Here is a 57,671-nt window from a genome sequence, read left to right as displayed (position 1 = left end):
CCAATATAAACGGAAAATCCAGATCCACATATTTTTGCTCCTAAATATAAGTCGAATAAATGAAACTTTTTTGCCAATTCCCAATGAGTAAGAGAACCTTCCATTAATGATGGAATATGACAATCTTGAAAAATAAAATCGTTATCCTCGATATTTTTTTTTACTTTTTCATCAGGAATATTAGGAATTTGATCCAGTTTTTCTTCTAAACTTTGAATAATTTTTTTTAATTGAATATTAAGATCTTTTTTTTTATTTTTTAGAGAAAGAGATTCTTCTTTTAACGAATTTAATTTTATATTGTTATTTTCTAGATTGATAATACAACTTATTCTTTTAGATATTGTATTCTCTATTTCCGAAATTTTATTCAGAATAGTTTGTATTTTCTTTTTTTTTTTATCTAAAGTTAATATTTCATCGATTAAGTTAACTTTATGAAAGTTCCTTTTTTTTAAACCTGATAAAACTTTTTCTCTGTTATTCCGTATAAAAGATACTTGAAGCATAATATTAAGATACAAATAATATATTTCCTATCTTTGCGAGATGAAGCAATTTTTTTTGAAAAAAAAATTTGATCAATATTTTTTAAAGGATAAAAATATAGCTAAAAAAATTGTAAAAAATCTTTCTTTTAAGAATTATAATACAGTAGTAGAGTTAGGGCCAGGTTTAGGTATATTAACTCGTTATTTATTAACTGCTCCATGTAATAAAAATAAAGTTTTTTTAATAGAAATTGATGATAAACTAATTTTTAGTTTAAAAAAAAAATTATCTATTTCTAATAAAAATATTATCCATAAAGATTTTTTAAAATGGAATCCAGAAGAAATAAAACTTCAAAATTTTGCTTTAATTGGAAATTTTCCTTATAGCATTTCTTCTAAAATATTATTTCATATATTAAAGTATAATCAATATATACCAGAATGTATTGGAATGTTTCAAAAAGAAGTGGTAGAACGTATAATATCTCATAAAGGGGAAAAAAACTATGGAATTCTATCTGTACTGATACAAACATTTTATGATGTAAAATACCTTTTTACTGTTAAAAAACATGTTTTTTATCCTATTTCAAACGTAAAATCGGCCGTGATATCCTTAAAAAGAAAAGAAGTAAAAACTTTGTGTAGTAAAGATATTTTATTTCAATGTGTAAAAATGGCTTTCGGTCAAAGAAGAAAAATATTGAAAAATTCACTAAAACCTTTCAAAAAAGGTGAAAATTTTTATAATATTCCATTTTTAAATAAAAGAGCAGAACAATTATCGGTGAAAGAATTCCTTCAATTGGCAAAAGAAATAGAAATTATAAAATGACTAAATTATTAAATGGGAAAAAATTAGCTATAGAAATAAGAAAAGAAATTTCTAAGGAAATAGAAAAAAAAATACGCAATAAAAAAAAACCTATTCCTCATCTTGGAATTATTTTATTAGGGAACAATAGTTCCAGTATCCTCTATGTCAATAGAAAAATACAAGAATGCAAAAACATTGGAATACAATCTTCTTTAATTCATTTACCTGTAGAAAGTTCAGAAAATGAATTGATAAAAGAAATTCAAAAAATGAATCAAAATCCATTAATAGACGGTTTTATTGTTCAATTACCTCTTCAAAAGCATATCAATACGGATAAAATTATTTTGTCTATTAATCCAAAAAAAGATGTAGATGGATTTCATCCAGAAAATTTCGGAAAGATGTCTTTAAATATGAATGCTTTTTTTCCTGCGACTGCATTAGGAATATTAACTCTTTTAGAAAAATATAAGATCCAAATATCTGGAAAATATACGGTAGTTATTGGAAGAAGTCGTATTGTAGGAAGACCAATTAGCATTTTGATGAGTAGAAAAAAAAATATTGGAAACAGCACTGTAACACTTACTCATAGCCATACTCCAAATATAAAATATTATACAAAAAGAGCCGATATAATTATAATTTCTGTTGGAATTCCAGGTTTTTTAACCGGAAAAATGATTAAAAAAGGAGCTGTAATTATAGATGTAGGCATTAACAGAATAAAAAATGGAAAAAATTTATTTTTGAAAGGGGACGTCGATTTTCATAGTGTTTATGGAAAAGCATCTTATCTTACACCTGTTCCAGGTGGAGTAGGTCCTATGACTATAATTATGCTTATAAAAAACACTTTAAGGGCTGCACTAAATAGAAATAGAAGTTCTAAATGAAAAGTATATCCTTTCCTATAAAAGAGACTTTTTATTCTCTACAAGGAGAAGGTCATTATTTTGGAATCGCTGCATATTTTATTCGTTTTGGAGGATGTAATATCCAATGCGATTGGTGTGATACAAAATATAGTTGGAAAATAAAAAAAAAGGATTTTTTAACAATTTCACAAATCATTAATAATATCAATAATGAGAAAGTCAAAACAATCGTTATTACTGGTGGAGAACCTACGATGTGGGATTTATCTCCCTTAACAAGAATACTTAAAAAAAAGGGATATCGTATTCATGTTGAAACATCAGGATCCTATCCAATTGATGAAAAAAATATTGATTGGATTACTCTTTCCCCTAAGAAAAAAAAACGTCCTTTAGAAGAAAATTACAAAAAAATGAATGAGTTAAAAATAATTATTGATGATGAAAGTGATTTTTTTTTCGCAGAAGAACAAGCTCTTTATGCTAAAAAAAACAATTGCATATTCATTTTACAGCCTGAATGGAAAAAGACTATAAAAATAATCCCAAAAATAATTTCTTATATAAAAAATCATCCTAAATGGAAAATATCTCTTCAAATACACAAGATATTAAATATCCCTTAGTTAATATGTCTTTTTTCTAAAAAATTTATTACATCTTGAATAGTAAATCCTTTACTATGTAGAAGAATAAGATAATGAAATAATAGATCTGCAGATTCATTCAGGAATGAGACACTGTTATTATCTTTGGATTCAATGATCATTTCTACGGCTTCTTCCCCTAATTTTTGAGATATCCTATTAATTCCTTTTTTGAATAATTGAAAAACATAAGAATTTTTATATTTTTTATTAATTCTATTAGAAATTAGATTTTCTAAATAAAATAAAAAATTCATTCTATTGGATTCTTTCCAACATGTATCTGTTCCTTTATGGCAGATAGGACCTTTAGGTTCGGCTTTAATTAGTAAAGAATCTTTATCGCAATCAATCAATACATCTTTAATTAAAAGATAATTTTTGCTAACTTCTCCTTTGGTCCATAATCTTTTTTTGGATCTACTATAAAAAGTAACTTTTTTTTCTTCAATAGTTTTTTTATACGCTTCTTGATTCATATAACCCAGCATTAAAACTTTATTGGTTTTTGAATCTTGAACAATAACGGGAATTAATCCTTTTTGAAAATTTATTTCTGTTTCTTGATTAAGAAATTTCATTGTCTTTTATTGTTGTGATTCTAACAGGAATATTAAAATGATTTAAATAACATTTTAAATTAGGAATTTTTATTTCTCCATAATGAAAAATACTTGCAGCTAAAGCGGCGTCTGCTTTCCCATTTTTAAAAACTTGATAAAAATCCTCTAATTTACCAGCCCCACCTGAAGCAATAACAGGTATCGAAAGGCGTTCAGAAATTTTTTTAATTATATCTATAGCAAAACCATTTTTCGTACCGTCATGATTCATTGAAGTTAATAATATTTCTCCTGCACCTCTATTGGCTCCTTCTTCAGCCCAATCTAAAGTTTTTTTTCTAGTTGGAATCCTTCCTCCATTTAAGTATACCCTCCATTCATTTTCTTCGTATTTTGTATCAATAGATAAAACAATACATTGACTTCCAAATCTTCTAGAAAGAATTTCTAAAATTTTTGGATTTTTAAATCCAAATGTATTAATGGATATCCTATCTGCTCCTGCATTTAACAAAGATTCAACGTCTTGTTCTTCCCTTATCCCTCCACCAACAGTAAAAGGAATATCAATATAACGAGATATTTTTTTAACTAAACTAGATAACGTTTTTCGTTTTTCATTTGTGGCTGTTATATCCAAAAATATTAATTCATCTGCTCCTTGTTTGGTATACCAACGAACCAGTTCTATTGGATCTCCTGCCTCTCTTAGATATTTAAAATTAACTCCTTTTACAGTTTTTCCATCTTTTATATCCAAACAGGGAATAATACGCTTAACTAACATAAAAAAATCATTTTAAACTTACCAATATATCTTTCAGTTCTGAAAGCAATATTTTATTTTCATATATAGCTTTTCCGATAATAACGCCATGACAACCTAAATCATATAAATTTTTTATATCTTCTATATTCCTTATTCCTCCACTAGCAATAAATTCAATATTCGGAAATTTAAGAATAATCTTTTTATACAAGGAAAAAGAAGGACCGTAGAGTTTACCATCTTTAGATATATCCGTGCAAAAAATTTTTTTTATTCCATGACTATTTTTTTCTTCTAGAAAACTAAAAAAAGGAATTTCATGAAATTTTGTCCATCCATTACTAGCTATTTTATTATCTTTTACATCCACTCCAAGAAGTATTTTCTCTCCTCCATAAATATGAATCCATTTTTCTAAAAGAAAAGGTTTTGTAACAGCAATACTTCCAATAGTAGCCATATTTCCACCGTTTTCAAATACAATACGTACATCTTCATCCGTATGAATTCCTCCTCCAAAATCAATAATGAGATGTGTATGTTTGGCTATTTTTTCCAAAACATTCCAATGAATCACTTTTCCTTTTTTTGCTCCATCTAAATCTACTAGATGTAATCTAGATATTCCATTATCTTCTAATAATAAGGCCATATCTAATGGGTCCTTGTTATAAATTTTTTTTCTTCTATAGTCGCCCTGTGTTAGACGAACACATTTTCCATCAATAAGATCTATAGCTACAATAATATTCATTAATTGTTTTTTTGTATTTTACAATCTAATAAAGTTTTCTAATATCTTATGTCCTACATAAGAAGATTTTTCTGGATGAAATTGTACCGCATAAAAATTTTTTTTCTGAAGTGCAGAACTATAAGAAACTATATATTCTGTTTTAGCTATGGTATATTTTCCTAAAGAAGCATAATAACTATGTACAAAATATTGATAACTTCCATCTGGAATATTTTCAAATAAAGGTCCTTTTAATTGATGAATAGTATTCCAACCTATTTGAGGGATTTTTTTTTTTTTATTTTTTGATTGAAATTTTCTGACCAATGAATCAAAAATACCTATACAGGTTGTGCTGCTTTCTTCTGAATATTGGCAAAGTAATTGCATTCCTAAACATATACCCAATACAGGTTGTTTCAATTTAGATAAAATAAGGTCCAATTTCTTTTCTCTTAAGCATTTCATAGCGGAATTCGCTTCTCCTACACCAGGTAAAATAACTTTTTCCGCATTTTGAATGGACTCTATGGAATTTGTTACAACAGCTTCTACTCCTATTCTTTCTAAAGCAAAAAGAACAGATTGTACATTTCCAGCAGGATATTTTATAACAATTGTTTTCATAATTTTATCTCAAAATTTTTACAATAGACCTTTAGAACTAGGTAATTTATTATTATTTATTCGTCGTTGTATAGCCATTTTAAGAGCTCTAGAAAAAGCTTTAAAAATAGATTCTATCTTATGATGATCATTTTCTCCTATAGCTTTAATATATAGATTACATTTAGCATGGAAAGAAAAAGATTTAAAAAAATGGATGAACATATCCGTAGGAACTTTTCCTATTTTTTCTCTTAAAAACTTTGCTTTCCAAGATAATTCACTTCTTCCTCCAAGATCTAATGCTACAGTAGCTAAACAATCATCCATAGGAACAGAAAAAAAACCATAACGTTCTATTCCTCTTTTATCTATAGATCGATGAAAAACTTCTCCTAAAGTAATGGCAGTATCTTCTATAGTGTGATGTTCATCTACCTTAAGATCTCCCTTTGTATGAATATTCATATCTATTCCACTGTGAAAAGCCATTTGTTCTAGAAGATGATCAAAAAAGCCTAACCCTGTTTGTATCTCCGATTTTCCTTCTCCACCATAAAGTTGAATAGTGATTTTTACATCTGTTTCTAATGTTTTTCTTCTATGTATAAATCTTTTATTAGATACATATTTTAAATATTCGTAAATTTTTTTCCAATTATCAGTTTTTAAGACTATTACTTCTTTTAAAGAATTTTTTTTTATGGAAAACTCTTTTTCTTTATCATCTTCATTTATCCATATGGACTTACATCCTAAGTTTTTAGCCAATAAAATATCCGTTATCCTATCCCCAATAACAAAAGAATGTTCAATATTGTAATCCGGATTTTTTAAATAAATATTTAGCATATCTGTACCAGGTTTTCTAGTAGAAGAATTTTCTTCTGGAATAGTTCTATCTATATGAACGGAAGAAAAATTGATTCCTTCTGTTTTTAATATTTTTAATATATGATTATGTATAGGCCAAAAATTTTTTTCAGGAAATTTTTCAGTTCCCAAACCATCTTGATTGGTTACCATAACTAAATCATAATCCAAATCATGAACTATTTTCGTTAAAAAAAATATAACTCTTGGATAAAAATTTACTTTTTCCAGGGAATCAATTTGATAAGTAGGAGGATGTTCTTTGATGATGGTCCCATCTCTATCAATAAACAATATTTTTTTCATTTTATAATGAATTTTTCGGAGTATTTTTTCATTTGGTTTATCAAATATTCATTTTCTTCATGAGTACCTATTGTTATTCTTAAACATTCATCACACAAAATTATTTTTGAACGATCTCTAACAATAACGTTTTTTTCAACCAAATATTTATAAATTTTTCTTGAAGGAAAAGAAACTTTAACTAATAAAAAATTTGAGGAACTAGGATATACTTTCTGTATGATAGGAATTTTATTTAAAGCCTCCTCCATATATTTTCTTTCTGAAAGAATATTTTTTAGATGATAAAAAAATAAATCCTTATTTTCCAGTGCTTGAATAGCTATTTTTTGTGAAATTTTACTGATATTATAAGGAAACTTTACTTTATTCATCCACTGAATGATGTCTTCAGAAGTAATAGCTATTCCTATTCTTAATCCAGCTAATCCCCAAGATTTAGAAAGTGTTTGTAAAATAATTAAATTAGGGTATTTTTCTATTTCTACAGAAAAAGATTCTTGTTCTGAAAAATCAATATAAGCTTCGTCCAAAACAACAACCCCGGTAAATTTTTTGATTATTTTTTGAATATCTTTTCTTTTTAAATTATTTCCAGTAGGATTATTCGGGGAACAAATAAAAATTATTCTACTATATGGATTGATTACTTCTTTTATCTTTTTCAAATTTAATTGATAATTTTCCTCAGTTAAAAGAACTTTCACAATATCTACTCCATGAATTTTTCCACTCACTTCATACATTCCATATGTAGGAGGAAAAATAATGGAATGATCTCTGTTTGGACGAGAAAAGATACGATAAATTAAATCAATAATTTCATCGCTTCCATTTCCTAAAAAAATTTTGGATGGAGAAATTTTCTTTATTTCGGATATTTTTCTTTTTAATTCCATTTGTAATGGATCCGGATATCTATTGTAAGAATTAGAAAAAGATAAAGGAGCTCCAAAAGAATTTTCATTAGCATCTAGAAGAATGTATTCGTTTCCTTTTTTAGAATATTCTTCTCTAGCAGAAAGATAAGGATCTATTTTTAAAATGTTATCTCTGATTAAGGAATTTAAATTGAAACTACTCATGCATTTAATTTTTTAATCTAATATTAATGGATTTTTGATGAGCTATTAACCCTTCTTCAGAAGATAATACATTGATACATTTTGAAAGACTTCTCAATCCTTTCTTGGATATTTTTTGAACAGTTATTTTCTTAATAAAACTATTGACAGATACTCCACTATAAAATTTAGCATAACCAGATGTAGGAAGTACATGATTAGTTCCAGAAGCATAATCTCCGACACTGATCGGAGAATAATTTCCCAGGAATATAGATCCAGCATTTTTTATCTTTTCACTCCAATAAGAAGCATTATTACAATTAATAATAAGATGTTCTGGAGCTACTTGATTGATTAGATTAATGCATTCTTCTAAAGAAGAAAGAATAATCATTTTACTTTTTTCCAAAGACTTTTTAATTATATGTTCTCTATTATTATTGGAAAGATTGATTAATTGCTTTTTTAATTCACTTTTTACTGTTTCTATCCATTCATATTCATTTACAGTAACTAAAAGAATGTAACTTTCCATGTCATGTTCCGATTGAGAAATAAAATCAGAAGCTACATATTCTGGATTAGCTGTACTATCTGCCAATATAACACTTTCTGAAGGTCCTGCAGGAATATCTATAGCAACAGCTAAATTTTTGGATACTATTTGTTTGGCCATTGTTACATAAGAATTTCCTGGACCAAATATTTTGTATACAGAAGGAATACTTTCTGTTCCATAAGCCATAGCTGCAATAGCTTGAGCTCCTCCTACTTGATATATTCGTGTAATTCCTATATATTTTTTAGCTGTATATAGAATAGAAGGATGAATGGATCCATTTTTATTTGGAGGAGAACATAGAATTATATCTTCGCATCCTGCCAATTTAGCTGGAATTCCTAACATCAATACAGTGGATAATAAAGGAGCGGAACCTCCAGGAATATAAAATCCTACTTTTTCTATAGGAACAGATTTTCTCCAACAAGTAACTCCTGGTAAAATCTCAATCTTAGATTCTTTATGAATTTGTTTTTGATGAAAACATAGAATGTTTTCATATGCTATTTCAATAGATTCTTTCAAAGAATTTGAAATTTTCATACTGGCTTTATCAATATCTTCTTTCGTTACTTGAATATATCTTATATTCAAGCCATCATATTTATTCGTATAGCTTTTTAAAGCTATATCTCCATATATTCTCACATTATTTATAATAGTAGATACATCTGGTAAATCTTCTTTTTTAGGTCGTTCTATAATAGATTTCCAGGTATTAAATGGAGGATGTGTGTATACTTGAATATCCATTATTGTTAATATGTTAAAGTATAATTTTTTCTATTGGAAGAACTAATATATCTTTTGCTCCAAGAGATTTCAAATTTTCTATAATACCCCAAAAATCATTTTCATTGACTACAGAATGTACAGAACTACATTTTGAATTTGCTAATGGAAGAATAACTGGACTTTTAATTCCTGGAAGATAGGATATTATTTTTTCTAATCGTTCGTTAGGAACGTTTAAAAGAATGTATTTATTATTTTTAGCTTTTTTTACAGATCGAATACGAAAAAGCAATTTGTCCATTATAATACTTTTTGGAGATTCTAGATGAATATTTGAGGCTAAAACTGCTTCAGATTGAAGAATTGTTTCGACTTCTTTTAGTCCATTCATAAAAAGTGTGGACCCACTGCTAACCAAATCGCAAATACAATCTGCTAATCCTATTCCAGGAGCTATTTCTACAGCTCCAGATATTTCGTGAATTTCTGCTTTTATATATTTTTTTTCAAAAAATTCTTTAACCAAAAATGGATAGCTTGTAGCTATTCTTTTTCCATTTAAATCATCTATATTTTTGTAAATTAAAGATTTTGGCGTAGCTATAGAAAGACGACATTTACCAAATCCCAAAGTTTCTTCTATTTTTATTTTTTTTCTTTTCTCCAAAAGAACATTCTTTCCAACAATCCCTATATCAGCGACTCCATCTTCTAAATATTGAGGAATATCATCATCTCGTAGAAAAAGTATTTCTAGTGGAAAATTAAGAGCTGTTGTTTTTAATTTGTCTATTCCAATATTAACTTCTATACTGCAATCTTTAAGCAATTTGATGGAGTCTTCATAAAGACGACCTGATTTTTGAATAGCTATTTTAAGTTTATCCATCCTACACCTACATAAATACTATAGCTTTTTATTAATCTCTCTGGATTTCTTAATGAGCAAATATAAAAAACTATTTTGAATATTATTTTCCATTTTTGTTATTAGGAACGATTACTTTTAATAAAAAATTTTTTTTATGAAAATTGTTAGTTATAATATTAATGGAATTAGATCTGGAATAAAAAAAGGGTTGTTCAATTGGATTGAAAAAAGCAACCCAGATATTTTATGTTTACAAGAAATAAAAGCTTTTCCAGAACAAATAGAAACCAATAGAATTGATGATTTGGGGTATTATCATTATTGGTTCCCTTCAACAAAAAGAAAAGGATATAGTGGCGTAGGAATTTTGTGCAAGAAAAAACCGGATCATATAGAATATGGAATAGGAATAGATTCTATTGATCAAGAAGGAAGGATATTGCGCTTAGACTTCAAAAAAATATCCGTGATCAGTCTTTATATTCCTTCAGGAAAGGATATGAAAAATAGATTAAATTTTAAATTTTATTTCATGGATCATTTTTTTGATTACGTACAAAAGATGAAAAGAGAATTTCCAAATCTCATTATTTGTGGGGATTATAATATTTGCCATAAAAAAATAGATATTCATGATCCAGTACGCAATCGGGATATTTCAGGTTTTTTGCCAAGGGAAAGAAAATGGATGAATGATTTTTTAAATTTAGGATTTATCGATAGTTTTAGGAATTATGTTAAGGAAGCTAGACATTATAGTTGGTGGAGTTATCGTTATAATGCAAAGAAAAATAATAAGGGGTGGAGGATTGATTATGCAATGGTAAGCCATTCTTTGAAGAAGGAAATGATCAATGCTTATTTACTTTCTGAAATATCATATTCTGATCATTGTCCAACAGTGTTAGAAATAAAATAGAAAGAATGAATAAAAAATGACCTGACTGGGATTCGAACCCAGGACCCTTACATTAAAAGTGTAATGCTCTACCAGCTGAGCTATCAGGTCTTTACAAATATACTAGAAATTTTATGTTTTTATGAGAGTAACTTTAATTGGATATATGGGCTGTGGAAAAACTTCTATAGGGAAAATTTTATCCTACAAGTTGAAATGGAATTTTTATGATTTAGATTCTATACTGATCAAAAAAGAACAGGATACTATTGATAATATCTTTAAAAAAAAAGGAGAAAAATTTTTTAGAAAAATAGAACATTTAATGCTTCAGAAAATTTTAAAAAAGCATAAACAATATATTCTATCTGTTGGAGGTGGAACTCCTTGTTATTACAACAATATTTATTTATTAAACAAATTTTCGAAAACTTTTTATCTAAAGACAAATATTTACACATTGTTTAAAAGATTATATAAAGAAAAAAAGAATAGACCATTAATATCTCATTTTTCTAAGAATGAATTATTTAAATTTATTATGAAGCATTTCTCAAAAAGAATTTTTTTTTATGAAAAATCTTATAAAAAAATTAATGTGACCGAAAAATCCAAAGACGAAATAGTTCAAGAAATTATAAAATATTTAATCGTTTAATTATGACGTTAGATGATCATTTTTTTTTAGAGGAAATCATAAGATATTTTTCCTTTGATAATCAGAAAAAAAATATTTGTGTTGCTGTAAGCGGAGGGGTAGACAGTATGGTTCTTCTGAATTTATTACTAAATGTTCCTAATATTACATTAAGTGTGGCTCACTGTAATTTTACCCTAAGAGATCAAGAATCTAATGAAGATGAAATTTTTGTAAGAAATTTTTGTGTTAGAAAACATATTTTATGTCATATTAAGCGGTTTAATACTTTGGATTTTTCTAAAAAACGAAAATTATCCATACAAATGGCTGCTAGAAAACTTAGATATGATTGGTTTGAGGAGCTATTAAAATATTATGAATATATAGCATTAGGACATCATTTAAACGATTCTATAGAAACTTTTTTTATCAATATGATGAGAGGAACAGGAATTAAAGGATTGTTAGGAATTCCTAGAAAAAAAAGAAAATTTATTCGTCCTCTTTCTAATTTTACTAAAAAAGAAATTTTACATTATGCTCAAATAAAAAATATAAAATGGAGATTGGATAGTACTAATAAAAATGAAAAATATATAAGAAATAAAATTCGTTTGGTTTCATCTACTTTTTCAGATCTATTTTATAAGGGGTTTAAAAAAAGTATAGAATATCTTAATCAGGAAAATTCTTTTATAGAAAAAGAGATTCAAAGAATCCATCAAGAGATAACAGTGGAAAAAAAAAATAATCCATTTCTTTGGAAAATAGAATGCAAAAAAATAAAAAATTTACAACCCTTGTCTTTTTATTTATTCAAATTTTTTTTTCCATATGGATTTTGTGATATAAAAAATTTAAAACATCTTCTTCATGCACAATCTGGAAAACAACTACTATCAAAAAAATATCGTATCGTCAAAAATAGAGATTATTGGATTTTAGTAGAAAAAAAGTTTCTTGAAGCAAAAAATAAAAAAGTCCATATTATACAAAATATAAAATTTTGTTGTATAATGGACTTTTTGCCAATTAGAATAGAATTTTTTTTGGATCCAAAGAAAGAAAATTACAAGAATATGTCCTTCATAGATTTTGACAAGATTCAATTTCCTTTACAATTAAGAACATGGAGAAAAGGCGACTTTTTTTTTCCTTTGAATATGAAAGGGAAAAAAAAATTAAGCAAGTATTATAAGGATAAAAAATTTTCTTTTTTGGAAAAAGAACAAACATGGTTATTGGTTAATGGAAATGGAAATATTATTTTGGTCATAGGAAATCGTTTGGATGATAGATTCAAAATTACAGAGAAAACAAAGAGGATATTAGGAGTAAAAATATAACTTTTGTATTCCAGAATAAAATAAATTCAATCAGTATTTTTTTAATTTTGGAAAAAATTAGTTATTATGAAAATATATAATTTCAATGCAGGTCCTTCTGTTTTACCAGAAACAGTGATTAAAAAATCAGCTCAAGCTGTCATAGATTATCATCAACATGGTTTATCTTTGCTTGAAATATCTCATAGAAGTAAAGATTTTCTAGAAATATTGGAAAAAACTACAAATTTAGTCAAACGATTGATGAATTTAAATGACGGTTATGCCGTTCTTTTTCTTCAAGGAGGAGCCACTTTACAATTTACAATGGTCCCATATAATTTAATGAAAAAAGAAGCAGCTTATTTAGATACAGGAATATGGGCTAATAAGGCTATTCAAGAAGCTAGAAAATTTGGAAAAGTAAGAATTATTTTTTCAGGAATAGAAAAAAACTATTCCTATATATCTAAAAATTACCACATTCCAGATCATGTAGATTATTTTCATTGCACTTCCAATAATACTATTGTTGGAACACAAATGAAAAATTTTCCTATCTCTTCTATACCAATGATTTGTGATATGTCCTCAGATATTTTTAGTAGGAAATTGGATTTTTGTCAGTTTGGTTTAATCTATGCTTCTGCACAAAAAAATATTAGTTCTGCAGGAATGACTATCGTTATTGTGAGAAAAGAAATTTTAGGAAAAATAAAAAAAGAAATCCCTTCTTATTTGGATTATAAAATTCATATCAAAAATAAAAGCATTTTAAATACACCAAATATATTTTCTATTTATACTTCCATGTTAACCTTAGAATGGATAGAAAAAAAAGGAGGAATTTCTATTTTGGAAAAAGAAAATCAACAAAAAGCAAAATTATTGTATGAGGAAATAGATAGAAATAATCTATTCGAAAACAAAATTCACAAAGAGGATCGTTCTAACATGAATGTTACTTTTTTTTTAAAGAAAAAACATTTAGAAAGTAAATTTAATGAAACATGGGAGAAAGAGAATATAGTTGGATTGGATGGACATAGATCTTTAGGTGGATATCGTGCTAGTATATACAACGCCCTTCCATTAGAAAGTGTTCAGTTTTTAATTTCTATAATGAAAGAATTTGAAAAAAAATTTTCGTAAACATGAATGACATCGAATATCGTTTTCTTTCTATAAGAAAATCAATTCCTAAAAACATAAATATTTTAGCCGTATCTAAAAAGCAAGAAATATCTTCTATCAAAAAACTGTATAAAATAGGACATAGAGATTTTGGAGAAAGTTATGTTCAAGAAATGATTCAAAAATATCAAAAATTACCAAAGGATATTCGTTGGCATATGATTGGAAAAATACAAAGTAACAAATTGAAATATATAATTCCTTTCATTCATCTAATTCATAGTGTTCAAAAAATTGAACATATTCAAATAATAAATAAAATAGCATTAAAACATAATCGTATCATAAACTGCTTGTTACAAATAAACATTGGAAATGTAACTAATAAATATGGCATCACAAATAAAGAAGCCTATGATATTTTGGAAGATGACAATTATAGAAATATGAAAAATGTAAAAATTATTGGAATAATGGGAATGGGAACTCTTCATGGATCTATTCAACAAATACGTCACGAATTTGATGGTTTGAATAAAATATATTATGAATGTAAAAATAAATATCGACACAATGTTCTTTCCATGGGAATGAGTAAAGATTATCCAATTGCTATAGAATATGGAAGCACCATTATTCGTTTAGGAACGGTTATTTTCGGAAATAGAAAATAAAGTCATTCATTACTTTTGACTGAATCTATTCATCTATTCCCCTATACGAAAGATCTGTAATTTTACGGAAAAAAATGAAAAATTTTTTTTACTTTTTGTTTTTCATCCACTTTCTATTTTCAATGGATGAAAAAAAAGAAAGAAAAGATGTTATCATCTATATTAAAAAGTATGCTTTATTTGCTGTTGAAGAAATGGAAAAATTTGGAATACCAGCTAGTATTAAATTAGGACAAGGGATCTTAGAATCATCTATGGGAAATAGTATTCTAGCTAAAGATGCCAATAACCACTTTGGAATAAAATGTGGAAGAAATTGGAAGGGCAATATTTATTATCATGACGACGATCTTCCAAGAGAATGTTTTCGAAAATACAATTCAGTTCGGGAATCTTTTAATGATCATTCAAAGTTTTTGAAAAATCCGCGTTATTCTGAATTATTTGATCTTGAAAAAAACGATTATAAAGCTTGGGCTATAGGATTGAAAAAAGCTGGTTATGCCACGTCATTAAATTATTCGGAGAGATTAATTCATCAAATAGAGAAGTACTTTTTATGGAAATTGGATAAAGAAAATTCTAGAGAAATAGAAAAAAAAATAGATCAATATTTAATCGAAATAAAAAAAGATAAAACCGAGCATATCGGTTCTTTTTTTTGGATTCATTTTTTAGATAAAATTTTCCTTTTTTTTAAAAAAAAAAATTAAAATAAACCGACAAGAAAGATAGATAAAATGAACCCCAATAATTTAAAGTATAGCAAAAATCATGAATGGATAGGATTGGATATGGAGACTGTAAATAAAAATGAAAAAGCCTACGTGGGAATTACTCATTTTGCTCAAAATGAGTTAGGAGATATTGTCTATTTGGATATAGAGGATTCCATTGTAGGAACAAAAATAAAAGGAGGAAATGTTTTTGGAACAATAGAAGCGGTAAAAACTGTTTCAGATTTATTTATGCCAGTTTCAGGAATTATCCTTGAATTTAATAAAAATTTATTGTCTCATCCGGAGTATATCAACAAAAATTCTTATGATAAAGGATGGATACTCCAAATAAAAATTTTGAATAAAAAAGAATACCACGAATTGATGTCGTTGGAAGAATATAAAAAATATATAGGGAAAAAGAAATGAAATCTATTTTTCAGAAACCATGAAAAAAACTGAAAGTTTTTATTTTCTTGACGATGAAAAAATTGCAGGAAAGATAATTGATTTTAAAAATGAAGATATTACTTTCGTTCGTTTTTTCATACCTTCCATTCACTGTAGTTCATGTGTCCTTATTTTGGAAAATTTGTCCAATATTCATAAAAGTATTCTTGAATCTACTGTTGATTTTTCCAGTAAGGAAGTTGGAATAACATTCAATAATAGGGAATTAAGATTGAGTGAATTGGCCTTATTTCTTAAAAATATCGGTTATAAACCGTCTATTAATTTTGAATCTTTAGAAAAAAAAAAAAAAAAAAAAATATTCGATAGAAAATTAATAGGGAAATTAGCCGTTTCTTTTTTCTGCTTTGGAAATATTATGTTATTAGCCATTCCAGAATACATAGGAGGAGCCAAGGAAGATCTATGGTTTTTAGAAAAACGTCATTTTTTCCGTTATTTAATGTTAATTCTTTCTTTACCTATTGTTTTCTTTTCATTTGTAGATCATGTTCAATCCGCTTTTTTAGGGATAAAAAAACATATTTTTAATATAGATGTTCCTATTTCTATTGGAGTATTGGTACTTTTTTCATGGAGTTGTTATGAAGTTTTTTTTGATTTAGGATATGGATATTTTGATAGTCTTGCGGGTTTTTACTTTTTTTTGCTAATCAGCAAAATGTTTCAAGTTCATACTCATAGTCAAATACTTTCTTTTGAAAAAAATTATAAGTCTTTTTATCCTATTTCAGTATCCAAGATTAAAAATAATAACCAAGAAGAAAATATTTTACTTTCCTCCTTAAAAAAGGGGGATATAATAATAATTAGAAATGAAGAAATTATCCCTGTAGATTCCATCCTAATAAAAGGAAACGCTCTATTGGATAACAGCTTTATTACAGGAGAATCTTATTTAATAAGAAAAAAAATTGGAGAACGTATTTATGCTGGATCTAAACAAAAAGGAGAAGCTATTTGTTTAAAAGTCATTAAAGAAGTAGATAAAAGTTATCTAAGTTTATTATGGAATAAGAAAAGGTTTCGTAAAAAAAAACTCTTAAATTCGATATCCAATAAATTTAGTCAATATTTTACTCCTATTGTTTTAATCATTTCTATAACAACTGGAATATGTTGGTTTTTTATTGATCCAACAAAAGTATTTCAAACTGTATTTTCTGTGTTAATTATTACTTGTCCTTGTGCTGTCGTTCTTTCTGCTCCATTTATACTTTGGAATATCATACGATTTTTTTCTAAAAAAGGATTTTATGTGAAAGATATTTTTACAATGGAACGAATTGCCACAATAAGTACTTTAATTTTTGACAAAACAGGAACTCTTACAGATCCAGATAAAGAAAAAATTTTTTTTTTAGGTCCTTTCCTTAAGGATAAGGATAAAAAAATTATTGCCTCTTTATTAAGAAATTCGAATCACCCATTAAGTAAAAGAATATTTTCAGAATTATCCATACAAGAGTATTATTCTACAAAAAATTTTCAGGAGATTATAGGAAAGGGAATGGAAGGAATTGTAAATAACGTTTTAGTTAAAATTGGATCTCCAAAATATTTAGGAGTTACAATAAATAGTAATAATTGTAATAAGAAAACAATTGTTGCTATTTCTATGAACAAACAATTTATAGGTTATTTTTACTTTATAAATTATTATCGTAAAGGAATAGAAAAGATATTCAAAAATCTAAAAGAAAGATATAAAATCATTATTTTATCCGGAGATAATAATGAATTAGAAAAAAAATACTTAGAATCTATTCTCCCAAAATCAAGTAAAATACTTTTTAATCAGAGTCCAGAAGAAAAACTGGATTATGTTATAAAAATACAAAATAGTGGAGAGAAAGTAATGATGATTGGGGATGGGATAAATGATTCTTCTGCATTAAATCAAAGTGAAGTAGGAATTTCCATATCAGAAAAACCAACTAGCTTTTTTCCTAATTGTGATGCTTTTATTCAATCTAATTATTTGGATAAAATTTTTTTGTTTTTAAAAATATCCAGAATATCTATTAGATTGGTTATGGTTAATTTTATGATTAGTTTACTTTACAATTTCATAGGAATTACGTTTGCTATTACCGGTCATTTAAGACCTTTTGTCGCTGCTGTTTTAATGCCTTTGAGTTCCTTATCCGTCATCACTTTTTCTCTACTATCTACTTGGCTAGTTTATAGAAGATTTATATCTTAGATTTACGGAAAATTATTTATGATATGGATATATTAATTATTATGATATTGTCTAGTATTTCTTTAGGAGGTATTTTTCTTATAATTTTTTTAATTAGTCTTTATTCTGGTCAATTTGATGATTATGAATCTCCTAGAATTAGAATGTTAATAGATGATACTTCTGAAAAAAAATAAATGAAAATGGAAACATACTACTACAACAATCGTATTGTAAAAGCTTTTCTATATGCTACCATATTTTGGGCTATTATTGGATTTTTTGCAGGATTATTTATTGCTATTCTATTATTTTGTCCTGATATCCCTGATTTTTTATTAGGTAGTAAATTGAAAAATTCTCAAGGAATAATGGGTTTTGGTCGTTGGCGAATGTTGCATACTAGTACAGTAGTTTTTGCTTTTGTTGGCAATATTATTTTTACAGGATCCTACTATTCTTTACAACGTTTGTTAAAAACTAGAATATTTAGTGATATTCTTAGTTGGATACACTTTTGGGGATGGCAAATTTTTATTTTTTCTACTTGGATTACTTTTTTACTTGGAATAAATACTAGTAAAGAATACGCAGAACATGAATGGCCTATAGATATAGCTATTTTTTGTATTTGGATGGTTTATGGAATAAATATGATAGGAAGCATTTTAAAAAGAAAAATTAAACATTTATATGTAAGCATTTGGTTTTTTTTAGGAACATGGGTTGCTGTAGCTATGTTGCATGTCTTCAACAATCTTGAATTACCTATTGATGTTCTATCTTTTAAAAGTTATTCCATATATGCTGGAGTTCAAGATGCTTTAATGCAATGGTGGTATGGACATAATGCAGTTGCTTTCATTTTAACCACTCCTATACTTGGATTAATGTATTACTTTGTTCCAAAAGCCTCTAATCAACCCATTTTTTCTTATAAACTTTCTATTATTCATTTTTGGTCCTTAATCTTTATATACATATGGGCTGGACCACACCATCTCATGTATACCTCTCTTCCTAATTGGGCTCAAGTTTTAGGGACTATTTTTTCCATTATGCTAATTGCTCCTTCTTGGGGTGGGATGATCAATGGATTACTTACTTTAAGAGGGGATTGGGAAAAAGTAAAAAAAGATCCAATTTTAAAATTTTTTGCAGTAGGAATTACTTGTTATGGAATGGCTACTTTTGAAGGGCCTATGTTAGCAACTAAAACTTTAAATTCCATTGGCCATTTTACAGATTGGGTTATTGCTCATGTTCATTTAGGAACTTTAGGTTGGAATGGATTCATGGCTTTTGGAATCATTTATTGGTTAACACAAAAATTATGGAATACCAAACTCTATTCTATTTCGTTAGCCAATATTCACTTTTGGTTAGGGATATTTGGACTCATATTTTATATCTTTCCTCTTTATTTTGGATCTATTTTACAAGCTGGAATGTGGAAAAAATTTAACCCCGATGGAACCCTAGCATACAAAAATTTTTTGGATACCGTTTCATCCATTATTCCTTTTTATAAAATAAGATTTATCGGTGGACTAATTTATTTTTTAGGTTTTATTATAATGATTTATAACGTCTATAAAACCATAAAAAAAGGAAATTTTATTAATAATGAAGCTTTTCGAATAATTCCTTTGAATAATAAAATAGAAGAAAAGGAAAAATTTCATAATTGGTTAGAACAAAAACCTATACAATTCACTATTCTTTCTTTCCTAGCAGTAGCTGTTGGAGGTTTTATAGAAATAATTCCTACTTTAGTGATAAAATCTAATGTTCCTACTATTTACAGTATAAAACCTTATAAAGCTCTTGAATTGGAAGGAAGAGACTTATTTGTAAGAGAAGGATGTAATTCCTGTCATAGTGCACAAGTTCGTCCTTTTCGAGACGAAGTGGTTCGTTATGGAGAATATTCTAAAGCAGGAGAATTTATATACGATCATCCATTTCTTTGGGGATCTAAACGTACAGGACCTGATTTAGCTAGAGAAGGAGGAAAAAATCCTAATTCATGGCATTTCAACCATATGTATAATCCTCGTTCCACTTCTCCTGGATCTATCATGCCAAGATATCCTTGGCTAATTTTTAATGAATTAGATAGGTCAAAAACAGAAAAAAAAATAAAAGCTATGGTAAAATTAGGAGTTCCATATACTTTTGAATACATACAAAATGTATATCATGATATGGATATTCAAGCTAGTAAGATTGTCGCTGATATCTATCAGGAATATCCAAGTTTGAAGAAAGAAATGGATAGACAGAAAAAAATGGAAAAAGATAAGTTTATTCCTTTGGAAAAAAGAGAGGTTATAGCCATAATTGCTTATTTACAACGTTTAGGGACAGATATTAAATCTTAATTTAATGATAAGTTTTTTTAAACAATATTTTACAACGGAAAAATATATAGGGATATTTCAATCCATTATGTTAGTTCTTTTTCTTTTCTCTTTTTTTTTCATTTTATTTGTTGTTTGTTCAAAATCTAAAAAGTATTATAAAAAAATAAGTATTCTTCCTTTAGAAGGAAAAGAAAAAAAATAAAATATGAGATCAAAAATTTCTTCCTTTATTATGATTCCTTCTATTTTATCAGTTCTAATATTCATGTTCTATGTTTTGTTTGGTATCGATAATAGTTCGTACATAGTTCATCCAGTCACTATATCCTTTTTTATTGTTATTATTATATTGTTGTTTATTTTAGATTCCATTGATAATTTAATATACCGAAAAAAATTAAAATTTCTTACAGAGGAAGAAAGACGTAAAATTATTGAAGAGAATGAAGGAAATTATTTTTATAGAATCTATAAATTTCTATTTCATGATCCTAAAAAAATAAATCAAGGGGTAAAAAAAATAGATCATGGATTTGATGGAATTCTAGAATTAGATAATAAATTACCGATGTGGTGGATGCATCTTTTTTCTATTACAATTGTTTTTTCCTTCATTTATTTTTTTTCTTATTTACTAATAGATTTTTCTAATCCTTATAAGGAGTATGAAATATCTTATAAAAATCAGTTAAAAGAAATAGAAAGGTTTGAGAAAAGTATGCCACAAGTAACTATAGAAAATTCTTCTTTTAATGCAAAATTTGTTGATAGTGGAAAGACTCTTTTTGAAGAAAATTGTGCCACTTGTCATAAATCTGATGGAAGTGGAAATATAGGTCCTAACTTAACGGATGATTATTGGATCAACATAATGGAAAAAGATTTATTTAAAAATATATTTTCTATTATCTGGTATGGGAGTAAGAATAATCCTACTATGCGTGCTTTTGGTCAATCAGGAGAAATTAAAGGGAATGATATTCAGAAAATATCCAGTTATGTTTATTTTATCAATACAAAATTAAAAAAACCTATTAACCACAAGGATCCTCAAGGAAAAAAAATCATGAATTGGAATAATTAACTATTATGAAAATTAAATTTATATGGGAAAAAGGGATAGTTTTATCTTTGGTTCTTTTTATAATTTTCATTATTTATATCGCGTTTTTTTTTCCTCATGTGGAAAGTGAACTTGTATCCGATAGGTATTATGAAGAAGAAATGAGATATCAAGAAATTATAAATGAGAAAAAAAATGTATCAAAACTTCCTAATAAAATTCAAATAGTTCTTTTATCTTCTGGAATTAGAATTACATTTCCAAAAATTTTGGATAATATCCATGGTTTTTTTACTTTATTACGATCTTCGTCCAAGGATTTAGATGTGAGACAGTCTTTTAATATTTGGAAAGATTCCAAAAAAGTATTATTTATTCCTAAATCTTTTTTAAAAAGAGGATATTATAAACTTATAATTAGATGGGAATCTGATAGAAAAAGATATTTTTTTGAGAAGGATTTATTTTGGGAATACTAATGTTTTTTTATCTGTATATTTAATATTTTTTAGTAGAATGAGAAAAAACATCAACAGTCTTCGTGAAGAATCTCTAAATTATCATAGTCAATTTCCTTCTGGAAAAATACAAATATCTCCAACAAAAAAATACAGTAGTCAAAGGGATTTATCTCTTGCATATTCTCCAGGAGTAGCAGAACCTTGCAAAGAAATAGCTCGTTTTTCTAGAAAAGTATATAAATATACATCTAAGGGGAATCTTGTAGCTGTTATTACTAATGGAACAGCTGTGTTAGGTCTTGGAGATATTGGAGCTTTGGCATCTAAACCTGTCATGGAAGGAAAGGCTCTTCTGTTTAAAGTATTCTCTGGAATTGATGTATTCGATATAGAAATTGATGAATCTGATCCTAGCAAGTTCATAGATGTGGTAAAATCTATTGCTCCAACTTTTGGAGGAATAAATTTAGAAGATATAAAAGCTCCAGAAGCTTTTGAAATAGAACGAAGACTTAAAAAAGAATTGAATATTCCAGTAATGCATGATGACCAACATGGAACTGCTATTATTTCAGGAGCAGCATTGCTGAATGCTATAACCTATGTTGGAAAAAAAATACATAATATAAAAATGGTGATTAATGGAGCTGGAGCTGCTGCTATTTCCTGTGCAAGAACTTATAAAAAACTTGGAGTGAAACCTGAAAATATAATTATGTTTGATAGTAAGGGTTTATTACATGTTTCAAGAAAAGATTTAAATAAAGAAAAGAAAGAATTTGCAATAAACACATCTTTTATTCAAAATTTAGAAGAATCAATTAAAGATTCGGATGTTTTTATAGGATTATCCATAGGTGGAATATTAACTCCAGATATGTTAAGAAGTATGTCCAAGAATCCCATTGTGTTTGCTATGGCCAATCCGGATCCTGAAATAGATTATAACTTAGCTGTAAAAGTCCGTCCGGACGTTATTATAGCTACTGGAAGAAGTGATTATCCTAATCAAGTTAATAATGTATTAGGATTTCCTTATATTTTTAGAGGGGCATTGGATGTTCATGCAAGTATTATCAACGATGAAATGAAATTAGCAGCTGTTCATGCTATAGCAACTTTAGCAAAAGAACCTGTCCCAGAACAGATAAACATTGTTTATAATCAAAAACATATTTCTTTTGGAAAAGAATACATTATACCCAAACCTTTTGATAATCGGTTAATTACTCGTGTATCCACTGCTGTAGCTAAAGCCGCAATGGATTCTGGAGTAGCGAAGACTCCTATTTTAGATTGGGAAATATATAAAGAAAAATTACTTGATAGAATAAGTTCTGTAAAAATTAGAATAAGTTAAAAAAATATTTTTTAAATAAAATTTTTTCCCCAAAAAGAATTCTAACCTGTTCGTTAAAAAACGGAGAAATAGAATTAGATGTAGTATAAAAAACTGTAGGGTTATTCCATTTTGGATGAAGACACAATAAATTATTTTCTAATAATTTATTTTTTATTTCTTGAACCACGATTTTTGGTATATTTATTAAACGAACTTTTCCATGATAAAAATTATCGATTTTATTTTTTAGGAATAAATAGTGAGTGCAAGCTAATAATAGCGTATCTATTGATTGAAAATGATTCAAATAGTATTCGATTATGGAATTTATCTTTTTTTTTTCAAATCCATTTTCAATGATTACAGCTAATAAAGCTGTAGATATTTGAATAATCTCTAAATGAGGAAAATATTTTTTTATTTTTTTTTGATAAAAATTGGAACGTATAGTAGCAGGTGTAGCTATTATTCCTATTTTTTTGGAAGAAAGAAATATTTTATTTTTTACTATTGGATCTATAACATTAAATATTAATATTTTTTTATAAAATTCTTTTTGAATCAAATCTAAAGCATTAGAAGTTATAGAATTACAAGCTATTACTATAGCTTTACATTTTTTTTTATAAAGAAAAGAAGCAATTTTTATGGAATGATTTCTAATAAATTCTTTAGATTTATCTCCATAAGGCATGTTTTTTGTGTCTCCAAAATAAATAATACATTCATTAGGCATATGGGTTTTAATTTCTTTAGCGATAAGAAGTCCTCCGATTCCGGAATCAAATATTCCTATCGGAGAATAGGAACTTATTTTCATTTTACTTATTTTTTTTTTAGGTCCCATTTTATAATACAAAAATGAAAATTTCAATTCCCTAAAACAAAAAACCTATTTTAGGACAACTAAAATTAGGTTCTCCATAATCTTTTGATTAATCTATTTTTTAATCTTGCTGCTTTATTCATATGTATAATATTTTTTTTAGCTAATTTATCTATCATAGAAATGACCTTAGAATACTTATCCTTATTTTTTTTTCCATTTATTAATTGCTTAATAGCTGTTCTTGTACTTTTATATACATATTTATTACGCAAACGTCTAATATTACTTTGTCTAATTCTCTTTAAAGATGAGGAATGATTGGCCATAAAAAAATACATTAATAGCCCATAGGGGAATCGAACCCCTCTTTCCAGGATGAAAACCTGACGTCCTTACCAATAGACGAATGGGCCTTAAAATAGAATACAAATTTAATTTTTTTTGTATTTAATACAAGTATTTTACTTACATTTGATCCTATAATTGGTATTTCTTTTTCAAAAAAAAAAATAAAAATTATTCCGATCATAAATTCTAAAATTATCTTATTTTTTGTTTTTTATTCTCATTTTTTCTCTATTCCATTATCATATGGAGATATGATTTATAAATATGAAAGAATTTATTTTAGAAAAAATAGGAAAAATACTACTCCTATTTCATATGACGATCTATACTACAATAAAAACTATTTTCCAATCAATAAAAAACTTTTTTTTCTTAATAAAAGGCCAACAGATTTTCTTATTGAAGAAGCCAAAGATTATATATCTACTCCGTATAGATATGGTGGAAATAATAAAGATGGAATAGATTGTTCCGCTTTTATCAAGAAAGTCTTTGCTTCTTATAAGATTTTGTTACCACGTATATCTTCCCATCAAGCAAAAAAAGGTTCTTTTGTCTCAAAAAAACATATAGAAAAAGGAGATCTATTATTTTTTGCTACAGGAATATCTAGAAAAAAAATAAATCATGTCGGTATGGTCGTTAAAGTCAATCCTAATAACATATTCTTTATTCATTCCTCTACATCCAATGGAGTAATCATATCCAGATTGTATCAAAAATATTGGAATAATAGATTTATTACGGCAAGGAGAATTCTTTATTCTTCATAAAAATTTATTAAAAAACCTAAATATTGCAAGTCTATCCAAAAATTTGGATATGACTTTTCTACAACTTTTGGATTCTCTATTTGTAGAGAATAATATAAACCAAATGGAGAAAAAGCCATAGCCATTCTGTGATCTTGATAAGTTTTTATTCTTATGGAGGAATCGATTTTTTTTGGAATAAAATCGATTATTTCTAAACAAGAACTTGTAATTTTTATTTTTATCCCGAATTTGAATAATTCATTCCTTAAAGCTTGCAAACGATCTGTTTCTTTAATCTTTAATGTTTCTAACCCTTTTAAACAACACTTTATTCCAAGAACAGCACAAGTGACAACAATAGTTTGCGCAAGATCTGGAGTTTTATTTAAATCTAAACTAACGAATTTAGGTGGAATAAAATGAAACTTTTTATTCAATATGATTTTTCTTCTATCAAAAATTGTGGATATTCCAAAATATTTTTCATATATGGAAGTAACTTCTTTATCTCCTTGCAAACTTTCATTATTATAAGATTTTAAAATTATATGGCTTTTTTTTGAAATGGTAGCCATTGAATAGTAGTAAGAGGCAGAACTCCAATCCGATTCTATAGAAAAATATTTTTTTCCCTTCTCTTTTCCTGGATGAATATGAATGACTTTTTCTTTCCAAGTAGCTGTTATACCTGCTAAGGTCAATAAATTAAAAGTCATTTTTATATAGGGAATAGATGTTATATTTTCTTTTAAAAATATCTTTAGACCCATCTTAAATTTGCTAGCTATTAACATTAAAGAACTAATATACTGGCTACTAATTTTAGCATTGACATCTATTTTCCCTCCTAAAATTTTTTTTCCAATAATTTTTATTGGTGGATATCCAACTTTTTCTAAATAGGTAATTTCCGCCCCTAACTTTTTTAAAGCCTCTACAAGAACGTAAATAGGCCTTTCTTTCATTCTATTTGACCCTGTCAATACTACTTCTTTTCCTTCTTGTATAGAGAAATAGGAAGTTAAAAAACGCATAGCAGTTCCTGCATGATGAATATCCAATAGGTTAGAAGAACTATTCAAACTTTTTTTTAAAACTTTTGTATCCTCACAATTAGAAATATTATTATCGATGTGAATATCTTCTGTATAAATAGCTTTTAAAATTAAAAGACGGTTGGATATACTTTTAGATCCTGTTATAGATATAGAACCGTATAAAGTTTTCCTTTTTTTATAAATCTTTATGTAAGAAGACATATTATTTTAATTTTTCATTTTCATGATGTCTTTCATGATCTCTTGTTTCCTTCTTTTTTAATTTTTTATTGAAAGATTTTTCCAAATTAATTCCAGTTTGATTAGCCAAACAAATTAATACAAACAAAACATCGGATAATTCTTCTCCAAGATCTTCTATTTTCTTACAATTTTTCTTTTTGGATTGTTCTCCATAATTTCTAGCAATAATTCTAGAAACTTCACCTACTTCTTCAGATAAAAGAATAGTGTTGGTTAATACATCAAAATAACGTATTCCATGATGTTCAATCCAATTATGAACTAATTTTTGTATATTTTTTATCTTCAATTTTATTGATTTCTTTTTTCTTCAAGTAAAATTTTTACATGATTCACAATGGAATTGCGATCAATTCGATATTTTTTTAACAACTCCATCGGTTTTCCACTTTCTCCAAAAGTATCGTTTACAGCTACCAAACTTTGATGAACGGAGAATCTTTTTTTAGTAGTAATAATTCTGGCTATGCTCTCTCCTAAACCTCCCCAATAATTATGTTCTTCTGCGGTTACAATACATTTGGTTTTCTCAATGGAATTTAAAATGGTTCTTTCATCTAATGGTTTGATGGTATGAACATTAATAACCTCACAGGAAATTCCTTCTTGTTCATACAATATTCTAGCGGCTTCTAAAGATTCCCAGACTAAATGACCAGTACTAACAATAGTAATATCTTGGCCTTCTGTTAGAAGAATAGCCTTTCCTATTTCGAATATTTGATTTTCATCCGTAAAATTAGCTACAGGAGGTCTTCCGAATCGTAAATATACCGGACCTAAATGATTGGCTATAGCTATAGTAGCTGCATAAGTTTGATTGTAATCACAAGTATTAATTACGGTCATTCCAGGTAGCATTTTCATCATTCCGATATCTTCCAGACTTTGATGTGTAGCTCCGTCTTCTCCAATAGTTAATCCTGAGTGAGAAGCGCATATTTTTACATTTTTATAAGAATAAGCAATGGATTGACGTATCTGATCATAGACACGAGATGTTGCAAAATTGGCAAATGTACCAGCAAAAGGAATATATTTACCAATGCTAAGTCCAGCAGCTATTCCAATCATATTTGCCTCTGCGATTCCAATTTGGAAGAATCGTTCAGGAAATTCTTTAGAAAATCGATTCATAAATAGAGAATTGGTAAGATCAGCACATAGGGCAACAACTTTATTGTTTGTCCTACCTAGGAACGTCAAAGCATTTCCAAATCCAGCTCTTGTTTCTTTCAATCCTTTATTCTCATATATTTTCATCATAATTATTTTTTTATTGGATAATCTCCTAAAATTTTAGGAGGAACAGTAAGTTGAGATAACGCTTCTTTTAATTCTTCTTCATTAGGAGATTTTCCATGCCATACATTACTTCCTACCATAAAATCGACCCCGTATCCCATTTTGGTATATAAGATAATTAAAACAGGTTGTCCTTTTCCAGTCTCACTTTTTGCTTTTTTTAAAATATTAATAACCTTCTCAATATTATTTCCTTCTAATTCTTCCAATACTTTCCAATCAAAAGATTGGAATTTTTTTTTCATATTACCGAGAGGTAAAACTTCATCAGTAGTTCCATCTATTTGTTGTCCATTATAATCTACAGTAGCTATATAATTATCTATATTTTTTGATCCCGCATATAAAACAGATTCCCATATTTGTCCTTCGTTCAGTTCCCCATCTCCATGTAAACTGTAAATAAGACTATAATCTTCTCCACTAAGTTTTTTGGATAGAGCAGCACCAATTGCTACAGACATTCCTTGACCTAAGGATCCTGAAGAAATTCGTATTCCTGGAAGGGATCCATGGACAGAAGGATGTCCTTGTAAACGAGAATTCAATTTTCTAAAAGTAGATAATTCTTCTATAGGAAAAAAACCAGAACGAGCTAATATACTGTAATAAACAGGAGAAATGTGTCCATTGGATAGAAAAAAAAGATCTTCATATTGACCATCCATAGAAAATTTTTTTGGATCGTAATGCATTATTTCCTGATATAAAGCTACAAAGAATTCTGTACATCCTAAGGATCCACCAGGATGTCCAGAATTTGCGTTGTTTACCATACGTAATATATCTCTTCTTACTTGAGTACATAAGTTCTTTAAATAACGTACACGTACATTCATATTAAAATTTATAAAATTTTATTTTTGCACAAAAGTAACAATTAATTATGAGTATATGAGTATTATCAACAAAAAAGCAAGATTTCAATACCAGTTTTTAGAAGAATATATAGCTGGGATTCAGCTACTTGGAACTGAAGTAAAATCTATAAGACAAAACCGAGCTAATATAACGGAAAGTTTTTGTCAAATAAAAAATGGAGAATTGTATTCCATTAACATGTACATAGCTGAATATCAATTAGGAATTAATCATAAAAGTAAAAGAGAAAGAAAACTATTATTAACTAAAAAAGAATTAATGAGAATAGAAAAAAAATTGAAGGAGCCTGGATTTACTATTATTCCTACTAAATTATTTTTTAACGATAAAGGATATGCTAAAGTACAAATTTTTTTGTCAAAAGGTAAAAAAATATATGATAAGCGTGAATTTATTCGTAAGAGAGATCTTCTTCGGGAAGAAAAGTTTAATAATTTTTAATTTAAAATTTTTAAAATCATATATTTGTTGATATTCAAAGAAATTTTTATGAAAAATATGAAAAAAGTTAATTTCTTTATTATTGCTTTATTTTCTTTATTTTCATTTGTATTCGCTCAATATGACCAAAAAAAATGGTACATTCGAATAGGATATAATGATATGAACTATTATCCAATGGATAATCCTTTTAAATGTTTTTTACAGAAAAAAAACCATAACGTAAATTCTCTTGTTCCCAATATAGAATTGGGGCATAATATCAATCCAAACATTGGTTTATATTTGGAAGGTACGTTGGGAATGGTTGACAATGAGAGATGGAAAATCAAAGAAAGTTTTTTTTTAAAACTTGGTCCTGGAATTAATTTTCATTTTTTCCCTAAATACTGGTTGGATCCTTATATGAGATTAGGAGGTGGTTATCATCAATTTGATTATAGCAATAAAACATTAACAGTTTCCGATTCCAAATATTATAAGTTGAATAGAAAAAATTTTTTTCTATTGGATGGAGGATTTGGAATGAATTTTTGGATCGTATCTAATTTAGGGCTAAATTTACAAAGCACCTACAATCAGGTTGTTCCTTCTCCTTATTTTTTAACTGAAAAAGCAAATTTTTGGAAAAATACCATAGGTTTAGCATTTCGTTTCGGAGAAAATTATCTTTCTGATAATGATGAAAACCAAACAGTGGAAATACAAGATAAAGAAAATTCTTATTTTCCTGAAGAAGAAAAAAAACCTTTAGAAACAGAAATTTCTAAAAAAGAGGATTTAGACAACGATGGTATTTTAGATAAAGAGGATTCCTGTCCTGATAAATTTGGATTAAAAAAATTTAAAGGATGTCCTGATACGGATTCCGACAATATTCCAGATTCCGAGGATTTATGTCCAAAAAAATATGGAAGTAAAGAAAATAATGGATGTCCTGATCAAATAGTTTTTAAACCTATTTTATTTAATTTTGGAAAATTTACATTATCTCCTAGTTCATTAGTCATCATTGATGAAATTTATGAAATCATGATGAAAAAACTTCCTAATGATAAATTTTATATAAATGGATACACAGATTCTTATGGAAAAAGTTCTTATAACAAAGTATTATCTCTAAAAAGAGCGAATTATGTATTTAAAATTTTGGTTTCCAAAGGAGTAGATCCTTCTAGAATGGAAGTTAGAGGATTAGGAAAAAAGAAAGGAAGACGGGTGGAAATAACAATAAAAAAATAAAACCTCTATGATTTTCTAGAGATATAAAGACTTAATTGATAAAGAATCAGTAGAGGAATTAAAACTATTATTGTACTTAATATATCGCCAGGAGTAATTGCTGAAGCAATGATTAATATGATCAAAAAAGCATGTTTTCTATATTCTTTGAGAAAGGTATAGGATATTAATCCTATTTTAGTAAGAAAGTATATAAAAAGGGGAAATAAAAAAGTGAAACCCATGGATAACATAGAATTCATCATCAAAGATATATAATCCGATAAATCAAATATATTTTTTGGAAAAGAACTAATCCTAAAAGTATAACCAAAATTTATTAAAAAAGGACATAATACAAAATAACCAAAAAAAATCCCTAATACAAATAAAAACGTAACCATGAAAATAATTCCTCGAGAATATTTTCTTTCCTCATCAGAAAGAGCAGGTTTTATAAATTTCCAAAATTCATAGAATACATAAGGAAAAGATAAAATAACTCCTCCAATCAAACAGGTCCATACATACATATTGAATTGTCCAAATATTTGTCTATTTTGAATTTCCAAATTTTTGGAAAAAAAAGGAATTGTATCATAATGCCCATCAAAAAAAATGTTTTTTAATATACGGTAAGTGATGAAATCCGTTTTTGCTGGACCAAAAAGAATATAATCAAATAAAACATATTGATTATTCATTAAAATAATCATAGCAATTATAATTGCACATAAACTATGAATCATATGTTTTCTGAGCTCCTCAATATGTTCCCAAAAAAGCATTTCTTTTTTTTCATTTTTCATATCAAACAAAAAATTGTAAATTTAAAAAAGGTTAAATTTTAATCAAAATAATCCAATGAAATGTGGAATTATTGGTCTTCCAAATATAGGAAAATCAACACTTTTTAACCTAATTTCTAATTCTAAAGCTTTATCAGAAAACTTTCCTTTTTGTACCAAAGAACCTAATTATGGAGTAACGAAAGTTCCAGATTCAAGATTAGATGAACTAAGAATATTTATTAATCCAATGAAAATAGTTCCATCAACAATAAAAATTATAGATATCGCTGGATTAATTAAAGGATCACATAAAGGAGAAGGATTAGGAAATAAATTTCTATCTCATATTCGTGAAACAAATGCTATTATTCATATGATTCGTTTTTTTAGGGATATGAGAGTCCTTCATGTAGAAGGATCCATAAATCCTATTAGAGATAAAGAAATTATAGATATAGAATTACAATTAAAAGATCTAGAGACTATAGAAAAAAGACTAGAAAAAAATAAAAAGTATAAGAACTCTATTAGAGAAAACACTCTACTACAAAAAATTTTTTCTTTTCTAAAAGAAGGAAAAAATATTAGAATGTTTCCATTTAAAAAGGAGGAAAAAAAGTACATAGAGGATTTACATTTATTAACCATTAAACCTATTCTTTATGTATGCAATATAGATGTATGCGATAAGAAGGATAATTATTTAAAAGAAATAAAAAAAATGGTAGGAAAGGAAAAATCCAATTTAGTTGTTGTCTCCTTGAAAAAAGAATCTACGTCCCAGAAAAAAAATGGGATTTCAATAATTGATAAGGTGATCCAAGAAGCATATAAGTTGTTAAAATTACAAAGCTTTTTTACAATAGGAAAAAAAGAAATACGTGCTTGGGCTATTCCAAATCATTGGACTGCTTATCAAGCTTCTTCTATCATACATACAGATTTAAAAAAAGGATTTATTTGTGCTGAAGTCATTCATTACAAGGACTTTATTAAATATAGATCCAAAGAAAAAGCAAAAAGAGCAGGAAGAATGTTTTTGGTAGGAAGAGAATACCTTATTAGAGATGGAGACATTATCCATTTTAGATTCAATCGATGAAAAATTTTTCTTTGTAGGAATTAATTCCTTTTAAGGTTTCAAAAATTAATTGTATAGTGTTTTCTATATCTTTTTTATGAACCATTTCTACTGTAGTATGCATATATCTAAGAGGAATTGAAATTAAAGATGAGGTTACTCCCTTATTGGAATAAGCAAATGCATCCGTATCTGTTCCAGTATACATGGATGAAACCAAACGTTGAAAAGAAATTTTTTTTTGATTAGCAGTATTAATAATAAATTCTCTAAGATTCTTTTGTATCGAAGGAGCATATCCAATCACAGGTCCTAATCCACATTTAATATCTCCATGTATTTTTTTATCAATCATCGGAGTGGAAGTATCATGTGTCACATCAGTAACAATAGCCATATGAGGTTTTATAGATTTTGAGATCATTTTAGCCCCTTTCAATCCTACTTCTTCTTGAACAGAATTAACCACATACAATCCAAATTGTAAATCAATTTCATGCTCTATTATCATTTTTGCTACTTCTGCAATTATAAATCCCCCTATTTTATTATCCAAAGATCTACCAACAAAATAATTCTGATTCATGATAAAAAACTCATCAGGATAGGTGATCATACAACCTATATGAACTCCCATTTTCTCTACTTCTTTTCTGTCCAATGCTCCAATATCCACAAAAATATTATTTATATTAGGTTTTTTTTCTTCTGAATGTTTTCTTCTTGTATGAATAGCTGGCCAACCAAATAATCCATGCACCAAGCCTTTTTCTGTATGTATAACTACTCGTTTAGATGGAGCTATTTGATAATCGGATCCTCCATTACGAGAAACATATATTATTCCATCTTCCGTTATATAATTCACATACCAAGAAATTTCATCTGCATGAGCTTCAATAATTAATTTGTATGAAGAATTATTAGGATTAATGATTCCTACAACAGTTCCATACAAATCTGTTTGTATTTCTTCTACATAAGGACCTATGTAAGTTTTCCATATTTTTTGTCCTTCACTTTCGTATCCAGTTGGGGAAAAACTATTTAAATATTTTTCAATAAATTTTATGGATTTCCCACTTATTGAATAAAAATTTTTATTTTTCATCTATTTTATATATTGATCCATCCCTCAAATATAAACTTAACAGATCCAGTTAAATAAATATTTTCGTATCTATTTTGTATTTTTTGAAAGGAAACCCATAACTTTCCTCCTAAAGTGTATACTAAAAAAATTCCATTATTGAAAGAAAGTGCTCCAGTTTCATATGCCGCAATAACAGAAGCCGTAACTCCTGTTCCACAGGATAAAGTTTCATTTTCTACACCTCTCTCATAAGTACGTACTTTTAGCGTATTCTTTCCAAGGACTTCGACAAAATTAACATTTACTCCTCTATGAAATCTAATTTTTCTCCCTTTTTTATAAACATCTATTTTTTTTATGTTTTTCACAAAAATGACATGATGTGGCGATCCAGTATTTAAAAAAACATATTTTTGATGAATTTTTATTGTATCGACTTCTATATCTATTAGATTTATGGATATCATCTCCTTATCCTGTATTATTCCATAATGATTTCCATCTATAGCTCTAAAAAAAATCTTATTTTTTTTTGTGATTCCTAACTTTTTGGAAAAAGAAACAGCACAACGTCCTCCATTTCCACACATTGTACTTTCCTTTCCATTAGAATTATAATACTTCATATAAAAATCACTTTTACAATCGTTTTTAATTAAAATAATACCATCTGCTCCAATTCCAAAATTCCTATTACATAGTTTTGGAAAAAAAGAAGGATCCTCTTCCGGAATTTTTTTTTTCCGAATATCTAGCATAATGAAATCATTTCCCGTTCCTTGATACTTAAAGAAATAGATTTTCATAAAAAAATTTAACCTTTATCTTTTTACTTTACTATACTATATTATGAATTTACTATTAATCTCTATATTTGTGGTAAATGGACAATAAAGATAAAAGATAAAGGAAATAAATCAATAAACATGAAGAAAATAGTGGTTTCTATTGTTATTAGCAGTATTATGAGTTCAATAATGACTATTGCTGCATACAAAAAATATACTAAAGAAGAACCAACCATTTTTCCATATTATGGATCTTCGTTCGAAAAAAGAAACTCCTCTAATCCATCTTCATTGATTAGTTCTTCTGGATTGCCTGATTTTACAAGAGTAGTAGAAAAGACAATACATACGGTTGTTAATGTAAAAAATTATTCTAAAAAATATAGTAATAAATTGCATTTTGATCCATTTGACTTTTTTTTCGGTTTCCCTGATGATTTTGGAGAAAGAGGAAAAATACCTCAAAGAAATGATTTACCAGGACTTCATGGATCTGGAGTCATAATATCTCCTGATGGATATATTGTTACCAATAATCATGTTATTAGAGAGGCTGATAAAATAGAAGTTACTCTTAGTGATCAAAGAACTTATAGAGCCAAACTTATTGGAACAGATCCAAGTACAGATATAGCCTTGTTAAAAATAAATGAAAAAAATTTACCTTTCATTTATTTTTCGGATTCTAATAAAGTGAAAGTAGGAGAATGGGTTTTAGCGATAGGAAATCCTTTTGATTTAAATTCTACTGTTACCGCAGGAATCATAAGTGCTAAAAATAGAAGTTTAGGAATTTTAAGAGGAGAAACACAAGCAGCTATAGAATCTTTTTTTCAAACAGATGCCGCTGTTAATCCTGGAAACAGTGGAGGAGCTTTAGTCAATACAAATGGAGAATTAATTGGAATTAATACAGCTATTTCTTCCAATTCAGGAAATTTTATAGGATATAGTTTTGCTGCTCCTTCAAATCTAGTGGGAAAAGTAATACGGGATATCAAAAAGTATGGAAGCGTACAACGTGCGTATTTAGGAGTTAGAGGAATGGATCTTTCCAAATCTGAATATTTGAAAGCTTATAATAAGGAAAATCATCAAAATATAAAACCACAACAGGGTTTTTTAATTGGAGAGGTATTGGAAGGAAGTGGAGCCTATGATGCTGGTATTAAAAAAGGAGATATTATTAAAAGCATAGACGGAAAATCGATTCAAAATGTTGCGGATTTATCTTTCATTGTTGGTACAAGACATCCAGGAGATAAAGTAAAAGTGAATCTTATACGTAACGGAGAAATAAAAACCTTTAACGTAATTCTAAAAGATTCACAAGGAAGAACAAGAATCAGAAGGAAAGAGGAAATAACTCCATCGGAGTTACTAGGAGCATCCTTTGAAACTCTTGGAAAAGAGTATAAAAAAGATTTTGGAATTGATTATGGGATAAGAATAACAGAAATAAGAACAGGTCGTTTGAGTGCTATAGGAATGGAAGAAGGAGACATTATTTTATCCATTAATGGAGAAAAAATGAGAAATTCTAAGGATGTAGATCGTGTATTAAAAAATCACTCAGGAGATGTAACTATAAAATCCATTAAACAAAATGGTCAAGTATACATAGCAGGATTTGAAATGAATTGATTAAATTAATGTTTACTTCTATTCCAATAAATAAAAAATGTGATCATTCCAATAATTATATTTGGCATCCAAAAAGATAAATAAGAAGGAATATAATCTTTTGTAGAGTATACTTTAGATATTTCTATGAAAAAAATATATAAAAAAGCCAATATTAATCCGATAAGGATATTTTCCCCTATTCCACCTTTTTTTTTACTCCTTCTTGAGGACATCGATAATCCTAGAATAGAAAATATAAAAGTAGAAAAAGGAAAACTAATCCTTTGATAATATTCATTTAAATACGTATTTATGTTACGGTTTCCTATCTTTCTTTCTACATCTATAAATTTTTTCAGTTTTGAAATGGTCATGTTTTCTGCTATATATTCTTCCGGGAAAAGTTCTTCCGGTGTCATGTAAAAATTTTTCTTTATAGAAAAACCTTTAATAAATAGATCTTTTCCATTTTTTCTTATATAGGTTTCCATATAATTCTGTAAGATATATATGCGATTTTTTTTTACCCAATGAATATTTTTAGCCTTTAGAAGATATACTAATTCTTTTCCATCAAATTTTTGATAGACACATTCGTGTCCTATATTTTCTTTCATAGAAAAATTTCTTATGAATAAATATTCATTCTTTGAAATTTTAGAACTTATGGACTTATTGTTTTCGTATTTATTCTTTTTTATTGAACTCAATAAATATTGATAATGAAATTTATTTTTCATTTTATTAGCTATAGGCAAAAAATAGAAATTGATGATTAAAGAAAGAAACCCTATAATGAAAGCTGAAATTAAATAAGGAATAGTTATTCTCTTAAAACTAATTCCGCTGCATAAAATAGCGTTCATCTCTGAATTTTTAGTTAATCTAGATGTAAAAAAAATAATGGAAAAAAAAACGGAAATTGGGGAAAAAGTATTGGCCAACCATATAGACCAAAATGGATAATAAAGGATTAAAGCCTCCTTGATTGATCCTTGATTATTTTCCAACCTGTGCATACGTTGAGAAATATCTATTACAACAGATAGTATTTGTAAGGAAATGGTAATGAATAGAAAGTAAACAAGAATATTTCGAATAATATAACGATCAAGTATTTTCATTTTATAAACGTTCTTGTAATAAAGGAATTGTAGATTTTTTCCAAGAATAAAAGGTATTTTTCATCAGATGATTCCTAGCTACTTTTATTAGATTAAAATAAAAAGAAAGGTTGTGTATGGAAGCAATTTGTTTGGCCAAATATTCTTTTGAAGAAAAAAGATGTCTTACATAAGATTTGCTGTAGTTTTTATCTACATAAGAATTTCCTAATTCATCCAAACAGGAAAAATCTTTTTCCCACTTTTTATTTTTGATATTCAGAACCCCTTTCCAGGTGAATAAGGTTCCATGACGTCCATTTCTTGTAGGAATCACACAATCAAACATGTCTATCCCAAGAGATATTCCCTCTAAAATATCTACAGGATTTCCTACCCCCATTAAATATCTAGGTTTATCTTTAGGTAAAATATCGGTAACTATATCGGTAATATACTGTGTTTTTTCTTTATCCTCTCCTAAGCTTAAACCTCCTATAGCATTGCCTTCAGTTTCCAATAAGGATATCTCTTCCGCAGAATATCTTCTTAGATCGGTATAAATACTTCCTTGAACAATGGGAAAAAAACTTTGTTTGTAATTATACTTTTCTGGATGACTTTTTAAGTAAGAACAACATCTTTTTAACCAAAAATGTGTTATTTTTAGAGAATCTTTTGCTTCTTTATAACTACATGGATAAGGCGGAAAATCATCAAAAGCCATAATCATATCCCCACCTATAAAACGTTGGATTTCCATAGATTTTTCAGGAGAAAAAAAATGGGAAGAACCATTAATAAAAGATTTAAATATTACACCATCTTCGGTTTTTTTATTCGATTTTCTCATAGAATAAACTTGAAAACCTCCACTATCTGTTAATATGGATTCCTTCCAATTCATGAAGGAGTGAATTCCTCCTGCATGATGTAATACTTCAATTCCAGGACGAAAATACAAATGATAAGTATTCCCGAGAATAATCTTTGATCCTATATCGTATAGTTCATGTTTTGGTATGGATTTTACACTTCCTTTTGAAGCTACTGGCATAAAAATAGGAGTTTCTATTTTTCCATGATCTGTTTCTATTATACCTGCTCTTGCTTTAGAAAATCTATCCGTCTTGATTAAAGAGAATTTCATTAAAAAATTTTTTTTATAAAAATTAAATAAAAATTTCACAGATTCATATGTGCAACATATGAGTATAAAGCATAATTTAGTCTTCATAGGAAAAGAAAAACCTAAAAAATGAATTTAAAACCTTATCATAAACCAGTTCTAATAAAAGAAAGTATAGATAATCTTGTTACAGATAGAAATGGAATTTATATCGACGTTACATTTGGTGGTGGAGGACATTCTTATGAAATTTTAAAAAGATTAGATAAAGGAGCTACTTTAATAGCTTTGGATCAAGATAAAGAATCCATAAAAAATAATCTCATCAAGGATGGACGATTCCATTTATTTCACAAAAATTTTATACACCTAAAACAGGTATTGAAAGTTCTTCATATTAAAAAAGTGTCAGGTTTATTAGCTGATTTAGGACTATCCTCTTTACAAATGGATAACCCTATAAGAGGTTTTTCTCATCAATTAAATTGTACTTTGGATATGAGAATGAACCAAGAAAATACTTATTCGGCTTTACATGTTCTCAATGAATATTCAAAAAAGGAATTAATTCATGTATTTTACAAATATGGAGAATTCAAAAATGCAGCAAAAATTTCTGAAAAAATATTAGCAAGACGTTTAAAAAAACCCATTAAAACAACCTTCGATTTAAGGAATATTTTTATTCTAAAAAAATCATCTTTTAAGGAAAGAAAAAGATTTTTTGCTAGACTTTTTCAATCCATCCGAATGGAAGTTAATAATGAAATAAATATTTTAAAAGATCTTCTACTAAAATCTTCTGAAATAATTCTACCAGGAGGTAGGATTTCCGTAATTTCATATCATTCAATAGAAGATAGAATTACCAAATATTTTCTTAAAAGAGGTTTTTTTTTTAAAGAAACAAACAATATAGATACAATTCCATTTAAAATTATCCATAAAAAAGTAATCAAACCAAGTCCTCAAGAAATTAGAGAAAATCCAAGATCAAGAAGTGCTAGATTAAGAATTGCGGAAAAACTATAAATCATGGAAACTAATATAAAAGATATACTGAAAGGAAAGTTTTTAGTGAAGGAGTATGCATCTCGTAGTTGGAATTTCATTGTCTTTGTTACTGTACTATCTTTAATAAGCATAACAAGTTCCCATATGATGGATCGAAAAATTAGAATAATTACAAATCTTGGAGAAGAAATAAAAGAATTGAAATCTGAATACGTGGATATACATAGTCGATGTCTGCAAAAGCAACAATATTCCGTTTTGAATAAATTAGTAAATATTAACGGGTTAAAATATTTAGAAGAACCTCCATACGAATTGATTGTAGAAGAAGAAAAACAATAAATGGATGTAGTATAAAAAGAGAATAATGAAAATGAAACGGAAAAGATATATTTTATTGTATAAATCCTACTTAATTGGTTGTTTATTCATTTTTATTGCCTCTCTAATTATTTTTAATTTATTCCATATTCAAAATTGTTCAGAAAAGTACAAAAAGTCTGTTATAGGACAAACAATTAGAACCAATTTAATTAAGGCCAAACGTGGTAATATTTATGCTTCAGATAGCAGTATTTTAGCCATGTCCATTATAAGGTATGATATTCATATTGATTTTAGATCAATATCGGAAAAAGTGTTTCGAGAAAATATTTCCTTTTTGTGTGATTCTTTGTCCTCCTTATTTAATAAACCAAAGTCTTTTTTTTATAATAAATTCCAATACGAAAAAAAAAAGGGAAATAGATATTTTTTATTAGCGAAAAATTTAGATTATCCACATTTAAAAATATTACGAAGATTTCCCATTTTTAATAAAGGACAAATACGAGGAGGTTTTATTGTCGAAAAGAAAACGAGCAGAGTCCATACACTAGAAAATATAGGAAAAAGAACATTAGGATACGATGATCATAGAGGAAAAGCTGGACTAGAAGGAGCCTTTAGTAAATATCTTAAAGGAAGGGATGGCAAACGATTGGAACAACGTATTAGCTCTAAAATATGGAAACCATTGGATTCAGTAATTGATCCAGAAGATGGAAAAGACGTTTATTCTACCATAGATACATCTTTACAGGATATTGCTTATCATGCCTTACTTAAAGAATTATACATTTCTCATGCAGATCACGGATGTGTTGTTCTCATGGATGTAAGAAGTGGAGAAATAACGGCTATGATTAATCTAGAAAGAACGAAAAAAAATACTTATGAAGATTTAAGAAATTTTTCGGTATGGGAAGGAAATGAACCTGGATCTACTTTTAAAACAATGGCTATTCTTGCAGCTTTAGAAGATAAAAAAATAGATACGAACATGATGGTGAATACAAAAGGTGGAGTTATGGAATTAAAAGGAAAAATAATACGCGATAGTCATTACAGAGGATATGTAAAAATGAATCCTAAACAAATATTGGAAAATTCTTCAAATGTAGGAATAGCAAAAATTATTTATGAGAATTACAAAAATCATCCAGAAAAATTCATAGAACATTTGATTAAATGGAAATTAGATAAAAAAATAGGAATAGATATTCCAGGAGAAAGTAGACCTTTTATCCCAAAACCTGGAAAAAAAAATTGGAGCAGTATTACGTTGCCATGGATGACTTTCGGATATAACCTAAAACTAACTCCTTTACAAATTCTCACTTTTTATAATGCTATTGCTAACGAAGGAAAAATGATTAAACCTGTTTTCATTAGAGAAATTAAATTTCATGGAAAAAGTGTTAAAAAGTATACCAAACCTATTGTTATGAATCCTTCTATAGCTTCAAAAGAATCCTTAAAAAAAATTAAAAATATGCTAGAAGGAGTCGTAAAAAATGGAACAGCTAAAAAATATTATCATCCAGAATATCCTTATGCAGGAAAAACTGGAACTACACAGTTAGATTATTGGATAAAAAGTACTCCTCTATCTTACAATAGTTCTTTTGTAGGGTATTTTCCTGCAAAAAAACCAAAATATTCTTGTATTGTAATCATTTCAAGACCAGAAAGAGGATATTACGGAATAGAAGCAGCAGTCCCAGTTTTTGACAAAATAGCTAGGTATATTTATCCAATAATAGGAAAAAAAATACTTGACCAAACGAAAGTAGATAATGATTTAATCAAAAAAATTAAAGAGTCCAAAAACTATTATTCATTGAACCATTCTTTGGATCAAAAAAGAATGCCTAATGTTATTTCATTTCCTGGAAAAGAGATCATTCCTTTATTGGAAAATAGAGGATGGAATATCCGATATCAAGGAATAGGAAAAATTATTCATCAGTCCTTAAAACCTGGAAATAAATTGATAAAGAATAAAATTATATTTCTTAAACTAGAAGAATGAAAAAACTATTAGAAGATATTCTAAGAGAAGTAGATGTATTAAAAATGATAGGATTTTCTTCTAATAAATGGATAGAAGGGCTTTCGATATGCTCCAAAATGATAAAGAAAAAAAATATGATTTTTTTCGCTCATAAAGGAACAAGGACAGACGGACATAGATTTATTATAGAGGCTATCCAAAATGGAGCTAACACAATAGTTTGCGAAAAAAAACCTTTTTTAATCCAAAAATCTATCACTTATGTACTTGTGCAAGATTCAATAATCGCTTTAGGAACTATTTCTTCTAATTTTTATGATAATCCTACAAGGAAAATAAAATTGGTAGGAATTACTGGAACAAATGGAAAAACCTCTGTGGCTACCATGCTTCATTCTTTATTTTATAAGATGGGAGAAAAAACCATTCTTATTTCTACCATTGGAATTAAAATCTTATCTAAAAAATTTACTACTGAACATACTACTCCAAATATCATTGATATTAATAAATATTTAAATATTTCGATGAAACAAGGATGTAAATATGGATTTATGGAAGTGAGTTCACATGGAATTCATCAAAAAAGAATTGAAGGATTGTTATTTGCAGGAGGAGTATTTACCAATATTACACATGACCATTTAGATTATCATCAATCCTTTGAAAATTATCTATCAGTTAAAAGGTTTTTTTTTGAAAATTATTTGCAGAAAAATTCCTTTGCATTAATCAATGCAGACGATAAAAATTCACATGAAATAATAAAAAATGTTTTTGCTAAAACCTATTTTTATGGATTGAAAAAGAAAGCAGATTTTAGGATTAAAATTTTGATAAATAATATCAATGGAAATCGATTGATAATTAATGGTCATTCATTTTTTACAGGTTTTATTGGAGAATTTAATGTTTACAATCTATTGGCCAGTTACGCTACATCTATATTATTGGGCAAAAACAAACATGAAATATTGAAAACAATAAATACTATCAAACCTATAAAAGGACGTTGTGAACAATTTTTTTCAAATTCCGGAATTCGTATTATTGTGGATTACGCCCATAATCCAGATGGAATAAAGACAGTTTTAAATACTATTAAAGGAATCAAAAAAAAAGAGGAAAAATTAATTTGCGTAATAGGTTGTGGAGGAAATAGAGACAAAGAAAAACGTTCCTTAATGGGAAAAATTGTTTATGAAACATGTGATAGATCTATTTTTACATCGGATAATCCTAGGGAAGAAGATCCAGAAAAAATATTAATAGATATGAAAAAGTTTATATCCAATAAGAAAAATAAAAAGGATATTTTAACGATTGTTAATCGAAAATTAGCCATTCAAACCGCTATTCGAATTGCAAAAAGAAAAGATATAATTGTTATAGCAGGAAAAGGACACGAAAATTATCAAGAAATTCAAGGGAAACGTTATCCTTTTGACGATATGAAAATTGCTAAAAAGTTCTTAAAAAATTTAAGAAAATGATTGATTGATGGCTATGGCTATGATAATCTTTTGTCATATTTTTAAGCATTTAATTCCTGGTATTAATTCTATTCTTTTAAGATCTGGAATCTCTTTTTTTTTATCAATGATTATATCATTGATTGTTAATAAGAAAATGATTGCATGGAATGAAAGAAAAAAAAGTATAGGAGAACGAGTACGAGATCTTGGGATTACTGGACAAAAAGAAAAAGAAGGAACGACTACAATGGGAGGAATACTCATTATAATTTCTACTTTAATTCCTACAATTTTTTTTTCAAAATTGAACAATTTATATGTTATTATTTTGATAATAACTACATTATGGATTGGATCGATTGGTTTTATAGATGATTACATAAAAATAAAATATAATAAAAATGGGCTTAGTATCCTGGGAAAAATATTAGGTCAAATCCTCTTAGGACTTTTTATCGGAAGTATCATGTCTTTTAATAACAATAATATCCTCACCACTGAAATGAATACTGAAGTGGAAGAACATCGTTTTAATACGACTCTTCCTCTTATTGTTTCTAATAATGAATTCGACTATGCCTATATTTTAAGTTGGTATAATCAAAAATGGAAAAAATATGCATGGATTATTTTTATTCCTATCGTTATTTTCATGGTTACATTTCTATCCAACGGAGCAAACATAACCGATGGAATTGATGGTTTAACGGCTGGAATTTCTTCTATAATTTTGGCTACCTTATCCTTATTCTCCTTAGTTTCCAGCAATAAAACATATTCCTCTCATTTTCATTTTATCTATATTCCTCATATAGAAGAAATCTTAATATTCTCTTTTTCTTTTTTGGGATCTTTAATTGGTTTTCTTTGGTATAATATTTATCCAGCAGAAATTTTTATGGGAGATAGTGGAAGTTTAACTATAGGGAGTGTAATTGCAACAATATCCATCCTAACTAAAAAAGAATTAATTCTTCCTATTCTAGGTGGAATTTTTTTTGTAGAAAATATTTCTGTAATAGTACAAGTATTGTATTTTAGATTCTATAAAAAAAAATATGGAATAGGAAAAAGGATTTTTCTGATGGCTCCTTTACATCATCATTTTCAAAAACTAGGTTATCATGAAAGTAAGATAGCCTACCGTTTTTTTATCATACAAATGATACTTTCTATGATTGTATTTATTTTATTAACCTTATAAATAATGAAAAAAAATTTAATCGTTGTATTGGGTGGAGGAGAAAGTGGGGTAGGAGCCGCTTTATTGTCTAAAAAGATGGGATTTAAACCATTTGTATCTGATTCTGGAGTTATTCTCAATAAATACAAAAAAATTTTAGTAGAAAATGGAATTTCTTTTGAGGAAAAGGGACATACAGAAAATATAATTATTCAGAAATCTATCAAAGTTATAAAGAGTCCTGGAATTTCTAGAGAAGATCCATTGATCAAGAAAATTAATTATCTTGGGATTCCCATTGTTTCTGAATTAGAATTTGGAAAAAATTATCGGAATACTTCCTATATTATTAGCATTACAGGAAGTAATGGAAAAACAACTACCAGTCACATAGTTTACAAAATTCTTAAAAAAGAGGGAATCCATGTAGGAATTGCAGGAAATATTGGACGTAGTTTTTCACGAGAAGTCCTAAATAAAAAAAAAGATGTTTATGTATTGGAAGTTAGCAGTTTTCAACTGGATGATTGCTTCAAATTTCGTTCAAATATTGCAGTATTATTAAACATTACAAGGGATCATTTAAATAGATATAATAATTCCTTTGAAAAGTATATTTTTTCTAAATTTAGAATTGCTACTCATCAAAATAAGGAAGATATTTTTATTTATAATCATGATGATCCCATTATAAGAAAAGAATTTAAAAAATATCCAATTGTATCCAATTGTATTCCTTTTTCTATAAAAGAGAAGTTACACGTAGGTGCTTATATAAAATGGAATCATATTTTTTTTCGGAATAAAAATCAAGAAGAAATAGGTATTCTCAATGTAGAAAAAATTCCTTTAAAAGGGGATCATAATTTATCCAATGTTATGGCTGCAGTTCTTGTTTCATCGACATTAAATGTTCAAAAAAAATCAATCATTTCTACTATATTAGAGTTGACCCCTATAGAACATCGTATGGAAAAAGTACTAAATATTAATGGAGTACAATTTATTAATGATTCTAAAGCTACTAATGTGAATTCCGTTTTTTATGCATTGAAAAGTATGAATGCTCCTACGATATGGATTGCAGGAGGACAAGATAAAGGCAATGATTATGAAGAACTCCTTCCATTGGTGAAAGAAAAAGTGAAAGCCATAATTTTTTTAGGAAAGGAAAATAAAAAATTTGTAAATTTTTTTCAAGATGTTATTGATATTATGGTGGAAACAGAAAGTCTTAGACAAGCTGTTCGTATAGCTTATCTGTTATCCATTCATGGAGATAATATTCTGTTATCTCCTGCATGTTCCAGCTTTAATCTTTTTAAAGATTATAAGGAAAGAGGTCATAAATTTAAACAAGAAGTAAGAAAACTTTTCTATGAGAAAAATAGATATTTTTTTGAATAGATATATAAAAGGAGATAGATATTTATGGGCTTTCATTACCTTATTATCCATCTTTTCCTTTCTCCCAGTCTATTCAGCCAGTACCAATTTAGTTACTACGTATGGAGGGACAAATACAGTATTCCGTTATTTATTCAAGCATGCTCTTTTTTTGCTAGTTGGTTTTTGCATTCTTTTTTTGACTCAGTTTATAGACTATAAATATTTTTATCGTATGTCTATACTTACCATTCCTATAATTTTAGTTTTGCTTTTTTTTACAATCATCCAGGAAAAAGAACTAGATGGGGTCAATGCATCTCGTTGGTTGCATATTCCCATCCTTAATATATCCTTTCAAACTTCCAACATTGCTGGACTAGTTCTTTTTATTTACTGTGCTAGATATTTAGCATCCAAAAATAAAGAACGTATGAACTTTATACATTCCTTTTTTCCTTTAATTTTTCCTATTTTTTTCATTCTTGGACTGATATTTCCAGCAAATGGTTCTACGGCTGTAATTGTTTTTATTTCAGTTTTAATTATTCTTTTGATAGGAGGATATCCTTTTACAGGGGTTATAGGAATTTTATTGATGGGAATTGTAGCAGCAGGAATATATATTTACTCAGTAATAAAATGGGGAGAAAAAAAACCAATGAATCGAGTTTATACATGGAAAAATCGTATAGAAAATTTTTTGGATAAGGATTCTGAAGAAAGTTATCAAATAAAACAATCTAAAATGGCTATTGTTTTAGGCAATAAATTTGGTCGTGGACCAGGGAAAAGCGTTTTTAAGGCTTTCCTTCCACAATCTTCTTCAGATTTTATCTATTCTATTGTTATAGAAGAATATGGATCTTTTGGAGGGATACTTCTTCTGTTCATTTATATCCTTATTTTGCTTAGAATTATGGTAATTGCTACGAAAGTCCCAAATTATTTTTGTACTTTATTGGTCCTTTCTGTAGGTTTGCCTATTATTAATCAAGCACTCATTAATATGGGAATAGCTGTTGGTTTATTTCCTGTAACGGGACAAACTTTACCACTAATTAGTGCAGGAGGAACTTCTATGTGGGTTACATTTTTCAGTTTTGGAATAATACTTAGTGTTAGCAGAATCATATATGATAATCCTATAGACCAAAGAAAAAAAATTAATAATGAATAAGATTTTTACACCTAGAATAATTATTGTAAGTGGAGGAACAGGAGGACATATCTATCCTGGAATAGCTATAGCAGATGAACTGAAAAAACAGATTCCAAAAGTAAATATTTTATTTATTGGATCTAAAAATAATATGGAAATGCAAGAAATCCCTAAATTTGGATATAAAATTGAAGGGATTTGTATTTCAGGTGGAAGAGATAAATTTTTTTCTTTATCAGGATTTTTTATTTTATCTATGGAATTAATGTATAGCTTCTTTTTCTCAAGGAGAATTTTAAAAAAGTTTTCTCCTGATATAGTTATTGGAACAGGTGGATACGTTAGTTTTCCTACTTTATATGCTGCAAAAAAAAATAAAATTCCCATTTTTATTCAAGAACAAAATTCCTTTCCTGGGTTTACCAATAGAATATTCTCTTCTTATGCTAAGAAAGTATGTATTGCTTTTGAAGAATCGAAAAAATATTTTCCAAAGGAAAAGACTATAATAACTGGAAATCCAGTAAGATCTGAAATATTACAATTACCTAGTAGAGAAAAAGCTTGTTTCTATTTAGGATTAAAAATGGATAGACCTATTATTCTATCTATGGGAGGGAGTCAGGGATCCAATAGTATTAACAACGCTTGGATAAATGGGTTAAAAAAATTGATACATTTTGATATCCAACTTATTTGGCAAGTAGGAAGAATGGATATTCATAAAATAAAAAGAAACCATACACTTTCCTATCATAAAAATTTTATTGTAATGGAATTTATTGAAAATATTCCGATCTGTTATGCTGCAGCAGATATTATTGTGTCTAGAGCTGGAGCTTTAACCATATCAGAAATATGTTTGATAGGAAAACCCTACATATTGATTCCTTTACCTTGGTCTTCAGATGATCATCAAAATAGAAATGCTAAAATATTGGAGGATAAAGAGGCGGCTATGATAATTAAAAATGAAGAAATAGATAAAAAATTAGTGGATACCACTATAAAACTCCTGAATGATCCTAACAGGAAAAAAAAAATGAGCAGAAATATTTTACAGTTAGGAAAACCTAAAGCAACGAACGATATTGTCAACGAAATTTTACAGATTATTTTATGATATTGAATCTCAATAAAATTGAGGCCTTTTACTTTTTAGGAATAGGTGGAATAGGAATGAGTTCCTTAGCAAGATATTTTCATTCTATGGGTAAAAAAGTTTCTGGTTATGATAGATATAGGACCTCTTTAACCACAGAATTAGAAAAAGAAGGAATATTCATAAATTATAAGGATGATACAGAAATGTTACCCAAATGGATTAATTCTTCTTCTACACAATGTTTAATTGTCTATACCCCATCTATTCCAGATAATCATAGACAATGGATTTTTCTAAAAAAAAGATATGGAAAAAATATCAAAAAACGTTCTCAGGTATTAGCTCTAATTACAAAAAATAAAACTTGTATAGCTATAGGAGGAACACATGGAAAAACAACCACTTGTACCTTACTAGGACATATTTTATATAGTGCTGGAAAAAAGTTTACAGCTTTTTTAGGAGGAATTTCTGAAAATTATCAATCTAATCTTATTTTAAATGGAACGGAAATTTTCTTGGTAGAAGCCGATGAATTTGATCATTCTTTTTTATATTTATCTCCAAATATCGCATGTATTACCTCTTTAGACAGAGATCATATAGATACTTATCCTAAAAAAGAGGCCTTGATAAAGGCTTATGTAGACTTTTACAATAAACTAGAAAATCCATATAAGAAACTTTTTCTTTGTCAAGAAGAAGAATATTTTCCGTATGTTAAGAACAACGTTATCCATTATTCTGTAGAAGAAAAAGAAGGAGATTATTATTCGAATAATATTTCTATAAAAGAAAATAAATGGTATTTCGATTTTCATACTCCAAAAGAAACATGGAAATCTCTATTCTTACCTATTCCAGGTTTGCATAATTTAAAAAATGTGACTGCTGCATTGGCTATATCTGATTATCTGAAAATAAACAGTGAAAAAATACGTAAATCCTTATTTTTATTTAAAGGGATTAAAAGGAGATATTCTATCCATTATAAATCTAGAAAAAAAATATATATAGATGATTATGCTCATCATCCTACAGAAATTAACGCATTGATTAGTACTATAAGAAAGTGTTTTCCGGATAAAAAAATATTAGGAATTTTTCAACCTCATTTATTTAGTAGAACAAAATTCTTTGAAAAAGATTTTGCCAAAAGTTTAGAAAATCTTGACCTTTTAATTTTATTGGATATTTATCCAGCCAGAGAACTACCCATTGATGGCATTAGTTCCAATAATTTATTAGATAAAATAAAAATGAATTATAAAAATAAAGAATTGTCTACTATATCCAAAGTTTTAGAAATAATTCCAAAAAAGAATTTTGATATTCTACTTACAATAGGTGCGGGAAATATAGATACATTGATTCAACCAATCAAAAAATGGTTGCATAAAAAATATGGATAAATCAATGAAAAAATATAAAAGACCCTTTATCCCTATTTTATTTTTTTTATATATGAGTCTTATGATATTCTTTTTTTATTTTTCTCAAAAAATACATAAAAATAGAAATTTAGAGAAATTAAATATTATCATTGATCCATTATCCAAAAATCATTTTTTGAATGAAGAAATTATTAAAAATATTCTATTTCCTAGAATAGAAAAAATTGAAAAAAAAATCGGTCAATTGTGTATATTAAAAATGGAACAAAAATTAAATAATTCCCCTTTTATAAAAAAATCTGAAGTATTTCTTAGTGTAGATGGAATTCTAAATATTAAAGTTTGGCAAAAGGAACCAATTTTAAGAATAAAAAATGGAAATGAAGAATATTATCTTACTAAAGATGCGGAAAATTTAAAGCTTTCTTCTTTTTATTCTTCAAAAGTTCTTTTAGCAAAAGGATCCTTTTCAAAGGAAGAAAAAAAACATTTATCTGATTTAGTACAAACCATAAACTCTGATGAGTTATTGAAAAACCAAATTATTGGTATAAAAAAAACCGATTTATTTATTTTAATTCCAAAAATAGGAAATCATCATATTATATTAGGAAACCTAAAAGATTTTAAAATAAAATTGAATAAATTAAAAGCTTTTTATAAGCAGTATCTAAATAAAATAGATATTAATCGATACAAAAGTATTGATTTACAATATAAAGACCAAGTAGTTGCAAAAAAAAGATAAGTCTATGGAATATCAAGATATAGCTATAGGTCTTGATGTGGGGACCACAAAGATTGTAGCTATGGTAGGAAGGAAAAATGAATATAATAAAATTGAAATTTTAGGGATAGGTAGATCTAAAAGTATAGGTGTACATAGAGGAGTGGTCAACAATATCACTCAGACAATTGAAGCTATTCGTGAAGCCGTCAATGAGGCAGAACATAGTTCTGGTTTAAAAATAAGAGAAGTTATTGTTGGAATTGCTGGACAGCATATTAGAAGCCTACAACACAATGATTATATTACAAGATTAGATTTTGAAAACGTGATTAATCAGAAGGATATCCAACAATTAATCGATCAGGTACATAAACTAGTTATGCTTCCAGGAGAAGAAATAATTCACGTACTTCCACAAGAATATAAAGTCGATAGTCAATCAGAAATAGGAGAACCTATAGGAATGTATGGAAGTCGTTTAGAGGCTAATTTTCATGTAGTAGTAGGACAAGTTTCTTCAATTAGAAATATAGGAAGATGTGTAAAAGCTGCAGGATTGAATTTATCCGGTCTTACTTTAGAACCTTTAGCCTCTGCAGAAGCTGTTTTGAATACAGAAGAAAGAGAAGCCGGTGTTGCTTTAGTGGATATAGGAGGAGGAACTACGGATATTGCAATATTTAAAGATAACATCATTCGTCATACTGCCGTCATTCCTTTTGGTGGAAATGTAATTACGGAGAATATTAAAACGGATTGTTTAATCATCGAACGACAAGCAGAACTACTAAAAATAAAGTTTGGATCTGCGTGGCCAGGAGAAAATAAAGAAACAGAAATTGTTTGCATTCCTGGATTAAGAGGTCGTGAACCTAAGGAGATTACCTTGAAACGTCTTTCCAAAATTATTCATTCAAAAGTTGGTGAAATTTTGGAACAAGTTAATATAGAAATAAAGAATTATGGGAATGAAGAACAAAAAAAACGGCTTATAGCAGGAATAGTGATGACAGGAGGAGGATCTCAACTTAAACATATTAGACCTTTAACAGAATATATTACTGGAATGGATGTTCGTATAGGTTATTCCAATGAACATATTGCAGGAGGAGAAAATGGAATGATCAGCAATCCAGAATATGCGACGTCTATAGGTTTAGTGATCAAGGGACTTGAAGATAAAAAAAAATATATTTGCACTGAAATTGGATCCAAATATGATGTAGAGAATACTTCAGAATTATTCTATACAAAATTATACGATAAAAAACGTCGATATTCTCATAATGAGGACAAAGAGGATAAAAAAAAGAAAAAAAATAAGAATAAATCTAAATCTTTTCTTGAAATTTGGGCGGATAAGTTCCGTAAAATACTGAATGATACAGAATAGAATAAACAATGAAAAAAGAAAATATTTTTATACAAAAAAAAGAGAACGTCCCATTTGGATTTCAGAAAAATCGTTCAGCTGCTATAAAAGTCATTGGTGTAGGAGGTGGAGGAAGTAATGCTTTAAGTTATATGTTTGAACAAGGAATTACTGGTGTAGATTTTATAGCTTGTAATACGGATTCTCAAGCGTTGAATAATAATCCTGTGCCAGTAAAAATTCAATTAGGAGCTTCTATTACAGAAGGGTTAGGTGCTGGAGCGGATCCAGAAATAGGAGAAAAAGCAGCCTTAGAAAGTCTAGAAGAAATAAAAAGTATTTTAGATTCTAATACAAAAATGACCTTCATTACAGCAGGAATGGGAGGAGGGACAGGAACTGGTGCAGCTCCAATTATTGCAGGTATTTCTAAGGAAAAAGGAATTCTTACTGTAGGAATTGTCACTATTCCTTTTCATTTTGAGGGAAAAATGAGATTACAACAAGCTCAAAAAGGAATAGAAGCATTAAGAAAAAATGTGGATTCTCTTATTGTCATTAATAATGATAAATTGAGAGAATTGTATGGAAATCTTGGATTTAAAGCAGGATTTTCAAAAGCAGATGAAGTTCTTACCACTGCAGCTAAGGGAATTGCAGAAGTCATTACTCATCATTATAAACAAAATATAGATTTAAGAGATACTAGAACGGTTCTTAAAGAAAGTGGGACGGCTGTTATGGGGTCTGCTATTTCTATTGGCGAAAATAGAGCAAAGGAAGCAGTTGTACAAGCTTTAGATTCTCCATTATTGAATGATAATAAGATAACTGGAGCAAAAAATGTTCTTTTGCTTATTGTTTCAGGAAAAATTGAAATTACTATAGATGAAATAGGAATTATCAGTGATTATATACAAGCAGAAGCGGGAAACAATGCCAATATTATTATGGGAATTGGAGAAGACGAAAATTTGGAAGAAAGTATTTCAGTTACTATAGTAGCAACTGGGTTTCCAACGGAAGTACAAAGGGCTATTAATCACGAAGAAAAAAAAATATTTCATAGGTTAGAAGAACCTTATAAACAAACATTAACGAAAATAGAGGAAATACATTCTTATTCTCAAGAACCTTTTTATTACAAAAAGAAAACTATTAGTAGTGATTCAGGAATCCATAATAAGAAATCCTTCAATTTCAATCCAAAAGAAAATATTTTTAATAAATCTATTAATCATGATTCCAGTTCTTCTTTGGGAGAAAAGAAAAGATATATGTTGGAAGATCATTTTGATCTCCCTATTTACTACAAAGAAAAAAATAAGACAAGTAAGAGGAAACGTTCTCATCCTCTTTCTTATTATAATAAAAAAAGTAAAAATGAAGACATTAATAATTTTTAGATAAATTCTATGGAAAATCCTAGAATTCCAAAAGGGACAAGAGATTTTTCTTTTGTGGATATGAATAAAAGAAACTATTTGATTGAAATTATTCGAAATAAATTTGAACTTTTTGGTTACTATTCCATAGAAACCCCTTCTTTTGAAAATCTTTCTACTCTTATTGGAAAATATGGGAAAGAAGGAGATACCCTAATGTTTAGGTTACTGCATTCCGGTGATCTTTTAAGAAGAGTAATTTCAAATTTATTGAGGGAAAATAAAGAAATTACAGTGGATATTATTACTAAATTTTTGACCGAACATGTATCCAATAAAGCACTTAGATATGATTTAACGGTTCCTTTTGTACGTTATGTAGGAATGCATAGAAATGAAATTGTTTTTCCTTTTAAGAGATATCAAATACAACCAGTATGGCGTGCCGATAAACCACAAAAAGGAAGATTTAGAGAGTTCTATCAATGCGATGCGGATATAATAGGCCCCGGCCCCCCTTACTCCTTATGGCAAGAAATTGAATTAATTAAACTTTGTGACGAAATTTTTACCAAACTAAATTTTCCTATAATTATTCATATTAATCATAGAGATATTTTAGGAGGATTAGTGGAAATTTCTGGAATAGAAAATTCTTTATGGAAAGATTTTACTACATCTTTAGACAAATGGAATAAGATAGGAAAACATCTAGTAAAAAAAGAAATGCTACATAAAGGTATTTCTTCTAAATCTTTTGAAAAAATAGAATTTTTTTTGGATATGAAAGAAGATTTTTCCAAAAAAATAGAATATTTAGATTCAGCATTCAAAGGTTATAAAAGAGGAAAAAAAGGAATAAAAGATCTTAATTTTATCTTTCTAAAGATAAAAAATATTTCCTTAAAAAATACAAAATTGGAATGGAATATTTCTTTAGCTAGAGGAATGAATTATTATACAGGAACCATATTTGAAATATTTCCAGATAATGGATTACGTACTAAAAATTCTATTGGAGGAGGGGGAAGATATGATCAATTATCTAAATATTTTGGAATTAACAAACTTTCTGGAGTAGGAGTTTCTTTAGGTTTGGATAGAATCTATTTATCTATGGAAAAAAAAAATTTATTCCAAAAAATTTCTATTTATCCTTCAAAGGTTTTGTTTATTAATTTTGGAGATGAAGAAGTTTTATATGCATACAATATGATAAATTTTTTAAGAGAAAAAGGAATTTCCACTCAATTGTATCCTAATTCTGTGAAAATCAATAAACAATTTAGATATGCCAACGATAATAATATTCCATTTACTATTAGTATAGGGAAAAATGAAATAGAAAGAAATAAAATACGAGTGAAAAATATAAAAAAAAGAATAGAAATAGAATATGACAATATCAATGAGGTAGTTCATCAATTAAATTCGCAAGATATTTAATTTTTTGCTTCTTTATTCCAGATAACATAACCCTCTATAGCCAATACTGTAAGTAAAATAAATAATAAACCTGTTAATACAAGACCTTTCAAAAAATAAAGGGGAATAGAAATTATGTTTCCAACTATCCAAAATATCCAATTCTCTACTTTCTTCATAGCCATTTGATACATTCCAGAAAAGAAAATTCCCGTTGTAAATACATCCATCCAATCGGAATTGTTTTTAATTTTTCCATTGAAAGAATAAACCATAGAACTGAAAATACAAGTGAATACAAACAATAAAGCAGTATAAAAATAATCTTTTTTATTGGAAAAGGTTATAGAAATTTTTTTATTTTTTTTATCTTTTTTGTAGATCCATATATACCATCCATAAAAACTCATTCCTGTATAATATATATTAATAATAAAATCTCCATAAAGAGAAGTAACGAAAGTTAAATAACTGTATATAGTAGTACTCACTATTCCTATTGGATATAAGTATATATGATTTTTTTGTGCAAAGACAACACTAGAAATACTAAACCCTATAGCTATAAATTCTAAAATTATAGAAACCAAACTTATATTATTATGATAAGGGAATACAAACATATTATCTATCTATAATGTACACTAGGTAATGATCATCTATTTTTCTGTAAAAAGCAGAAAACCTTTTACTATAAGAATCTTTCATAATCCAACAGGATATGCAAGAATCGCTTTTTAGGAAAAAAGGAGATACTTTATAGTTAGTTAAAAAACTTGATGAAATACCACCTTCTAACTTATATAAACTTTCTTTAACCCCCCATATGATATGAAGATAATCTTCTTCGTAATTTGGATGTATAAAAAGAGATTCATCTTCTCTAAGGAATTTTTTCTTTATTATTACTATTTTTTTTCTTATTCTTTCTATATCTATTCCTATATGATAGGAGCTAATTGCTATAGCAATCTTGTCAAAAGAATGACTTAAGGAAATATATTTCTCTTGAGGAAAAAGAAAAGGTTTTCTTTTTTCATTGTAAAAAATATTCATGTTGATTCCTATATATCTTAGAGCGTAACGTACTCCTAAAAATTCTTTTTTACGTTTTTTGGATAAAGATAAAAAAAACCTTTTTTCTTTCGTAGAAAGAATCAATTTTTCCAACCACATAGTTTTTAAATGTCCCCATCTAAAAACAATAATCATAGAATGAAATTTTTTAAAAATAAACATATTCCCAGAAATTCATACTTTTCTTGTTAAGAAATCAATTAAATCTATCCATTTTTTTTGTACTATTGTGAAAATAGGTTGGTTATAACTGTTTTTTTTGTATGAAACAAAAAATTGAGAAAGCATTAGAAAATGTTTTTATTATTGAAAATAAAAAAAATATTATTGAATCTGGAATAGTAAAAAAAATAGATGTATTTAAGGATGAAATAAGAATATATATAAGTTTATACAATCCTACAATGCATATCAAAAAAAAATTAGAAAAAGATATCTACAAAAGTATAAAATATCAAAATATAGATACCAAAAAAATACGTATAAAAATAGAAATTCAATTAGAAGATAAAGATACTGAGAGAAAAATACCTGGAATAAAAAATATAATAGCTGTAGCTTCGGGAAAAGGAGGAGTTGGAAAATCTACGATATCCACCAATATATCGGTTTCTTTAATGAAAATGGGTTTTCATGTTGGTTTATTAGATGCTGATATTTATGGTCCTTCTATTCCATTAATGTTTAACCTAGAAGAAGAAAAGGTACATTCCTGTATTATTAAAAAAAATAAGGGTTTGTATGGAATGAATCCTATAACTAGTTATGGGGTTAAAATTCTATCATTAGGTTTTTTTTCTAAATATGGGGAGGCCATTGTTTGGAGGGGACCAATGGCTACTAAGGCTTTAAGACAATTGATTCATGAAACCAATTGGGGTTTATTAGATTTTTTAATTGTAGATTTACCTCCAGGAACAGGGGATATACATTTATCTATTCTGCAAGAAATTTCATTAAAAGGGATTGTTATTGTTAGTACACCTCAAAAAATTGCTTTATCAGATGTCCATAGATCTGTGGGAATGTTTCGTATTCCATCCATAAAGGTTCCAATACTTGGGATCATAGAAAATATGTCTTTCCTTCTTACGAAGGAGAAGGAAACAAAAAAGAAATATTATTTATTTGGAAAAAATGGAGTTAAAAATTTTGCCAATGAAATGAATATTTTTTTTCTTGGAGAGATCCCTCTGTTACAAGAAATACGAGAATATTCTGATTTAGGGATTCCCGTAGTTTTAAAAAATGATCAAATAAAAAAAATTTTTGAAAAAATAACTAAAAATATAATAGAAAAATTATCATAATATTTTATAAATTCTTTGACCATTAATATTAGAATAGGAATAGAGTTTGCTGTTTCTTGAAAAAAGGAGGTCATCCAATTGTAAGACCCCTTTTTATTATGTTCTTGTTCTTCCCCTAATCCGACCATGATAGATATGGAAAATACTCGTAAATTCATCCATTTAGCTGTGATTACGTATGGAACGATATTCATTCCTACACTATCTCCTCCAATAGATCGTATCATTGCATATTCTGCGGTAGTTTTATAATTTGGATAGGGAAAAGCGACATAAACCCCTTTCTGTATAATGATATTATGATTCATCGCAATATTCTCTGCAATTTCCAGCATTTTTTGATCGTATGTTTCTGTAATACCAAAAAACCTATTATTTTCTAATATTTTTTTCATTTCATAACTTTCTGGAAAAAAATTGATATGGTCTTTGACCAACATTATGTCTCCAATTTTGTAATTGGGATTCACTGATCCAGAAATATTAATTAATATTAATTTATTCACTCTCATTTTTTTAAACAGAAGAATAGGAAAATGGTTGTTCCCATTTTCCTCATAGAAAGAATACAAAGGGATAAAAAATACTACTTTTTTTTCTTCTATTTTTCCGAAAATAAATTTTACATAGATTTTTTTTTCCTTTAAGTCTGGGATTTCTTCGTAAGAAATATCTATAGGATTTTTTATTTCTTCGATTAGTTCATTAAACTGATATCCCAATAATATTATTCCAAAATCAGGGATGTATTTTATTTTTTTTTGTATGTATTTTTTTGATTTTTCTAATAAAGTCTCTAAAGTCATTGATGATCCAATTTTTTTTTAAAGATTGAAAAGGTAAATAAAATTCAAGGAGAAAGAAAGTATTTTCAGTATTTTATGATATTTACTTCTATGGGTAAAACAATACCCAATTTTTTTTTGAGTTCTTTATTTATTTTTTTTGAAAAAGAATAGACATCCATCCCACTAGCTTTTCCATAGTTAACTAAAACTATAGGATTTTTTTCATAGACCCCCACATCCCCTATCTTTTTCCCTTTCCATCCTATTGTTTCAATCAAGGAACTAGCAGATAATTTTACTTTATTTTTATTTTTCCAATAAGTAATAGTTGGATGTTTATATTGTAATCTTTTTAAATACAGTATTCCTACTATAGGATTCATGAAAAAACTACCAGCATTTCCGATTTTTTTTTTTGGAAGTTTTCTTTTTCTAATGTTGAATATAGCCTTCCTTAAATCGTAAGGAGTAGGTTGTTTGATATTCATGTTTTCTAATTCCTTTCTAATTTCAATGTAGGATGTATTCAACTTTTTATTTTTTTTACCTAATAGGAAAGTAACAGATAAAACAATAAATTTATTTCTGTAATGTGGATGCTTAAAAAAAGAGTTTCTATATTCCAGTTTACA

At 27.5% G+C, this 57,671-nt stretch carries 59 protein-coding genes, 2 tRNA genes and 1 pseudogene (2 of these 62 running past the window's edge); 36 read left to right on the top strand and 26 right to left on the bottom strand.

What is annotated here, in order from left to right; translation table 11 throughout:
* On the bottom strand, positions 1–509 hold the 5' end (the start) of the coding sequence (gene serS, locus MADAR_RS00845; protein WP_014158646.1) for a serine--tRNA ligase. The gene continues 760 nt to the left of window position 1, outside the view; the window shows 509 of its 1,269 coding nt (coding positions 1–509); its start codon is at positions 507–509; its stop codon lies beyond the left edge, outside the window.
* Between the two features lie 40 nt (positions 510–549).
* Here serS and rsmA point away from each other — a divergent pair, with 40 nt between their 5' ends.
* The 3 genes from rsmA to MADAR_RS00830 are packed head-to-tail and all read left to right on the top strand — an operon-like array spanning position 550 to position 2,818.
* Positions 550–1,329 carry a 16S rRNA (adenine(1518)-N(6)/adenine(1519)-N(6))-dimethyltransferase RsmA gene (gene rsmA, locus MADAR_RS00840; protein ID WP_014158645.1) on the top strand — a complete coding sequence of 260 codons (780 nt, stop codon included), beginning with the start codon at positions 550–552 and terminating at the stop codon, positions 1,327–1,329.
* On the top strand, positions 1,326–2,210 hold the full coding sequence (locus MADAR_RS00835) for a bifunctional 5,10-methylenetetrahydrofolate dehydrogenase/5,10-methenyltetrahydrofolate cyclohydrolase (RefSeq protein ID WP_014158644.1): 885 nt from the start codon (positions 1,326–1,328) through the stop codon (positions 2,208–2,210). Before rsmA ends, MADAR_RS00835 begins: the two co-directional genes overlap by 4 nt.
* A complete protein-coding gene (locus MADAR_RS00830; protein WP_014158643.1) occupies positions 2,207–2,818 on the top strand; it encodes a 7-carboxy-7-deazaguanine synthase QueE in 612 nt (203 codons plus the stop codon). The genes MADAR_RS00835 and MADAR_RS00830 overlap by 4 nt, the downstream gene beginning before the upstream one ends.
* On the opposite strand, the gene hisIE is transcribed toward MADAR_RS00830, so the two are convergent.
* From hisIE to hisG, 8 genes are read right to left on the bottom strand one after another with little or no spacing between them, the layout of a single operon-like run.
* A complete protein-coding gene (gene hisIE / locus MADAR_RS00825) occupies positions 2,815–3,420 on the bottom strand; it encodes a bifunctional phosphoribosyl-AMP cyclohydrolase/phosphoribosyl-ATP diphosphatase HisIE (RefSeq protein ID WP_014158642.1) in 606 nt (201 codons plus the stop codon). The genes MADAR_RS00830 and hisIE overlap by 4 nt on opposite strands.
* Complete coding sequence (gene hisF, locus MADAR_RS00820) at positions 3,407–4,189, bottom strand: imidazole glycerol phosphate synthase subunit HisF (RefSeq protein WP_014158641.1); 783 nt, start codon at positions 4,187–4,189, stop codon at positions 3,407–3,409. The genes hisIE and hisF overlap by 14 nt, the downstream gene beginning before the upstream one ends.
* Positions 4,190–4,196: 7 nt before the next feature.
* The gene (gene hisA, locus MADAR_RS00815) at positions 4,197–4,925 is read right to left on the bottom strand and encodes a 1-(5-phosphoribosyl)-5-[(5-phosphoribosylamino)methylideneamino]imidazole-4-carboxamide isomerase (RefSeq protein ID WP_014158640.1); all 729 of its coding nucleotides are present in this window, start codon (positions 4,923–4,925) and stop codon (positions 4,197–4,199) included.
* An 18-nt stretch (positions 4,926–4,943) separates the two neighbouring features.
* Positions 4,944–5,534 (bottom strand): imidazole glycerol phosphate synthase subunit HisH, encoded by a 591-nt coding sequence (gene hisH / locus MADAR_RS00810; protein ID WP_014158639.1) that lies wholly within the window; start codon positions 5,532–5,534, stop codon positions 4,944–4,946.
* A gap of 18 nt (positions 5,535–5,552) precedes the next feature.
* Positions 5,553–6,692, bottom strand: coding sequence for a bifunctional histidinol-phosphatase/imidazoleglycerol-phosphate dehydratase HisB (gene hisB, locus MADAR_RS00805; protein WP_014158638.1), 1,140 nt, complete (start codon positions 6,690–6,692; stop codon positions 5,553–5,555).
* On the bottom strand, positions 6,689–7,777 hold the full coding sequence (hisC, locus tag MADAR_RS00800; RefSeq protein WP_014158637.1) for a histidinol-phosphate transaminase: 1,089 nt from the start codon (positions 7,775–7,777) through the stop codon (positions 6,689–6,691). Before hisC ends, hisB begins: the two co-directional genes overlap by 4 nt.
* Positions 7,778–7,781: 4 nt before the next feature.
* Complete coding sequence (hisD, locus tag MADAR_RS00795) at positions 7,782–9,074, bottom strand: histidinol dehydrogenase (protein ID WP_014158636.1); 1,293 nt, start codon at positions 9,072–9,074, stop codon at positions 7,782–7,784.
* A 13-nt stretch (positions 9,075–9,087) separates the two neighbouring features.
* Entirely contained in the window at positions 9,088–9,945 is an 858-nt protein-coding gene (gene hisG, locus MADAR_RS00790) for an ATP phosphoribosyltransferase (RefSeq protein WP_014158635.1), read from the bottom strand.
* Between the two features lie 136 nt (positions 9,946–10,081).
* On the opposite strand from hisG, the gene MADAR_RS00785 reads away from it, so the two are divergent.
* Positions 10,082–10,846 (top strand): exodeoxyribonuclease III, encoded by a 765-nt coding sequence (locus MADAR_RS00785; RefSeq protein WP_014158634.1) that lies wholly within the window; start codon positions 10,082–10,084, stop codon positions 10,844–10,846.
* Positions 10,847–10,863: 17 nt separating this feature from the next.
* On the opposite strand, the gene MADAR_RS00780 is transcribed toward MADAR_RS00785, so the two are convergent.
* Positions 10,864–10,936: transfer RNA gene (locus tag MADAR_RS00780), tRNA-Lys, on the bottom strand.
* A 31-nt stretch (positions 10,937–10,967) separates the two neighbouring features.
* Between MADAR_RS00780 and MADAR_RS00775 the strand changes: the two genes are divergently transcribed.
* The 13 genes and pseudogenes from MADAR_RS00775 to MADAR_RS00715 all read left to right on the top strand — a co-directional run.
* Complete coding sequence (locus MADAR_RS00775; protein ID WP_014158633.1) at positions 10,968–11,483, top strand: shikimate kinase; 516 nt, start codon at positions 10,968–10,970, stop codon at positions 11,481–11,483.
* A 2-nt stretch (positions 11,484–11,485) separates the two neighbouring features.
* Positions 11,486–12,811, top strand: coding sequence for a tRNA lysidine(34) synthetase TilS (gene tilS, locus MADAR_RS00770; protein ID WP_014158632.1), 1,326 nt, complete (start codon positions 11,486–11,488; stop codon positions 12,809–12,811).
* Positions 12,812–12,877: 66 nt separating this feature from the next.
* Positions 12,878–13,942, top strand: a complete 1,065-nt coding sequence (serC, locus tag MADAR_RS00765; RefSeq protein ID WP_014158631.1) for a 3-phosphoserine/phosphohydroxythreonine transaminase — start codon at positions 12,878–12,880, stop codon at positions 13,940–13,942.
* Between the two features lie 2 nt (positions 13,943–13,944).
* Positions 13,945–14,598 (top strand): YggS family pyridoxal phosphate-dependent enzyme, encoded by a 654-nt coding sequence (locus tag MADAR_RS00760; protein WP_014158630.1) that lies wholly within the window; start codon positions 13,945–13,947, stop codon positions 14,596–14,598.
* A 122-nt stretch (positions 14,599–14,720) separates the two neighbouring features.
* On the top strand, positions 14,721–15,311 hold the full coding sequence (locus tag MADAR_RS00755) for a glycoside hydrolase family 73 protein (RefSeq protein WP_014158629.1): 591 nt from the start codon (positions 14,721–14,723) through the stop codon (positions 15,309–15,311).
* A 27-nt stretch (positions 15,312–15,338) separates the two neighbouring features.
* On the top strand, positions 15,339–15,746 hold the full coding sequence (gene gcvH, locus MADAR_RS00750; RefSeq protein WP_014158628.1) for a glycine cleavage system protein GcvH: 408 nt from the start codon (positions 15,339–15,341) through the stop codon (positions 15,744–15,746).
* A 19-nt stretch (positions 15,747–15,765) separates the two neighbouring features.
* Positions 15,766–17,994 (top strand): cation-translocating P-type ATPase, encoded by a 2,229-nt coding sequence (locus tag MADAR_RS00745; RefSeq protein WP_014158627.1) that lies wholly within the window; start codon positions 15,766–15,768, stop codon positions 17,992–17,994.
* Positions 17,995–18,017: 23 nt separating this feature from the next.
* Complete coding sequence (ccoS, locus tag MADAR_RS00740; RefSeq protein WP_014158626.1) at positions 18,018–18,170, top strand: cbb3-type cytochrome oxidase assembly protein CcoS; 153 nt, start codon at positions 18,018–18,020, stop codon at positions 18,168–18,170.
* Complete coding sequence (ccoN, locus tag MADAR_RS00735) at positions 18,171–20,357, top strand: cytochrome-c oxidase, cbb3-type subunit I (protein WP_014158625.1); 2,187 nt, start codon at positions 18,171–18,173, stop codon at positions 20,355–20,357. It begins immediately after the preceding gene.
* Positions 20,358–20,361: 4 nt separating this feature from the next.
* Positions 20,362–20,541 carry a hypothetical protein gene (locus tag MADAR_RS00730; RefSeq protein ID WP_014158624.1) on the top strand — a complete coding sequence of 60 codons (180 nt, stop codon included), beginning with the start codon at positions 20,362–20,364 and terminating at the stop codon, positions 20,539–20,541.
* A gap of 3 nt (positions 20,542–20,544) precedes the next feature.
* Positions 20,545–21,423 carry a cbb3-type cytochrome c oxidase N-terminal domain-containing protein gene (locus tag MADAR_RS00725; protein WP_014158623.1) on the top strand — a complete coding sequence of 293 codons (879 nt, stop codon included), beginning with the start codon at positions 20,545–20,547 and terminating at the stop codon, positions 21,421–21,423.
* Between the two features lie 5 nt (positions 21,424–21,428).
* Positions 21,429–21,881 carry a FixH family protein gene (locus MADAR_RS00720; RefSeq protein WP_014158622.1) on the top strand — a complete coding sequence of 151 codons (453 nt, stop codon included), beginning with the start codon at positions 21,429–21,431 and terminating at the stop codon, positions 21,879–21,881.
* Positions 21,882–21,918: 37 nt separating this feature from the next.
* Positions 21,919–23,196, top strand: a pseudogene (locus MADAR_RS00715) (malic enzyme-like NAD(P)-binding protein); the annotation flags it as partial.
* Positions 23,197–23,209: 13 nt separating this feature from the next.
* Here the strand turns inward: MADAR_RS00715 and murI are convergent.
* The 3 genes from murI to MADAR_RS00700 all read right to left on the bottom strand — a co-directional run bounded on the left by murI (position 23,210) and on the right by MADAR_RS00700 (position 24,447).
* On the bottom strand, positions 23,210–24,025 hold the full coding sequence (gene murI, locus MADAR_RS00710) for a glutamate racemase (protein ID WP_041178025.1): 816 nt from the start codon (positions 24,023–24,025) through the stop codon (positions 23,210–23,212).
* Positions 24,026–24,117: 92 nt separating this feature from the next.
* Positions 24,118–24,360 carry a 30S ribosomal protein S20 gene (gene rpsT, locus MADAR_RS00705; protein WP_014158619.1) on the bottom strand — a complete coding sequence of 81 codons (243 nt, stop codon included), beginning with the start codon at positions 24,358–24,360 and terminating at the stop codon, positions 24,118–24,120.
* Positions 24,361–24,375: 15 nt separating this feature from the next.
* A tRNA-Glu gene (locus tag MADAR_RS00700) sits at positions 24,376–24,447 on the bottom strand.
* A 186-nt stretch (positions 24,448–24,633) separates the two neighbouring features.
* Between MADAR_RS00700 and MADAR_RS00695 the strand changes: the two genes are divergently transcribed.
* Positions 24,634–25,155, top strand: a complete 522-nt coding sequence (locus MADAR_RS00695) for a C40 family peptidase (RefSeq protein WP_014158618.1) — start codon at positions 24,634–24,636, stop codon at positions 25,153–25,155.
* Here MADAR_RS00695 and MADAR_RS00690 read toward each other — a convergent pair.
* Genes MADAR_RS00690 through MADAR_RS00675 form a run of 4 tightly spaced genes read right to left on the bottom strand, consistent with a single transcriptional unit; the run spans position 25,143 to position 28,582 of the window.
* A complete protein-coding gene (locus MADAR_RS00690) occupies positions 25,143–26,396 on the bottom strand; it encodes a 3-phosphoshikimate 1-carboxyvinyltransferase (protein WP_014158617.1) in 1,254 nt (417 codons plus the stop codon). The genes MADAR_RS00695 and MADAR_RS00690 overlap by 13 nt on opposite strands.
* A 1-nt stretch (position 26,397) precedes the next feature.
* Positions 26,398–26,727, bottom strand: coding sequence for a nucleotide pyrophosphohydrolase (locus MADAR_RS00685; protein WP_014158616.1), 330 nt, complete (start codon positions 26,725–26,727; stop codon positions 26,398–26,400).
* A 2-nt stretch (positions 26,728–26,729) separates the two neighbouring features.
* On the bottom strand, positions 26,730–27,701 hold the full coding sequence (locus tag MADAR_RS00680; RefSeq protein WP_041178024.1) for a transketolase family protein: 972 nt from the start codon (positions 27,699–27,701) through the stop codon (positions 26,730–26,732).
* Positions 27,702–27,706: 5 nt separating this feature from the next.
* Positions 27,707–28,582 (bottom strand): transketolase, encoded by an 876-nt coding sequence (locus MADAR_RS00675; protein ID WP_014158614.1) that lies wholly within the window; start codon positions 28,580–28,582, stop codon positions 27,707–27,709.
* Positions 28,583–28,637: 55 nt separating this feature from the next.
* On the opposite strand from MADAR_RS00675, the gene smpB reads away from it, so the two are divergent.
* Together smpB and MADAR_RS00665 are read left to right on the top strand one after the other, a co-directional pair.
* Positions 28,638–29,066 carry an SsrA-binding protein SmpB gene (gene smpB, locus MADAR_RS00670; RefSeq protein WP_014158613.1) on the top strand — a complete coding sequence of 143 codons (429 nt, stop codon included), beginning with the start codon at positions 28,638–28,640 and terminating at the stop codon, positions 29,064–29,066.
* Positions 29,067–29,123: 57 nt separating this feature from the next.
* Positions 29,124–30,308 carry an OmpA family protein gene (locus MADAR_RS00665; RefSeq protein ID WP_041178023.1) on the top strand — a complete coding sequence of 395 codons (1,185 nt, stop codon included), beginning with the start codon at positions 29,124–29,126 and terminating at the stop codon, positions 30,306–30,308.
* A 5-nt stretch (positions 30,309–30,313) separates the two neighbouring features.
* On the opposite strand, the gene tatC is transcribed toward MADAR_RS00665, so the two are convergent.
* Positions 30,314–31,096 (bottom strand): twin-arginine translocase subunit TatC, encoded by a 783-nt coding sequence (tatC, locus tag MADAR_RS00660; protein WP_014158611.1) that lies wholly within the window; start codon positions 31,094–31,096, stop codon positions 30,314–30,316.
* A gap of 55 nt (positions 31,097–31,151) precedes the next feature.
* Between tatC and ychF the strand changes: the two genes are divergently transcribed.
* A complete protein-coding gene (ychF, locus tag MADAR_RS00655) occupies positions 31,152–32,180 on the top strand; it encodes a redox-regulated ATPase YchF (RefSeq protein WP_014158610.1) in 1,029 nt (342 codons plus the stop codon).
* Here ychF and MADAR_RS00650 read toward each other — a convergent pair.
* Together MADAR_RS00650 and dapF are read right to left on the bottom strand one after the other, a co-directional pair.
* Positions 32,170–33,270 carry a M42 family metallopeptidase gene (locus tag MADAR_RS00650; protein WP_014158609.1) on the bottom strand — a complete coding sequence of 367 codons (1,101 nt, stop codon included), beginning with the start codon at positions 33,268–33,270 and terminating at the stop codon, positions 32,170–32,172. The two genes, ychF and MADAR_RS00650, sit on opposite strands and share 11 nt — an antisense overlap.
* Positions 33,271–33,275: 5 nt before the next feature.
* A complete protein-coding gene (dapF, locus tag MADAR_RS00645; RefSeq protein ID WP_014158608.1) occupies positions 33,276–34,058 on the bottom strand; it encodes a diaminopimelate epimerase in 783 nt (260 codons plus the stop codon).
* Positions 34,059–34,178: 120 nt separating this feature from the next.
* Here dapF and MADAR_RS00640 point away from each other — a divergent pair, with 120 nt between their 5' ends.
* Positions 34,179–35,684, top strand: a complete 1,506-nt coding sequence (locus MADAR_RS00640; protein ID WP_014158607.1) for a Do family serine endopeptidase — start codon at positions 34,179–34,181, stop codon at positions 35,682–35,684.
* 5 nt (positions 35,685–35,689) lie between these two features.
* Here MADAR_RS00640 and MADAR_RS00635 read toward each other — a convergent pair whose 3' ends face one another.
* Together MADAR_RS00635 and tgt are read right to left on the bottom strand one after the other, a co-directional pair.
* A complete protein-coding gene (locus MADAR_RS00635; protein WP_014158606.1) occupies positions 35,690–36,790 on the bottom strand; it encodes an LptF/LptG family permease in 1,101 nt (366 codons plus the stop codon).
* Between the two features lies 1 nt (position 36,791).
* Positions 36,792–37,919 carry a tRNA guanosine(34) transglycosylase Tgt gene (gene tgt / locus MADAR_RS00630; protein WP_014158605.1) on the bottom strand — a complete coding sequence of 376 codons (1,128 nt, stop codon included), beginning with the start codon at positions 37,917–37,919 and terminating at the stop codon, positions 36,792–36,794.
* A gap of 108 nt (positions 37,920–38,027) precedes the next feature.
* Between tgt and rsmH the strand changes: the two genes are divergently transcribed.
* The 13 genes from rsmH to hisS are packed head-to-tail and all read left to right on the top strand — an operon-like array spanning position 38,028 to position 53,885.
* Entirely contained in the window at positions 38,028–38,930 is a 903-nt protein-coding gene (gene rsmH, locus MADAR_RS00625; RefSeq protein WP_014158604.1) for a 16S rRNA (cytosine(1402)-N(4))-methyltransferase RsmH, read from the top strand.
* A gap of 3 nt (positions 38,931–38,933) precedes the next feature.
* Positions 38,934–39,254, top strand: a complete 321-nt coding sequence (locus MADAR_RS00620) for an FtsL-like putative cell division protein (RefSeq protein ID WP_014158603.1) — start codon at positions 38,934–38,936, stop codon at positions 39,252–39,254.
* A 31-nt stretch (positions 39,255–39,285) separates the two neighbouring features.
* A complete protein-coding gene (locus tag MADAR_RS00615) occupies positions 39,286–41,265 on the top strand; it encodes a penicillin-binding transpeptidase domain-containing protein (protein ID WP_041178022.1) in 1,980 nt (659 codons plus the stop codon).
* Positions 41,262–42,740, top strand: a complete 1,479-nt coding sequence (locus MADAR_RS00610) for a UDP-N-acetylmuramoyl-L-alanyl-D-glutamate--2,6-diaminopimelate ligase (RefSeq protein ID WP_014158601.1) — start codon at positions 41,262–41,264, stop codon at positions 42,738–42,740. The genes MADAR_RS00615 and MADAR_RS00610 overlap by 4 nt, the downstream gene beginning before the upstream one ends.
* A 19-nt stretch (positions 42,741–42,759) precedes the next feature.
* Positions 42,760–43,926 carry a phospho-N-acetylmuramoyl-pentapeptide-transferase gene (gene mraY, locus MADAR_RS00605; protein WP_148256095.1) on the top strand — a complete coding sequence of 389 codons (1,167 nt, stop codon included), beginning with the start codon at positions 42,760–42,762 and terminating at the stop codon, positions 43,924–43,926.
* Positions 43,927–43,929: 3 nt separating this feature from the next.
* Positions 43,930–45,312: a UDP-N-acetylmuramoyl-L-alanine--D-glutamate ligase gene (gene murD / locus MADAR_RS00600; RefSeq protein WP_014158599.1), complete on the top strand. Its 1,383-nt coding sequence runs from the start codon at positions 43,930–43,932 to the stop codon at positions 45,310–45,312.
* Positions 45,284–46,471: an FtsW/RodA/SpoVE family cell cycle protein gene (locus MADAR_RS00595; RefSeq protein ID WP_014158598.1), complete on the top strand. Its 1,188-nt coding sequence runs from the start codon at positions 45,284–45,286 to the stop codon at positions 46,469–46,471. Before murD ends, MADAR_RS00595 begins: the two co-directional genes overlap by 29 nt.
* On the top strand, positions 46,464–47,576 hold the full coding sequence (gene murG / locus MADAR_RS00590; RefSeq protein ID WP_014158597.1) for an undecaprenyldiphospho-muramoylpentapeptide beta-N-acetylglucosaminyltransferase: 1,113 nt from the start codon (positions 46,464–46,466) through the stop codon (positions 47,574–47,576). Before MADAR_RS00595 ends, murG begins: the two co-directional genes overlap by 8 nt.
* 2 nt (positions 47,577–47,578) lie before the next feature.
* The gene (murC, locus tag MADAR_RS00585; RefSeq protein ID WP_041178020.1) at positions 47,579–48,970 is read left to right on the top strand and encodes a UDP-N-acetylmuramate--L-alanine ligase; all 1,392 of its coding nucleotides are present in this window, start codon (positions 47,579–47,581) and stop codon (positions 48,968–48,970) included.
* A gap of 4 nt (positions 48,971–48,974) precedes the next feature.
* Complete coding sequence (locus MADAR_RS00580) at positions 48,975–49,700, top strand: cell division protein FtsQ/DivIB (RefSeq protein ID WP_014158595.1); 726 nt, start codon at positions 48,975–48,977, stop codon at positions 49,698–49,700.
* 4 nt (positions 49,701–49,704) lie between these two features.
* The gene (gene ftsA, locus MADAR_RS00575) at positions 49,705–51,075 is read left to right on the top strand and encodes a cell division protein FtsA (RefSeq protein WP_014158594.1); all 1,371 of its coding nucleotides are present in this window, start codon (positions 49,705–49,707) and stop codon (positions 51,073–51,075) included.
* An 8-nt stretch (positions 51,076–51,083) separates the two neighbouring features.
* Positions 51,084–52,460: a cell division protein FtsZ gene (gene ftsZ, locus MADAR_RS00570; RefSeq protein WP_014158593.1), complete on the top strand. Its 1,377-nt coding sequence runs from the start codon at positions 51,084–51,086 to the stop codon at positions 52,458–52,460.
* A 9-nt stretch (positions 52,461–52,469) separates the two neighbouring features.
* Positions 52,470–53,885 carry a histidine--tRNA ligase gene (hisS, locus tag MADAR_RS00565; RefSeq protein ID WP_014158592.1) on the top strand — a complete coding sequence of 472 codons (1,416 nt, stop codon included), beginning with the start codon at positions 52,470–52,472 and terminating at the stop codon, positions 53,883–53,885.
* Here the strand turns inward: hisS and pnuC are convergent.
* The gene (gene pnuC, locus MADAR_RS00560; protein WP_014158591.1) at positions 53,882–54,487 is read right to left on the bottom strand and encodes a nicotinamide riboside transporter PnuC; all 606 of its coding nucleotides are present in this window, start codon (positions 54,485–54,487) and stop codon (positions 53,882–53,884) included. The two genes, hisS and pnuC, sit on opposite strands and share 4 nt — an antisense overlap.
* 1 nt (position 54,488) lies before the next feature.
* The gene (locus MADAR_RS00555) at positions 54,489–55,103 is read right to left on the bottom strand and encodes a 4'-phosphopantetheinyl transferase superfamily protein (RefSeq protein WP_041177985.1); all 615 of its coding nucleotides are present in this window, start codon (positions 55,101–55,103) and stop codon (positions 54,489–54,491) included.
* Between the two features lie 101 nt (positions 55,104–55,204).
* Between MADAR_RS00555 and MADAR_RS00550 the strand changes: the two genes are divergently transcribed.
* Positions 55,205–56,251 carry an Mrp/NBP35 family ATP-binding protein gene (locus tag MADAR_RS00550; RefSeq protein WP_014158589.1) on the top strand — a complete coding sequence of 349 codons (1,047 nt, stop codon included), beginning with the start codon at positions 55,205–55,207 and terminating at the stop codon, positions 56,249–56,251.
* Here the strand turns inward: MADAR_RS00550 and MADAR_RS00545 are convergent.
* Positions 56,194–57,057, bottom strand: a complete 864-nt coding sequence (locus MADAR_RS00545; RefSeq protein ID WP_014158588.1) for a purine-nucleoside phosphorylase — start codon at positions 57,055–57,057, stop codon at positions 56,194–56,196. The two genes, MADAR_RS00550 and MADAR_RS00545, sit on opposite strands and share 58 nt — an antisense overlap.
* A 65-nt stretch (positions 57,058–57,122) precedes the next feature.
* A protein-coding gene (gene murB / locus MADAR_RS00540) for a UDP-N-acetylmuramate dehydrogenase (RefSeq protein ID WP_014158587.1) crosses the window boundary here: on the bottom strand, positions 57,123–57,671 show its 3' portion. The gene runs 474 nt beyond the window's last position; the window shows 549 of its 1,023 coding nt (coding positions 475–1,023); its start codon lies beyond the right edge, outside the window; it ends in the stop codon at positions 57,123–57,125.

The sequence above is a fragment of the Blattabacterium sp. (Mastotermes darwiniensis) str. MADAR genome (genome assembly GCF_000233435.1).
Lineage (GTDB): Bacteria > Bacteroidota > Bacteroidia > Flavobacteriales > Blattabacteriaceae > Blattabacterium.
Note: the sequence above shows the minus strand (reverse complement) of the source record. Positions and strands in the feature narration are given on the sequence as shown.

Bases quoted from the DNA above. Each gene is read 5' to 3' on its own strand.
- MADAR_RS00785 (WP_014158634.1), top strand. From the start codon at position 10,082: ATGAAAATTGTTAGTTATAATATTAATGGAATTAGATCTGGAATAAAA.
- MADAR_RS00555 (WP_041177985.1), bottom strand. From the start codon at position 55,103: ATGTTTATTTTTAAAAAATTTCATTCTATGATTATTGTTTTTAGATGG.
- hisH (WP_014158639.1), bottom strand. From the start codon at position 5,534: ATGAAAACAATTGTTATAAAATATCCTGCTGGAAATGTACAATCTGTT.
- MADAR_RS00720 (WP_014158622.1), top strand. From the start codon at position 21,429: ATGAAAATTAAATTTATATGGGAAAAAGGGATAGTTTTATCTTTGGTT.
- MADAR_RS00690 (WP_014158617.1), bottom strand. From the start codon at position 26,396: ATGTCTTCTTACATAAAGATTTATAAAAAAAGGAAAACTTTATACGGT.
- ccoS (WP_014158626.1), top strand. From the start codon at position 18,018: ATGGATATATTAATTATTATGATATTGTCTAGTATTTCTTTAGGAGGT.
- hisF (WP_014158641.1), bottom strand. From the start codon at position 4,189: ATGTTAGTTAAGCGTATTATTCCCTGTTTGGATATAAAAGATGGAAAA.
- hisS (WP_014158592.1), top strand. From the start codon at position 52,470: ATGGAAAATCCTAGAATTCCAAAAGGGACAAGAGATTTTTCTTTTGTG.
- MADAR_RS00755 (WP_014158629.1), top strand. From the start codon at position 14,721: ATGGATGAAAAAAAAGAAAGAAAAGATGTTATCATCTATATTAAAAAG.
- hisD (WP_014158636.1), bottom strand. From the start codon at position 9,074: ATGGATATTCAAGTATACACACATCCTCCATTTAATACCTGGAAATCT.
- MADAR_RS00725 (WP_014158623.1), top strand. From the start codon at position 20,545: ATGAGATCAAAAATTTCTTCCTTTATTATGATTCCTTCTATTTTATCA.
- tatC (WP_014158611.1), bottom strand. From the start codon at position 31,096: ATGAAAAATGAAAAAAAAGAAATGCTTTTTTGGGAACATATTGAGGAG.
- MADAR_RS00665 (WP_041178023.1), top strand. From the start codon at position 29,124: ATGAAAAAAGTTAATTTCTTTATTATTGCTTTATTTTCTTTATTTTCA.
- rsmA (WP_014158645.1), top strand. From the start codon at position 550: ATGAAGCAATTTTTTTTGAAAAAAAAATTTGATCAATATTTTTTAAAG.
- serC (WP_014158631.1), top strand. From the start codon at position 12,878: ATGAAAATATATAATTTCAATGCAGGTCCTTCTGTTTTACCAGAAACA.
- dapF (WP_014158608.1), bottom strand. From the start codon at position 34,058: ATGAAAATCTATTTCTTTAAGTATCAAGGAACGGGAAATGATTTCATT.
- smpB (WP_014158613.1), top strand. From the start codon at position 28,638: ATGAGTATTATCAACAAAAAAGCAAGATTTCAATACCAGTTTTTAGAA.
- MADAR_RS00695 (WP_014158618.1), top strand. From the start codon at position 24,634: ATGATTTATAAATATGAAAGAATTTATTTTAGAAAAAATAGGAAAAAT.
- MADAR_RS00775 (WP_014158633.1), top strand. From the start codon at position 10,968: ATGAGAGTAACTTTAATTGGATATATGGGCTGTGGAAAAACTTCTATA.
- MADAR_RS00595 (WP_014158598.1), top strand. From the start codon at position 45,284: ATGAGAAAAATAGATATTTTTTTGAATAGATATATAAAAGGAGATAGA.
- tilS (WP_014158632.1), top strand. From the start codon at position 11,486: ATGACGTTAGATGATCATTTTTTTTTAGAGGAAATCATAAGATATTTT.
- MADAR_RS00830 (WP_014158643.1), top strand. From the start codon at position 2,207: ATGAAAAGTATATCCTTTCCTATAAAAGAGACTTTTTATTCTCTACAA.
- ftsA (WP_014158594.1), top strand. From the start codon at position 49,705: ATGGAATATCAAGATATAGCTATAGGTCTTGATGTGGGGACCACAAAG.
- hisA (WP_014158640.1), bottom strand. From the start codon at position 4,925: ATGAATATTATTGTAGCTATAGATCTTATTGATGGAAAATGTGTTCGT.
- murG (WP_014158597.1), top strand. From the start codon at position 46,464: ATGAATAAGATTTTTACACCTAGAATAATTATTGTAAGTGGAGGAACA.
- hisG (WP_014158635.1), bottom strand. From the start codon at position 9,945: ATGGATAAACTTAAAATAGCTATTCAAAAATCAGGTCGTCTTTATGAA.
- rsmH (WP_014158604.1), top strand. From the start codon at position 38,028: ATGAATTTAAAACCTTATCATAAACCAGTTCTAATAAAAGAAAGTATA.
- MADAR_RS00675 (WP_014158614.1), bottom strand. From the start codon at position 28,582: ATGAATGTACGTGTACGTTATTTAAAGAACTTATGTACTCAAGTAAGA.
- pnuC (WP_014158591.1), bottom strand. From the start codon at position 54,487: ATGTTTGTATTCCCTTATCATAATAATATAAGTTTGGTTTCTATAATT.
- MADAR_RS00580 (WP_014158595.1), top strand. From the start codon at position 48,975: ATGAAAAAATATAAAAGACCCTTTATCCCTATTTTATTTTTTTTATAT.
- MADAR_RS00835 (WP_014158644.1), top strand. From the start codon at position 1,326: ATGACTAAATTATTAAATGGGAAAAAATTAGCTATAGAAATAAGAAAA.
- MADAR_RS00550 (WP_014158589.1), top strand. From the start codon at position 55,205: ATGAAACAAAAAATTGAGAAAGCATTAGAAAATGTTTTTATTATTGAA.
- murD (WP_014158599.1), top strand. From the start codon at position 43,930: ATGAAAAAAAATTTAATCGTTGTATTGGGTGGAGGAGAAAGTGGGGTA.
- rpsT (WP_014158619.1), bottom strand. From the start codon at position 24,360: ATGGCCAATCATTCCTCATCTTTAAAGAGAATTAGACAAAGTAATATT.
- ftsZ (WP_014158593.1), top strand. From the start codon at position 51,084: ATGAAAAAAGAAAATATTTTTATACAAAAAAAAGAGAACGTCCCATTT.
- MADAR_RS00745 (WP_014158627.1), top strand. From the start codon at position 15,766: ATGAAAAAAACTGAAAGTTTTTATTTTCTTGACGATGAAAAAATTGCA.
- MADAR_RS00680 (WP_041178024.1), bottom strand. From the start codon at position 27,701: ATGAAAATATATGAGAATAAAGGATTGAAAGAAACAAGAGCTGGATTT.
- MADAR_RS00730 (WP_014158624.1), top strand. From the start codon at position 20,362: ATGATAAGTTTTTTTAAACAATATTTTACAACGGAAAAATATATAGGG.
- ychF (WP_014158610.1), top strand. From the start codon at position 31,152: ATGAAATGTGGAATTATTGGTCTTCCAAATATAGGAAAATCAACACTT.
- MADAR_RS00760 (WP_014158630.1), top strand. From the start codon at position 13,945: ATGAATGACATCGAATATCGTTTTCTTTCTATAAGAAAATCAATTCCT.
- ccoN (WP_014158625.1), top strand. From the start codon at position 18,171: ATGAAAATGGAAACATACTACTACAACAATCGTATTGTAAAAGCTTTT.
- MADAR_RS00620 (WP_014158603.1), top strand. From the start codon at position 38,934: ATGGAAACTAATATAAAAGATATACTGAAAGGAAAGTTTTTAGTGAAG.
- murI (WP_041178025.1), bottom strand. From the start codon at position 24,025: ATGAAAATAAGTTCCTATTCTCCGATAGGAATATTTGATTCCGGAATC.
- gcvH (WP_014158628.1), top strand. From the start codon at position 15,339: ATGAACCCCAATAATTTAAAGTATAGCAAAAATCATGAATGGATAGGA.
- tgt (WP_014158605.1), bottom strand. From the start codon at position 37,919: ATGAAATTCTCTTTAATCAAGACGGATAGATTTTCTAAAGCAAGAGCA.
- hisB (WP_014158638.1), bottom strand. From the start codon at position 6,692: ATGAAAAAAATATTGTTTATTGATAGAGATGGGACCATCATCAAAGAA.
- MADAR_RS00640 (WP_014158607.1), top strand. From the start codon at position 34,179: ATGAAGAAAATAGTGGTTTCTATTGTTATTAGCAGTATTATGAGTTCA.
- MADAR_RS00635 (WP_014158606.1), bottom strand. From the start codon at position 36,790: ATGAAAATACTTGATCGTTATATTATTCGAAATATTCTTGTTTACTTT.
- hisC (WP_014158637.1), bottom strand. From the start codon at position 7,777: ATGAGTAGTTTCAATTTAAATTCCTTAATCAGAGATAACATTTTAAAA.
- MADAR_RS00610 (WP_014158601.1), top strand. From the start codon at position 41,262: ATGAAAAAACTATTAGAAGATATTCTAAGAGAAGTAGATGTATTAAAA.
- MADAR_RS00650 (WP_014158609.1), bottom strand. From the start codon at position 33,270: ATGAAAAATAAAAATTTTTATTCAATAAGTGGGAAATCCATAAAATTT.
- MADAR_RS00615 (WP_041178022.1), top strand. From the start codon at position 39,286: ATGAAACGGAAAAGATATATTTTATTGTATAAATCCTACTTAATTGGT.
- hisIE (WP_014158642.1), bottom strand. From the start codon at position 3,420: ATGAAATTTCTTAATCAAGAAACAGAAATAAATTTTCAAAAAGGATTA.
- mraY (WP_148256095.1), top strand. From the start codon at position 42,760: ATGATAATCTTTTGTCATATTTTTAAGCATTTAATTCCTGGTATTAAT.
- MADAR_RS00545 (WP_014158588.1), bottom strand. From the start codon at position 57,057: ATGACTTTAGAGACTTTATTAGAAAAATCAAAAAAATACATACAAAAA.